This window comes from Stutzerimonas zhaodongensis, assembly GCF_003696365.1.
Classification (GTDB): domain Bacteria; phylum Pseudomonadota; class Gammaproteobacteria; order Pseudomonadales; family Pseudomonadaceae; genus Stutzerimonas; species Stutzerimonas zhaodongensis.
Window position 1 is genome coordinate 455,616 of sequence record NZ_RFFM01000002.1, and the last position, 55,326, is coordinate 510,941.

Annotated in this window: 63 protein-coding genes (2 of these 63 running past the window's edge); 21 read left to right on the forward strand and 42 right to left on the reverse strand. The window is 58.2% G+C overall.

Features of this window, described 5'->3' with window-relative positions; translation table 11 throughout:
* Positions 1-256, forward strand: the 3' portion of a protein-coding gene (locus EA797_RS10465) for a DUF2069 domain-containing protein (RefSeq protein ID WP_122165142.1). 155 nt of this gene lie to the left of the window's left edge; the window shows 256 of its 411 coding nt (coding positions 156-411); its start codon lies off the left edge, out of view; it ends in the stop codon at positions 254-256.
* Positions 257-388: 132 nt separating this feature from the next.
* Here the strand turns inward: EA797_RS10465 and hda are convergent, their stop codons facing one another.
* From hda to EA797_RS10480, 3 genes are all read right to left on the reverse strand, one after another.
* Positions 389-1,093 carry a DnaA regulatory inactivator Hda gene (gene hda / locus EA797_RS10470; protein ID WP_122165143.1) on the reverse strand — a complete coding sequence of 235 codons (705 nt, stop codon included), beginning with the start codon at positions 1,091-1,093 and terminating at the stop codon, positions 389-391.
* Positions 1,090-2,172, reverse strand: a complete 1,083-nt coding sequence (locus tag EA797_RS10475) for an AI-2E family transporter (protein ID WP_122166234.1) — start codon at positions 2,170-2,172, stop codon at positions 1,090-1,092. Before EA797_RS10475 ends, hda begins: the two co-directional genes overlap by 4 nt.
* A gap of 130 nt (positions 2,173-2,302) precedes the next feature.
* Positions 2,303-3,436 (reverse strand): DUF2066 domain-containing protein, encoded by a 1,134-nt coding sequence (locus EA797_RS10480; RefSeq protein WP_122165144.1) that lies wholly within the window; start codon positions 3,434-3,436, stop codon positions 2,303-2,305.
* 317 nt (positions 3,437-3,753) lie between these two features.
* On the opposite strand from EA797_RS10480, the gene purM reads away from it, so the two are divergent.
* The 5 genes from purM to dapC are packed head-to-tail and all read left to right on the forward strand — an operon-like array spanning position 3,754 to position 8,147.
* Positions 3,754-4,815, forward strand: a complete 1,062-nt coding sequence (gene purM, locus EA797_RS10485; protein WP_208644447.1) for a phosphoribosylformylglycinamidine cyclo-ligase — start codon at positions 3,754-3,756, stop codon at positions 4,813-4,815.
* Positions 4,815-5,462 (forward strand): phosphoribosylglycinamide formyltransferase, encoded by a 648-nt coding sequence (purN, locus tag EA797_RS10490; RefSeq protein WP_122165146.1) that lies wholly within the window; start codon positions 4,815-4,817, stop codon positions 5,460-5,462. Before purM ends, purN begins: the two co-directional genes overlap by 1 nt.
* An 8-nt stretch (positions 5,463-5,470) precedes the next feature.
* Positions 5,471-6,181, forward strand: coding sequence for a DUF3108 domain-containing protein (locus EA797_RS10495; RefSeq protein ID WP_122165147.1), 711 nt, complete (start codon positions 5,471-5,473; stop codon positions 6,179-6,181).
* 56 nt (positions 6,182-6,237) lie between these two features.
* Entirely contained in the window at positions 6,238-6,903 is a 666-nt protein-coding gene (locus EA797_RS10500) for a COG3650 family protein (RefSeq protein WP_122165148.1), read from the forward strand.
* 47 nt (positions 6,904-6,950) lie between these two features.
* On the forward strand, positions 6,951-8,147 hold the full coding sequence (gene dapC, locus EA797_RS10505; protein WP_122165149.1) for a succinyldiaminopimelate transaminase: 1,197 nt from the start codon (positions 6,951-6,953) through the stop codon (positions 8,145-8,147).
* Between the two features lie 37 nt (positions 8,148-8,184).
* Here the strand turns inward: dapC and EA797_RS21820 are convergent, their stop codons facing one another.
* Positions 8,185-8,328: a hypothetical protein gene (locus EA797_RS21820; protein ID WP_167468802.1), complete on the reverse strand. Its 144-nt coding sequence runs from the start codon at positions 8,326-8,328 to the stop codon at positions 8,185-8,187.
* 11 nt (positions 8,329-8,339) lie between these two features.
* Entirely contained in the window at positions 8,340-8,585 is a 246-nt protein-coding gene (locus EA797_RS10510; protein ID WP_122165150.1) for a hypothetical protein, read from the reverse strand.
* A 137-nt stretch (positions 8,586-8,722) separates the two neighbouring features.
* Between EA797_RS10510 and EA797_RS10515 the strand changes: the two genes are divergently transcribed.
* The 5 genes from EA797_RS10515 (at position 8,723) to EA797_RS10535 (ending at position 12,300) form a co-directional block, all read left to right on the forward strand.
* Positions 8,723-9,055 (forward strand): thioredoxin family protein, encoded by a 333-nt coding sequence (locus tag EA797_RS10515; RefSeq protein ID WP_122165151.1) that lies wholly within the window; start codon positions 8,723-8,725, stop codon positions 9,053-9,055.
* A 94-nt stretch (positions 9,056-9,149) separates the two neighbouring features.
* On the forward strand, positions 9,150-9,521 hold the full coding sequence (locus tag EA797_RS10520; RefSeq protein ID WP_122165152.1) for an ArsC family reductase: 372 nt from the start codon (positions 9,150-9,152) through the stop codon (positions 9,519-9,521).
* 44 nt (positions 9,522-9,565) lie between these two features.
* Positions 9,566-10,600, forward strand: coding sequence for a 2,3,4,5-tetrahydropyridine-2,6-dicarboxylate N-succinyltransferase (gene dapD / locus EA797_RS10525; RefSeq protein ID WP_122165153.1), 1,035 nt, complete (start codon positions 9,566-9,568; stop codon positions 10,598-10,600).
* An 84-nt stretch (positions 10,601-10,684) separates the two neighbouring features.
* Positions 10,685-11,890, forward strand: coding sequence for an aminotransferase class V-fold PLP-dependent enzyme (locus EA797_RS10530; protein ID WP_122165154.1), 1,206 nt, complete (start codon positions 10,685-10,687; stop codon positions 11,888-11,890).
* The gene (locus EA797_RS10535; RefSeq protein WP_122165155.1) at positions 11,887-12,300 is read left to right on the forward strand and encodes a SufE family protein; all 414 of its coding nucleotides are present in this window, start codon (positions 11,887-11,889) and stop codon (positions 12,298-12,300) included. Before EA797_RS10530 ends, EA797_RS10535 begins: the two co-directional genes overlap by 4 nt.
* Before the next feature lie 6 nt (positions 12,301-12,306).
* On the opposite strand, the gene tcdA is transcribed toward EA797_RS10535, so the two are convergent.
* Positions 12,307-13,113: a tRNA cyclic N6-threonylcarbamoyladenosine(37) synthase TcdA gene (gene tcdA, locus EA797_RS10540; protein ID WP_122166236.1), complete on the reverse strand. Its 807-nt coding sequence runs from the start codon at positions 13,111-13,113 to the stop codon at positions 12,307-12,309.
* Positions 13,114-13,306: 193 nt separating this feature from the next.
* On the opposite strand from tcdA, the gene dapE reads away from it, so the two are divergent.
* The 3 genes from dapE (at position 13,307) to EA797_RS10555 (ending at position 15,741) form a co-directional block, all read left to right on the forward strand.
* Positions 13,307-14,455, forward strand: a complete 1,149-nt coding sequence (gene dapE / locus EA797_RS10545) for a succinyl-diaminopimelate desuccinylase (protein ID WP_122165156.1) — start codon at positions 13,307-13,309, stop codon at positions 14,453-14,455.
* Positions 14,449-15,255, forward strand: a complete 807-nt coding sequence (locus tag EA797_RS10550) for a putative RNA methyltransferase (protein ID WP_122165157.1) — start codon at positions 14,449-14,451, stop codon at positions 15,253-15,255. Before dapE ends, EA797_RS10550 begins: the two co-directional genes overlap by 7 nt.
* 114 nt (positions 15,256-15,369) lie before the next feature.
* On the forward strand, positions 15,370-15,741 hold the full coding sequence (locus EA797_RS10555) for a hypothetical protein (protein ID WP_122165158.1): 372 nt from the start codon (positions 15,370-15,372) through the stop codon (positions 15,739-15,741).
* A gap of 65 nt (positions 15,742-15,806) precedes the next feature.
* On the opposite strand, the gene EA797_RS10560 is transcribed toward EA797_RS10555, so the two are convergent.
* The 4 genes from EA797_RS10560 to EA797_RS10575 all read right to left on the reverse strand — a co-directional run bounded on the left by EA797_RS10560 (position 15,807) and on the right by EA797_RS10575 (position 18,623).
* Positions 15,807-16,373: a DUF1285 domain-containing protein gene (locus EA797_RS10560; protein WP_122165159.1), complete on the reverse strand. Its 567-nt coding sequence runs from the start codon at positions 16,371-16,373 to the stop codon at positions 15,807-15,809.
* A 9-nt stretch (positions 16,374-16,382) separates the two neighbouring features.
* Positions 16,383-16,985 carry a DUF4823 domain-containing protein gene (locus EA797_RS10565; RefSeq protein WP_122165160.1) on the reverse strand — a complete coding sequence of 201 codons (603 nt, stop codon included), beginning with the start codon at positions 16,983-16,985 and terminating at the stop codon, positions 16,383-16,385.
* Positions 16,986-17,062: 77 nt separating this feature from the next.
* Complete coding sequence (locus EA797_RS10570; RefSeq protein WP_122165161.1) at positions 17,063-17,953, reverse strand: radical SAM protein; 891 nt, start codon at positions 17,951-17,953, stop codon at positions 17,063-17,065.
* 49 nt (positions 17,954-18,002) lie between these two features.
* Complete coding sequence (locus tag EA797_RS10575) at positions 18,003-18,623, reverse strand: TetR/AcrR family transcriptional regulator (RefSeq protein WP_122165162.1); 621 nt, start codon at positions 18,621-18,623, stop codon at positions 18,003-18,005.
* A 71-nt stretch (positions 18,624-18,694) separates the two neighbouring features.
* Between EA797_RS10575 and EA797_RS10580 the strand changes: the two genes are divergently transcribed.
* Positions 18,695-19,828 carry an aminotransferase class V-fold PLP-dependent enzyme gene (locus EA797_RS10580; RefSeq protein ID WP_122165163.1) on the forward strand — a complete coding sequence of 378 codons (1,134 nt, stop codon included), beginning with the start codon at positions 18,695-18,697 and terminating at the stop codon, positions 19,826-19,828.
* Positions 19,829-20,047: 219 nt separating this feature from the next.
* Here EA797_RS10580 and EA797_RS10585 read toward each other — a convergent pair whose 3' ends face one another.
* The 14 genes from EA797_RS10585 to EA797_RS10650 all read right to left on the reverse strand — a co-directional run bounded on the left by EA797_RS10585 (position 20,048) and on the right by EA797_RS10650 (position 31,797).
* Positions 20,048-21,445: an amino acid permease gene (locus EA797_RS10585; protein WP_122165164.1), complete on the reverse strand. Its 1,398-nt coding sequence runs from the start codon at positions 21,443-21,445 to the stop codon at positions 20,048-20,050.
* Between the two features lie 183 nt (positions 21,446-21,628).
* Positions 21,629-22,414 carry a TatD family hydrolase gene (locus EA797_RS10590; protein WP_122165165.1) on the reverse strand — a complete coding sequence of 262 codons (786 nt, stop codon included), beginning with the start codon at positions 22,412-22,414 and terminating at the stop codon, positions 21,629-21,631.
* A 105-nt stretch (positions 22,415-22,519) separates the two neighbouring features.
* Positions 22,520-22,876, reverse strand: a complete 357-nt coding sequence (locus EA797_RS10595; protein WP_019342489.1) for a PilZ domain-containing protein — start codon at positions 22,874-22,876, stop codon at positions 22,520-22,522.
* A gap of 31 nt (positions 22,877-22,907) precedes the next feature.
* Positions 22,908-23,930 carry a DNA polymerase III subunit delta' gene (locus EA797_RS10600; protein WP_122165166.1) on the reverse strand — a complete coding sequence of 341 codons (1,023 nt, stop codon included), beginning with the start codon at positions 23,928-23,930 and terminating at the stop codon, positions 22,908-22,910.
* A complete protein-coding gene (tmk, locus tag EA797_RS10605) occupies positions 23,890-24,522 on the reverse strand; it encodes a dTMP kinase (RefSeq protein ID WP_122165167.1) in 633 nt (210 codons plus the stop codon). The genes EA797_RS10600 and tmk overlap by 41 nt, the downstream gene beginning before the upstream one ends.
* Positions 24,519-25,583 carry an endolytic transglycosylase MltG gene (gene mltG / locus EA797_RS10610; protein ID WP_122165168.1) on the reverse strand — a complete coding sequence of 355 codons (1,065 nt, stop codon included), beginning with the start codon at positions 25,581-25,583 and terminating at the stop codon, positions 24,519-24,521. The genes tmk and mltG overlap by 4 nt, the downstream gene beginning before the upstream one ends.
* Positions 25,580-26,395, reverse strand: a complete 816-nt coding sequence (gene pabC, locus EA797_RS10615) for an aminodeoxychorismate lyase (RefSeq protein WP_122166238.1) — start codon at positions 26,393-26,395, stop codon at positions 25,580-25,582. The genes mltG and pabC overlap by 4 nt, the downstream gene beginning before the upstream one ends.
* A 2-nt stretch (positions 26,396-26,397) precedes the next feature.
* Positions 26,398-27,642, reverse strand: a complete 1,245-nt coding sequence (fabF, locus tag EA797_RS10620; protein WP_122165169.1) for a beta-ketoacyl-ACP synthase II — start codon at positions 27,640-27,642, stop codon at positions 26,398-26,400.
* Between the two features lie 179 nt (positions 27,643-27,821).
* The gene (gene acpP, locus EA797_RS10625) at positions 27,822-28,058 is read right to left on the reverse strand and encodes an acyl carrier protein (RefSeq protein ID WP_003283670.1); all 237 of its coding nucleotides are present in this window, start codon (positions 28,056-28,058) and stop codon (positions 27,822-27,824) included.
* 190 nt (positions 28,059-28,248) lie between these two features.
* Positions 28,249-28,992 carry a 3-oxoacyl-ACP reductase FabG gene (gene fabG, locus EA797_RS10630; RefSeq protein ID WP_122165170.1) on the reverse strand — a complete coding sequence of 248 codons (744 nt, stop codon included), beginning with the start codon at positions 28,990-28,992 and terminating at the stop codon, positions 28,249-28,251.
* A gap of 14 nt (positions 28,993-29,006) precedes the next feature.
* Entirely contained in the window at positions 29,007-29,945 is a 939-nt protein-coding gene (gene fabD, locus EA797_RS10635; RefSeq protein WP_122165171.1) for an ACP S-malonyltransferase, read from the reverse strand.
* 58 nt (positions 29,946-30,003) lie between these two features.
* Positions 30,004-31,071: a phosphate acyltransferase PlsX gene (plsX, locus tag EA797_RS10640; protein ID WP_122165172.1), complete on the reverse strand. Its 1,068-nt coding sequence runs from the start codon at positions 31,069-31,071 to the stop codon at positions 30,004-30,006.
* A 3-nt stretch (positions 31,072-31,074) separates the two neighbouring features.
* Positions 31,075-31,257: a 50S ribosomal protein L32 gene (gene rpmF, locus EA797_RS10645; RefSeq protein WP_019342480.1), complete on the reverse strand. Its 183-nt coding sequence runs from the start codon at positions 31,255-31,257 to the stop codon at positions 31,075-31,077.
* A 12-nt stretch (positions 31,258-31,269) separates the two neighbouring features.
* On the reverse strand, positions 31,270-31,797 hold the full coding sequence (locus tag EA797_RS10650; protein WP_122165173.1) for a YceD family protein: 528 nt from the start codon (positions 31,795-31,797) through the stop codon (positions 31,270-31,272).
* A 105-nt stretch (positions 31,798-31,902) separates the two neighbouring features.
* On the opposite strand from EA797_RS10650, the gene EA797_RS10655 reads away from it, so the two are divergent.
* Entirely contained in the window at positions 31,903-32,481 is a 579-nt protein-coding gene (locus EA797_RS10655) for a Maf family protein (protein WP_122165174.1), read from the forward strand.
* A gap of 15 nt (positions 32,482-32,496) precedes the next feature.
* Here the strand turns inward: EA797_RS10655 and EA797_RS10660 are convergent, their stop codons facing one another.
* Genes EA797_RS10660 through rluC form a run of 3 tightly spaced genes read right to left on the reverse strand, consistent with a single transcriptional unit; the run spans position 32,497 to position 35,105 of the window.
* The gene (locus EA797_RS10660; protein WP_122166240.1) at positions 32,497-33,480 is read right to left on the reverse strand and encodes a S49 family peptidase; all 984 of its coding nucleotides are present in this window, start codon (positions 33,478-33,480) and stop codon (positions 32,497-32,499) included.
* On the reverse strand, positions 33,473-34,159 hold the full coding sequence (locus tag EA797_RS10665; protein ID WP_122165175.1) for an HAD-IA family hydrolase: 687 nt from the start codon (positions 34,157-34,159) through the stop codon (positions 33,473-33,475). The genes EA797_RS10660 and EA797_RS10665 overlap by 8 nt, the downstream gene beginning before the upstream one ends.
* Positions 34,152-35,105, reverse strand: a complete 954-nt coding sequence (gene rluC, locus EA797_RS10670; protein ID WP_122165176.1) for a 23S rRNA pseudouridine(955/2504/2580) synthase RluC — start codon at positions 35,103-35,105, stop codon at positions 34,152-34,154. Before rluC ends, EA797_RS10665 begins: the two co-directional genes overlap by 8 nt.
* Before the next feature lie 551 nt (positions 35,106-35,656).
* Here rluC and rne point away from each other — a divergent pair.
* Positions 35,657-38,869: a ribonuclease E gene (rne, locus tag EA797_RS10675; RefSeq protein ID WP_208644432.1), complete on the forward strand. Its 3,213-nt coding sequence runs from the start codon at positions 35,657-35,659 to the stop codon at positions 38,867-38,869.
* A 188-nt stretch (positions 38,870-39,057) separates the two neighbouring features.
* Here rne and murB read toward each other — a convergent pair whose 3' ends face one another.
* From murB to EA797_RS10715, 8 genes are all read right to left on the reverse strand, one after another.
* On the reverse strand, positions 39,058-40,077 hold the full coding sequence (murB, locus tag EA797_RS10680) for a UDP-N-acetylmuramate dehydrogenase (RefSeq protein ID WP_122165178.1): 1,020 nt from the start codon (positions 40,075-40,077) through the stop codon (positions 39,058-39,060).
* A complete protein-coding gene (locus tag EA797_RS10685; RefSeq protein WP_122165179.1) occupies positions 40,074-40,538 on the reverse strand; it encodes a low molecular weight protein-tyrosine-phosphatase in 465 nt (154 codons plus the stop codon). Before EA797_RS10685 ends, murB begins: the two co-directional genes overlap by 4 nt.
* Positions 40,539-40,540: 2 nt before the next feature.
* On the reverse strand, positions 40,541-41,305 hold the full coding sequence (gene kdsB, locus EA797_RS10690) for a 3-deoxy-manno-octulosonate cytidylyltransferase (RefSeq protein WP_122165180.1): 765 nt from the start codon (positions 41,303-41,305) through the stop codon (positions 40,541-40,543).
* Positions 41,302-41,487: a Trm112 family protein gene (locus tag EA797_RS10695; protein ID WP_122165181.1), complete on the reverse strand. Its 186-nt coding sequence runs from the start codon at positions 41,485-41,487 to the stop codon at positions 41,302-41,304. The genes kdsB and EA797_RS10695 overlap by 4 nt, the downstream gene beginning before the upstream one ends.
* 47 nt (positions 41,488-41,534) lie before the next feature.
* A complete protein-coding gene (gene lpxK / locus EA797_RS10700) occupies positions 41,535-42,539 on the reverse strand; it encodes a tetraacyldisaccharide 4'-kinase (RefSeq protein WP_122165182.1) in 1,005 nt (334 codons plus the stop codon).
* Positions 42,539-42,967: an ExbD/TolR family protein gene (locus EA797_RS10705; RefSeq protein WP_122165183.1), complete on the reverse strand. Its 429-nt coding sequence runs from the start codon at positions 42,965-42,967 to the stop codon at positions 42,539-42,541. The genes lpxK and EA797_RS10705 overlap by 1 nt, the downstream gene beginning before the upstream one ends.
* The gene (locus tag EA797_RS10710; RefSeq protein ID WP_122165184.1) at positions 42,964-43,596 is read right to left on the reverse strand and encodes a MotA/TolQ/ExbB proton channel family protein; all 633 of its coding nucleotides are present in this window, start codon (positions 43,594-43,596) and stop codon (positions 42,964-42,966) included. Before EA797_RS10710 ends, EA797_RS10705 begins: the two co-directional genes overlap by 4 nt.
* A 71-nt stretch (positions 43,597-43,667) precedes the next feature.
* Positions 43,668-45,893 (reverse strand): DNA internalization-related competence protein ComEC/Rec2, encoded by a 2,226-nt coding sequence (locus EA797_RS10715; RefSeq protein ID WP_208644433.1) that lies wholly within the window; start codon positions 45,891-45,893, stop codon positions 43,668-43,670.
* 179 nt (positions 45,894-46,072) lie between these two features.
* On the opposite strand from EA797_RS10715, the gene EA797_RS10720 reads away from it, so the two are divergent.
* Complete coding sequence (locus EA797_RS10720) at positions 46,073-46,600, forward strand: DUF2062 domain-containing protein (protein ID WP_122165185.1); 528 nt, start codon at positions 46,073-46,075, stop codon at positions 46,598-46,600.
* Here EA797_RS10720 and EA797_RS10725 read toward each other — a convergent pair.
* Genes EA797_RS10725 through EA797_RS10735 form a run of 3 tightly spaced genes read right to left on the reverse strand, consistent with a single transcriptional unit; the run spans position 46,591 to position 49,791 of the window.
* On the reverse strand, positions 46,591-47,838 hold the full coding sequence (locus tag EA797_RS10725; protein ID WP_122165186.1) for a lipoprotein-releasing ABC transporter permease subunit: 1,248 nt from the start codon (positions 47,836-47,838) through the stop codon (positions 46,591-46,593). The genes EA797_RS10720 and EA797_RS10725 overlap by 10 nt on opposite strands.
* On the reverse strand, positions 47,838-48,536 hold the full coding sequence (lolD, locus tag EA797_RS10730; RefSeq protein ID WP_122166244.1) for a lipoprotein-releasing ABC transporter ATP-binding protein LolD: 699 nt from the start codon (positions 48,534-48,536) through the stop codon (positions 47,838-47,840). Before lolD ends, EA797_RS10725 begins: the two co-directional genes overlap by 1 nt.
* Positions 48,537-48,543: 7 nt before the next feature.
* Positions 48,544-49,791 (reverse strand): lipoprotein-releasing ABC transporter permease subunit, encoded by a 1,248-nt coding sequence (locus EA797_RS10735; protein ID WP_122165187.1) that lies wholly within the window; start codon positions 49,789-49,791, stop codon positions 48,544-48,546.
* A 100-nt stretch (positions 49,792-49,891) separates the two neighbouring features.
* Between EA797_RS10735 and EA797_RS10740 the strand changes: the two genes are divergently transcribed.
* From EA797_RS10740 to EA797_RS10750, 3 genes are read left to right on the forward strand one after another with little or no spacing between them, the layout of a single operon-like run.
* Positions 49,892-50,464 carry a PilZ domain-containing protein gene (locus EA797_RS10740; protein ID WP_122166246.1) on the forward strand — a complete coding sequence of 191 codons (573 nt, stop codon included), beginning with the start codon at positions 49,892-49,894 and terminating at the stop codon, positions 50,462-50,464.
* 2 nt (positions 50,465-50,466) lie between these two features.
* Positions 50,467-50,772: a phosphodiesterase gene (locus tag EA797_RS10745; protein ID WP_122165188.1), complete on the forward strand. Its 306-nt coding sequence runs from the start codon at positions 50,467-50,469 to the stop codon at positions 50,770-50,772.
* Complete coding sequence (locus EA797_RS10750) at positions 50,769-51,491, forward strand: glycerophosphodiester phosphodiesterase (protein WP_122165189.1); 723 nt, start codon at positions 50,769-50,771, stop codon at positions 51,489-51,491. Before EA797_RS10745 ends, EA797_RS10750 begins: the two co-directional genes overlap by 4 nt.
* 116 nt (positions 51,492-51,607) lie before the next feature.
* Here EA797_RS10750 and sthA read toward each other — a convergent pair whose 3' ends face one another.
* The 4 genes from sthA to nqrF form a co-directional block, all read right to left on the reverse strand.
* Positions 51,608-53,002 (reverse strand): Si-specific NAD(P)(+) transhydrogenase, encoded by a 1,395-nt coding sequence (gene sthA / locus EA797_RS10755; RefSeq protein ID WP_122165190.1) that lies wholly within the window; start codon positions 53,000-53,002, stop codon positions 51,608-51,610.
* A 166-nt stretch (positions 53,003-53,168) separates the two neighbouring features.
* Complete coding sequence (nqrM, locus tag EA797_RS10760; RefSeq protein ID WP_122165191.1) at positions 53,169-53,399, reverse strand: (Na+)-NQR maturation NqrM; 231 nt, start codon at positions 53,397-53,399, stop codon at positions 53,169-53,171.
* Positions 53,396-54,421: an FAD:protein FMN transferase gene (locus EA797_RS10765; RefSeq protein ID WP_122165192.1), complete on the reverse strand. Its 1,026-nt coding sequence runs from the start codon at positions 54,419-54,421 to the stop codon at positions 53,396-53,398. Before EA797_RS10765 ends, nqrM begins: the two co-directional genes overlap by 4 nt.
* 1 nt (position 54,422) lies before the next feature.
* Positions 54,423-55,326, reverse strand: the 3' portion of a protein-coding gene (gene nqrF / locus EA797_RS10770) for an NADH:ubiquinone reductase (Na(+)-transporting) subunit F (RefSeq protein ID WP_208644448.1). 323 nt of this gene lie beyond the right edge of the window; 904 of the gene's 1,227 nt are visible here — the last part of the coding sequence; its start codon lies beyond the right edge, outside the window; its stop codon occupies positions 54,423-54,425.

A 55,326-nucleotide genomic window follows, 5' to 3' on the forward strand; every position in this document is an offset into this window, starting at 1 on the left:
GGTCGTGATTGGAATCCAGCTGATCCCGCTGCTGCTGGTCGCCCCAGGCATGATTTCTGGCAGCCCCCGGGCTCACGCCTGGACCTGCTTCATTGTCAATCTGTACTTCATCCAGGGCGTATTAGCTGCAATAGATCCTGCGCGGATGGTTTACGGCTGGCTGGAGGCGATGATCAGCTTGACCCTGTTCATCAGCGCCCTGCTCTACACACGTTGGTCGTATCAGTACGAACGCAAAGCCGGCGGGGAAAGCTAGAAGACGTTGAACGCATTGGGCGATTGGCTTGGCTTGGCTGAGGCAGGCGACCCAGCCGCTCGCTGTCCGGTTGGCTGCTCACACCTCGGAGAGAAACGAAGGTAAAAAGCAGCCAACAGCCCCCAGGCCCGCCTACCAGCCGAGCGTTTCCTTGAGGAACGGGATCGTCAGCTTGCGCTGAGCTTGCAACGATGCCTGATCCAGACGATCAAGCAGTTCGAACAATGCGCTCATGCTACGGGCGCCGCGGGTCAGGATGAAGCGACCAACATCATCAGGCAGGTTCAAGCCGCGGCGAGAGGCCCTTAGCTGCAGCGCACGCAGCTTGTCCTCGTCGGATAGTTCCTGTAGCTGAAACACCAGCGAAAGACTCAATCGGGATTTGAGATCCGCCAACTGCACGGCAATCTCACGAGGCGAGGCGTCGGCAGCGAGCAGCAAGCGCCGACCACTGTCACGTAGTCGATTGAACAAGTGAAACAGCGCCTCTTCCCATACCGGGTCACCCGCCACGGCATCCAGGTCATCCAGGCAAACCAGTTCGCTCTGCTCCAGGTTGTCCAACAGCGCCGGCCCATACTCGGCCACCTCGGCCAACGGCAGGTACACCGCCAACTCGCCACGCTGCTCGACTCGCAAGCAGGCAGCCTGCAGCAGATGGCTCCGCCCGACGCCGGTGCTGCCCCATAGGTAGATCAACTCATCGGACCAACCGGCCTCAGGCGAGCAGACACGCTCTACGTACCCCAATGCCGCGGCATTGGCGCCTGGGTAGAAGTTGGCAAACGTGGCATCGTCGCGAAGGCGAATACCGAGTGGGAGCTGAATGGGCTTCATGGTTGGCGAGTAGGATCTACCGGGGGCTCTGCGTAAAGGTCAGAGAGTTTATAGAGATCATGAACATGGCGCAGTAGAACCATGATTACGGCCGCCACTGGCAATGCCAGCAACACACCTGTGAACCCGAACAGTTGCCCGCCAGCCAGAACCGCAAATATCACCGCCACGGGATGCAGGCCAATCCGATCACCAACCAGCAAGGGCGTGAGCAGCATGCCTTCCAGCATCTGTCCCACCGTGAACACAGCGGCGACTCCGAGCAACGGGAAAGGCTGCAGTCCGAATTGAAACAGCACGGCGATCACTGCCGCGCCTATTCCTACAACGAACCCCATGTACGGCACGATACTCGCGAGACCTGCGAGAACACCGATCAACAGCCCCAACTCAACGCCCAGTAGCATCAGCCCGGCCGAATAGACGATGGCCAGCGCCAGCATTACCAACAGCTGGCCGCGAAGAAAAGCTCCGATCACCTCGTGACACTCGCGCATCAGTGCCATGACGGTTTCTTCTCGACGGCGCGGCAACAAAGCCCGCAGCTTAGCCATGATCAAATCCCAGTCTCGCAACAAATAGAAGCAGACGACAGGGACCAGCAAGAGGTTGGCCAACCATGCCAGCAACGCAATGCTCGACGCGGTGGCCTGGCTGAGAATCACCGCAACGACGTCCTTGGTGCTGCCAAGGTTGGCGGAAAACGCACTCTTGATCTGATCGAAACGCCAGAACTCATCCTCCAGCCCGAGACGCACCTGAACCCAGGGCAGCGCGGTTATCTGTAGCCAGTCGAGTCCAAGGGGCGCCAGTTGGTACAGGTGCATCAGCTGTTTACCCAACATTGGCACGAGTACGAGCAGCAGCAGCAGGCACACCAGACTGAACAGGGCGAACACCACGACCACCCCCCAGGTACGAGACATCCCGCACCGCTCCAGGCGGTCCACCAAGGGATCTCCTAGATAGGCGAGCAGGATCCCTACAAGAAAGGGCGCAAGAATCGGCGAGAGCTGATAGATCAGCCAGCCAAGCAGCAGCAATGCCGCCAGCCAAACCCAGCGGTTGGTATGAGAAATGGTCGTGTTCAAGACGCCTTGCTCCAGTTGATTCGAGCCATACGGCCACTGCAGGCGAAAATATCAGGGCATGTGAGCGGCAGAGATTCTGGCGCCGCTCAGTTTGCGACAGCTTTGGCAATACGCAGCCTTACCAACGGTAGCGCAGCACTTCTCCCTGCTCGGCCGGCTGGGACTGACGCATCTGCGCCCCGGTCGACTGACCAGAATCGGTCTGACCGCCGACCGATTGAGAATCAGACTCATCAGTCGCGACTACTTCGTTATCTGCCTGGGCCGCAGCTTCTGACTCATCGGCGCCAATCGACTGAGTGTCGATCTCATCGGCTGGTACTTCCTGCAAGCGCGCTAGCGCGAGTTGAGCCCTGAGTTGCTCCTGGCTGGCACGCAGGCGATACACCAGCCGGTCACTTTCGACACGCTGCAACTGAGCTGCGAACGGTTCGAGCAGACGATCGAGCTCGGCAAAACGTGATACATCTGCGCCCAATACTTCAAGCGTGATCTCTGACGTCGCGCCTGGCGCCACCCGGTACTGCGGCGCCAGGAATGTGCTGACGGCCAGCATCACCTTATCGGCAACAGCAGCGCGGCTTTCGCCACTGGCTTTGCCTTGGGACTGCTTGTCACCCAGCCAGAGGCGCCAGCTGGCTTCCCAGTTTTCGTCCGACTGTTTGGCAAGCACCGCCAGCAACCCATCGGCATCGTAACGATCGGAAATCTCGCGTAGCCCTTGCGGATCTTTAGAGCTGACAGCATCGGCAGTCGCGGCGAGCTGCTCACTTAGATCTGCAAGCGGTAAACGCATTGGTAAGCCTCGGTGCTGTGCCGCCGCCTGCAGTGCCGCGGCACTTTCTTGAGCATCGCCCACAAGCTGCGAGCCTTCCGCCGACTCCGTCAGCCACCAGGTCAGAATGCTCGGCCGGTCGGCGCCCCAAAGTGACAGTCCAGCGGTGCGCAGTGCACGCTCGGTTGTCGTCGGATCGAAGCTCACAATCACCGCGTTACCTTCGTACGCATAACGACTGACGAGCTGCTGCGGATCCTCACGCAGCTGCGCGACTGCCTTGTCGCTCGACAGAGGCTCACCGGTGAGACGCAGCACCAGAGTATCGAGCGCCTTGCGCATCGCCTCTTCCCGCTCTTCGGGCTGCTGGCTGGCCACGGGCTCACGCACTTTATAGAGATCGCTGAGAGGCGCTGCTATGCCGTGGGCGGACACGACCGCGCAGCACAGGGCGATAAGACGGGGAATGAAGCGCATGCGGATACTCGCTGGCTGGCCAGTCATCGGGAGCCTGTCAGTCGTGTGGCGACGACCAAGTACGGCTAGGTGGGTCAATCGTTATACCTTAAACAGGCGCCCAAAGCGGGGCAACCACTGAGCTGGCGCGCTGCGGGCTAAGTGGCGGAGAAACAATGGTATCGATTCCCCATACTACTGCTTGGCGCACGGGATGGTCGCTATGCGGCAAGCCTGATAAAATCGCGCGCTTTCCGCAGACCGGTCCGACGCCCTCGCCGCATCGAGACAACAACCTTGTCCCCACCGGTCGCCCCGCACTCTCCTCACAGGTCCGGATTATGAGCAAGCAACCCTCCATCAGCTACAAGGACGCCGGCGTCGACATCGACGCAGGTGAAGCGCTGGTCGAACGCATCAAGGGCGTGGCCAAGCGCACCGCGCGTCCTGAAGTCATGGGCGGACTGGGCGGCTTCGGCGCGCTCTGCGAAATCCCGGCCGGTTACAAGCAGCCGGTACTGGTCTCCGGCACCGATGGCGTGGGCACCAAGCTGCGCCTGGCACTGAACCTGAACAAGCACGACAGCATCGGCCAAGACCTGGTCGCGATGTGCGTCAACGACCTGGTGGTCTGCGGTGCTGAACCGTTGTTTTTCCTCGACTACTATGCGACCGGCAAACTCAACATCGATATAGCAGCGACCGTGGTCACTGGAATCGGCGCGGGCTGTGAGCTGGCGGGTTGCTCGCTGGTTGGCGGTGAAACGGCAGAAATGCCTGGAATGTATGAGGGCGAAGACTACGATCTGGCTGGATTCTGCGTCGGCGTAGTGGAAAAGAGCGAAATCATCGATGGTTCGAAAGTATCGGCCGGCGATGCGCTGATCGCCCTGCCCTCGTCCGGGCCACACTCCAATGGCTATTCGCTGATCCGCAAGATCATTGAGGTCGCAGGCGCCGATATCAAATCGAGCCAAGTCGAGGGTAAATCCCTCACCGAACTGTTGATGGCCCCAACCCGTATTTATGTAAAGCCGCTGCTAAAACTGATCAAGGACACCGGCGCGGTGAAGGCCATGGCCCACATCACGGGGGGTGGCCTGCTGGACAACATCCCGCGCGTGCTCCCCGAAGGTAGCCAGGCGGTCATCGACGTTGCTAGCTGGCAACGTCCCGCTGTTTTCGACTGGCTACAGCAGCAGGGCAACGTCGAGGAGCACGAGATGCACCGCGTACTGAACTGCGGCGTCGGCATGGTCATCTGCGTCGCGCAGAGTGATGTCGAAGGTGTGCTGGCGAACCTGCGCGGCTCCGGTGAGAGCCCCTGGGTGATCGGTCAGATCGCTTCTGCATCTGCCGCTGCCGAGCGTGTCGTGCTGAACAACCTGAAAAGCCATTGATGTCTGCACCCTGCAACGTCGTGGTGCTCATATCAGGGTCTGGCAGTAACCTGCAGGCCCTGATCGATAGCCTCGACGAAGAAAACCCGGTGCGTATCCGGGCCGTTGTCTCAAACCGTGCCGAGGCGTTGGGACTGCAACGAGCGCAGGCCGCTGGTATCGAGACGCACGTGGTGCAGCACAGAGATTTCGCCGACAGGGAAAGTTTCGACGCGGCCCTGATGGAAATCATCGATGTCCATCAGCCGCAACTCGTTGTGCTGGCCGGTTTCATGCGTATTCTTACCCCTGGTTTCGTGCGGCACTATCAAGGCCGACTGCTCAATATTCACCCCTCGCTGTTGCCCAAATACAAAGGGCTGGACACGCATCGCCGCGCGCTTGAAGCCGGTGATCACGAGCATGGCTGCAGCGTGCATTTCGTCACCGAGGAACTCGATGGTGGACCTGTAGCCGTGCAGGCAGTGCTCAGGATCGGAGCCGATGAAGAAATCGGAGCGCTCACCGAACGCGTGCACGCTGCCGAACACATCATTTACCCCTTGGCCGTTCGATGGTTCGCCGATGGCCGCTTGCGCCTTGCTGAGCAAGGCGCGATGCTGGATGGCGATCTTTTACCGCCTACTGGCTACCTGTTAAGAATCTAGGAGATTTTATGCGTCGCGCCTTGCTGCTCGCTCTTGCCGTACTGGCCCTGCCGGTTCAGGCCCTTGAGCTCAAGCCTTTCTCCGCCAGCTACACCGCAGACTGGAAACAGGTGCCTGTCAGCGGCACTGCTCAGCGAAGTCTGGTGAATCTCGAGGGTGATACCTGGGAGATGGACTTCGAAGCCTCCATGCTGGTAGCCAGCTTGAGCGAACGAAGCACCTTCAAGGTCGAGGGCGAAACGCTGGTGCCGCAGAAGTACCGCCTCAAGCGCAGCGGGCTCGGCAAGGGCAAGGCCGTCAAGCATGATTTCGACTGGTCGGCCAAGCAGGTGGTCGGTGAGGACCGTGGCGATCCCGTCAAGCTGCCACTCAACCGTGGGCTGCTGGATAAGTCCACTTACCAGATTGCACTTCAGCATGCCGTTGCGGCGGGCGAGAAGAGCATGAGCTATCAGGTGGTAGACGGCGACGAGATCGAAACCTACGACTTCCGCGTGTTGGGCGAAGAAAAGGTCAATACGAAAGCCGGACAGGTCGATGCCATCAAGGTCGAGCGTGTACGCGATCCGACGCAGAGCAAGCGCCAGACGATGCTCTGGTTCGCTACCGACTGGGACTATCTGCTGGTTCGACTTCACCAGATCGAAAAGGATGGCAAGGAATACCAGATCATGCTTCAAGAAGGCACCGTCGCCGGCAAGAACGTAAAAGGTGACTGACTCCGGCTGCGCCAGCCTGCTGGCGCAGTAATCCCGCCGCAATGCTGAGCCCGCTCATGACCTCTTCTCGCACCTTGCTGTTCGCCCTGCTGCCCCTGTTCGCCGGGTGCCAAATGCTGCCCTGGAGCGGCGAGCCTACTCGGCAAGCCACCGAGCGGCTGCAAGGCGAAATTACACGCAACGATGGCACGCTGGTGATGCGCACCTGTCAGGGGCAACGGCAGGTGGAATTGCTAGACGCCGCTGCCACTGGATTGCCGGACGACGTCATGATGCTGGCCACCGGCGGCGAGCCGCTTTTCGCCGACGTACGTGGGCAGCTGAAGACACAAAGCGACGGCACCAGCCAATTGCAGCTGAGCCAGGTCTATCGGCTCCAGAGCGAAGGTCAAGGCTGTGAAGTGCGCGACTTCAACCAACTGACGCTTCGTGCAGTTGGGCACGAGCCAGGCTGGAGCGTCCGGATCACCACCAGCGGCATGCTGCTTGAGCGTCAAGGTCAGGATCCACTGGCGGTTCCCTATCTGGAAGAGCAGTTGCCCGGCGGACAAACCAACTTTAGCAGCGAAGCCAACCGCCAGCGGCTTGATCTATGGGTGGCGCCCCAGCGCTGCGTTGACGGTGCCACGGGGGCAGTAAGCCACTTGACTGCCGAACTGCGGCTTGACGACCAGACCTTGCGTGGCTGCGCCTACTACGGCGGTGCACGCGGCGTGAATTAACCGAGGCGCGCTTCAGCGCGCCAAACGACGCTTCGAAGATCCCGATTATGAATAACGCTCTGTCCCTGTTGCAGCCCTACCCGTTCGAGAAATTGCGCGCCCTGCTTGCCGATGCCCAGCCGCCAGCAGAGAAGCTTCCAATTTCACTGTCGATTGGCGAGCCTAAACACCCTTCGCCCGCCTTCGTGGCCGAGGCGCTGACCGCCAACCTCGCTCAGCTCTCGGTTTATCCAACAACGCTGGGAATCCCGGCGCTCCGCGAAGCCATTGCTCGCTGGTGCGAAAGGCGATTTGGCGTAGACACAGGCAATATTGACCCGGCACGCCATGTTTTGCCCGTCAACGGCACGCGCGAGGCACTTTTTGCTTTCACCCAAGCTGTAGTCAATCGGGAGCACGGTGCGCTGGTGCTCAGTCCGAACCCCTTCTATCAGATCTATGAAGGCGCGGCGCTGCTTGCCGGCGCCACACCACATTACCTGCCATGTACGCAGGAAAACGGCTTCAATCCTGATTTCGACGCCGTGCCGGCAGATATCTGGAAGCGCACCCAGATCCTTTTTCTCTGCTCGCCTGGAAACCCCACCGGCGCGCTGGTCCCCATGGACGTGCTCAAGCGCTTGATCGCATTGGCGGACGAGCATGATTTCGTTATTGCAGCCGACGAGTGCTACAGCGAACTCTACTTCGACGAAGCCCAACCACCCGCTGGGCTGCTGTCAGCGTGCGCTGCGCTCGGCCGTACTGACTTCAAGCGCTGCGTGGTATTTCACAGCTTGTCCAAACGGTCCAACCTACCCGGCCTACGCTCGGGATTCGTGGCCGGCGATGCGGACATCCTCAAGGCATTCCTGCTCTATCGCACTTATCACGGCTGCGCCATGCCTGTGCAGACTCAGTTGGCGAGCATCGCCGCATGGGATGACGAGGCGCATGTACAGGCCAACCGTCAGCTTTACCGGGAAAAATTCGACGCGGTGCTCGATATCCTCGGCCCGGTGATGGACATACAGCGCCCGGATGGCGGCTTTTACCTGTGGCCGAAAACGCCAATCGACGATCAACGCTTCACCCGTGAGCTCTTCGCACAAGAGCACGTCACGGTTGTACCCGGCTCTTATTTGTCGCGTGAAGTAGATGGTTTCAGCCCGGGTGCTGGCCGGGTAAGAATGGCATTGGTCGCCCCACTGGCCGAATGCATCGAGGCCGCTCAGCGCATCCGCCGTTTCATCGAAGCCTCATAATCGACCTGCCGGACGCCATTGGCGCCCGGCTTGTCCATCAGGCAACACCGGGCGGAATCATGTCCTTGCCGTAGTCTCGCAGCTTTTCCAGATTTTCCGGCTTCATGTGCTCCGGAACATCTGCCTTGGGCTCGTCCTGCTTGTCGTTTTCATCGACGCTGGGCTTTTCCGACTCGTTCATGACTACCTCCGTCAAACAGCGTTTTCTTCCCAGATCAGTTCACCGTCATCACTGACTTCCCGCACCTTGGTCAACGCGGCTTCGGCAGCTACGTCAGCTTCCGATGCCAGATCGTACCGGCGGCCGTTGGCCACCTTAATTACATGTGCGTTTTCGTCGGAGTCGCGACGCTTGACTGCGATAACTGCCTCGAACGCGTCGTCAGCCGGTACTGCCGAAGAAATCGCCTCGTAGTGTTCGAAATGTTTGCGTGCCATTGAGGGTCCTCATCGTTTGCGATTGTGATCAGTGGACAACGGCATGCAGGCAAAAGGTCGAATAAGGCATCGCAACTCCGCTGAACCGCATGGCGTACGGCGACTCCCATCTCTATAGCCAGCCGAGGAGCAAGCGCATGCAGATGAACGAAACCTATACCGGCAACGCCCCGTCACGGGCCGAGGTCGACGCGATGGAAGGCTTGACACTGCTGGAGTTCGGCACCGACTGGTGCGGGCACTGCCGGGCAGCGCAGGCGCCGCTGGCCCTCGTACTGACTGATCAAGAGCTTCGCCATCTCAAGATCGAAGACGGCCCTGGTCGTCCACTCGGCCGATCGTTCCGGGTCAAGCTGTGGCCAACGCTGATTCTCATGCGCCAAGGCGAGGAACTAGGCCGGGTCATACGCCCAACGACTGCCAAGCCTATCGTGGACTTGCTGAGCAAAGCTGGCGCAGCAGCGGATTGAACGCTACAGACGGTGGCGGCTGCCCCGCCAGCATCCAGCGGCCCATCGTGGCATAATCCGCGGCCCAGTTTGTCCGGAGAGCCTGGAGCCCGTCATGTCCGATCAAATCAAAGGTCTATGTCTATACGGCATCAAGGCATGCGACACGATGAAGAAGGCCCGCACCTGGCTGGATCAGCAGGGGCTAAACTATGAATTTCATGACTACAAGAGCGCAGGCATAGACCGCGCCCACCTGGAAGCCTGGTGCAATGAACATGGTTGGCAGACCGTACTCAACCGTGCTGGCACCACCTTCCGCAAGCTAGACGATGGGCAGAAATCCGATCTGGACCAGGCCGCGGCCATCGAACTGATGTTGGTGCAGCCGTCGATGATCAAGCGACCTGTGCTCGATCTGGGTGACAAGACAGTGATCGGTTTCAAGCCAGATACCTACGCTGCCGAACTGGCAGCCAAGAACTGATACCCCGCTCGTATAGACGAGCGCGAATGACAAAAGGATTCCTCATGAGCAACTCTCTTTTCAGCGTGGCATTTGGTGTCGGCACACAGAATCGCCAGGGCAACTGGCTCGAAGTGTTCTACGCACAACCCATGCTGCGGCCCGCCGGCGAACTCGTCGCGGCCATTGCCCCGCTGCTGAAATATGAAGGCGGCAACCAGGCAATCACGATCTCCACTACTCAGGCTGCGCAGCTCGCTGATGCGGTCAAATCCATCGACACCGTTCAGCATGCATTGCTGACCCGTCTCGCCGAAAGCCAGCGCCCGCTGGTAGTGACCCTGCTCGCGAACGACGCCGAGCTGACCTCAACGCCAGAGGCGTATCTGAAGCTGCATCTGATTTCTCACCGCATGGTCAAGCCGCATGGCCTGAACCTGACCGGCATCTTCCCGCTGCTGCCCAACGTTGCCTGGACCAATCAAGGTGCGGTGGATCTTGCCGAACTGGCCGAGCGCCAGCTCGAAGCACGGCTCAAGGGCTACCTGCTTGAAGTCGTCTCCGTGGACAAGTTTCCAAAGATGACCGACTACGTGGTTCCGGCGGGCGTGCGTATCGCTGACAGCGCGCGTATCCGTCTTGGCGCCTACGTAGGCGAAGGCACCACGGTGATGCATGAGGGCTTCATCAACTTCAATGCTGGCACCGAAGGCCCTGGCATGATCGAAGGTCGCGTCTCGGCCGGCGTATTCGTCGGCAAGGGTTCGGACCTGGGCGGCGGCTGCTCGACCATGGGCACTCTGTCCGGCGGTGGCAACATCGTCATATCGGTCGGTGAAGGTTGCCTGATCGGCGCGAACGCTGGCATCGGTATTCCGCTGGGCGATCGCAACACCGTGGAATCCGGGCTGTACATTACCGCGGGTACCAAAGTGAACCTGCTTGATGAGCAAGGCGAGCTGGTCAAGGTGGTCAAGGCGCGCGAACTGGCCGGCCAGACCGACTTGCTGTTCCGCCGCAACTCGTTGACCGGCGCCGTCGAATGCAAGACGCACAAGTCCGCGATCGAGCTGAATGAGGCGCTGCACGCGCATAACTAAGCGCAGCATGACGCAGCCAGGCCGATCAGACGGCCTGGCTGCAGTGCCTCCATCAGGCGTTCTGTCCTGCTTTCAGGAGAATCCATGTCGCTGATATCCCCCTGGCGTGCAGACTTTCCCGCCCTGGCGATCCTCGAGAGCCAGGGGCAAACCTACCTCGACAGCGCTGCCACCTCGCAAAAGCCTCAGGCGCTGATCGACGCGCTCACCGGTTACTACACCTGCGGCACAGCCAATGTGCATCGCGCCCAGCATCTGCCGGCCGAGCGTGCGACCCGTGCGTTCGAGGATGCACGGATCAAGGTAGCTCGATGGCTGAACGCTTCCAGTCCGACGGAGATTGTCTTTACTCGCGGAGCCACCGAGGCGTTGAACCTCCTCGCTTACGGCCTGGAACATCTGATCGAAGCTGAGGACGAAATCGTCATCAGCGCGCTGGAGCACCACGCCAATCTCCTCCCCTGGCAACAACTGGCCCGACGCCGCGGGGCCAGACTCGTCGTGTTGCCCATCGACACCCATGGGATGATCGACCTGGAGGCCGCGGCGGGACTCATCGGCCCTCGCACTCGCCTGTTGGCGGTCAGCCAACTGTCCAATGTGCTCGGCACCTGGCAGCCACTGGCCGAGCTTCTCCCGCTGGCCAAGCAACAAGGCGCGCTTACGGTTGTAGACGGAGCACAGGGCGTGGTGCACGGACGTCACGACATGCAGGCGATGGCCTGCGATTTTTATGTACTGTCCAGCCACAAGCTCTATGGTCCGGAAGGCGTTGGCGCCCTCTACGGACGGGGCGAATCGCTGCTCAAGCTCAAGCACTGGCAATTCGGCGGCGAGATGGTCCGGGTGGCTGATTTAACTCATGCAGATTTCCATGCCGCACCGCTGGGATTCGAGGCAGGCACACCGCCAATCGGGAGCATCATCGGGCTGGGCGCGATTCTCGATTACCTATCGAAGCTGGATGCTGCTGCGGTGACGGGCCATGAACAGGCTCTGCACATGAAGCTACTGGCCGGTCTCGAGGTTCGTGACGGGGTCAAATTGCTGTGCGCTCCACAAACCGCATTGGCCAGCTTCACCGTTGAAGGTGTTCATCATAGCGATCTGGCCCACTTACTCGCCGAGCAAGGCATTGCCGTACGTAGCGGTACACACTGCGCCCAGCCCCTGATGAAAATTCTAGGTATCGATGGCGCAATCCGGGTATCGCTCGGCCTGTATAACGACGGCGTAGATCTTGAGCGCTTCTTCGGTGCTCTCGATCATTCACTGGACCTGTTGCGATGAGCGCGCCAACCGAAGCGGCCGCTGAGACATTACAAGCCTTTCAGCAGGCCGGGGGGTGGGAGCAACGCGCCCGCCTGTTGATGCTGTGGGGCGATCGCCTAGAGCCGCTGGCCGATTCCGAGCGCAACGACGCGAACCTCGTATCAGGTTGTGAAAGCAAACTCTGGCTGGTCGGCGAGCGCCACGACACTGGTCTGCATTTTCGAGGTACCAGCGAGGCGCGCTTGCTGCGGGGATTGCTTGCCGTACTGCTGGTTCGAGCGAACGGCCTGGAAGGGCAATCGCTTCAGCAGCTTGACGTCACCGAGTGGTTTACTCAGCTTGGGCTGTCGCGACACTTGTCGCCTTCGCGCAGTAACGGGATGAACGCGGTTCTACAGCGGATGCGCGAATTGGCATCGACGAGCTGAGTCTTCTCAGGATCGAGTACGCTCTGCCGGGCGTCGTGATCCGGCAACCAGTTTGTCCACGGCTCGCGCAGCGGCCACAAGCCCGAAGCTGGCCGTGACCATCATCGACGCACCGAACCCGCCAGCGCAGTCCAGCTTCACTCCCTCGCCAACGAAACTCTTGCTCTGACAGACCTCACCGTCTGGCTTGGGATACCGCAGCTGCTCGGTAGAAAATACGCAGGGCACGCTGTAGGTGCGGCCTGGTGTTCTTGAGAAGTTGTATTCACGCCGCAGCAGCGACCGCACTTTCGCCGCCAAGGGGTCGTTGAAGGTTTTGTTCAGGTCGGCTACCTGTATCTGTGTCGGGTCCACCTGCCCGCCCGCGCCGCCTGTGGCGATGATCTGGATCTTGCGCCGTTTGCACCAGGCGATCAGTGCCGCCTTGGCTGGCACGCTGTCAATGCAGTCGACAACGCAGTCCATCTGCTCGGTGATGTACTCGGCCATGGTTTCGCGTGTGACGAAGTCGGCCACGGCATGCACCACGCAAGACGGGTTGATAGCCTTGATCCGGACCGCCATTTCATCGACTTTCGCTTTGCCCACAGCACCTTCCAGCGCATGAATCTGCCGGTTGGTGTTGGTGATACAAACGTCGTCCAGATCGAACAGACTGATCTCACCGACTCCGCTACGTGCCAGCGCCTCAGCGGCCCAGGATCCAACTCCGCCAATGCCCACCACGGCAACATGCGCCGCTGCCAGACGCTGGAGCCCGGTTTTGCCGTAGAGACGTGCGATACCGCCGAAGCGCTGATCATCCAAAGTCATGCTGATACCCAAAATGAACGACGGGCAATTATAGGCATTCATGCTCATCAATACCGAGCCTGCAATCAGACCTGCGGCTGGCACAGCTATTGATTGGATCGCAAAGACAGTGGATTACGGCTCGCTTGAACCGCGGCATCAGGCAGGTTTTGCTTTAATATGGCGCCCTTTCCCAGCCCGCCCTGGAGCCGTGATGACCGCTGCCGCCCTCTCCCCAACCCTAGTCCTAGCCTGCGACCTGATCAATCGGCCTTCGGTCACGCCGCTGGACGAGGGTTGTCAGCAGCTCATGGGCGAGCGGCTTGCCGCGTGCGGCTTCACTGTCGAGCCGATGCGTATCGAGGAGGTTGAGAACTTCTGGGCGATCCGTGGAACCGAGGGGCCGGTGCTCTGTTTTGCCGGCCACACCGACGTCGTTCCCACCGGCCCAATGCAGGCTTGGCAGAACCCGCCGTTCTCCGCGCGTATCGATGAACAAGGCATGCTCCACGGGCGCGGCGCGGCTGACATGAAAGGTAGCCTGGCATCGATGATCGTTGCGGTGGAGCGTTTCACCGCCGAGCACCCGAACCACAAGGGACAGATTGCGTTTCTGATTACCAGCGATGAGGAAGGCCCGGCTCACCACGGCACCAAAGCGGTAGTGGAGCGCCTGCGTGAACGTGGTCAGCGATTGGATTGGTGCATCGTCGGCGAGCCATCGAGCACCAAGCTGGTTGGTGACGTAGTCAAGAATGGCCGTCGCGGCTCACTCGGCGGCACGCTGACCGTTCGCGGGAAGCAGGGTCACGTGGCTTACCCACACCTGGCCAAGAACCCGATTCACCTCGCTGCGCCGGCATTGGCAGAACTGGCCGCCGAACACTGGGACGACGGCAATGCTTTCTTCCCGCCGACCAGCTTCCAGATATCCAACCTGAATGCCGGCACCGGAGCGACCAATGTCATTCCCGGCACGCTGGAGGCAGTGTTCAACTTCAGGTTCTCCACTGAGTCCACCGTCGAGGAGCTGCAACAGCGCACTGCCGCAATTCTCGACAAGCACGGCCTGGACTGGACCGTCGACTGGGCGTTGTCTGGCCTGCCCTTCCTCACCGAGCCAGGTGACTTGCTGGATGGCGTAGCCAAAGCCATTCGCAGCGTCACTGGTCGGGAAAGTACACCCTCCACCAGCGGGGGCACGTCCGATGGCCGATTCATCGCGACACTGGGCACCCAGGTAGTCGAGCTGGGCCCGGTCAATGCGACGATTCACCAGGTGGATGAACATATCCTGGCCAGCGATCTGGACCTCCTGACCGAAATCTACTATCACACGCTGGTCAACCTGCTCGCATGCTGATCTGCCCAATCTGTCGCAGCAGCCTCACCAGTGTCGACAATGGCGTGGTGTGCTCGAGCAACCACCGCTTCGACCGAGCGCGCCAGGGCTATCTCAACCTGCTGCCCGTACAGCACAAGAACAGCCGCGATCCGGGCGACAACCAGGCAATGGTAGAGGCGCGCCGACGCTTTCTCGATGCTGGGCACTACGCCCCTCTAGCGACTCGCCTGGCACAGCTGGCAGCCGAGCGCTCGCCGGGTCGCTGGCTAGATATTGGCTGTGGAGAAGGCTATTACACAGCTCAGGTTGCTCAGGCGCTTCCGGACGCGGATGGCTACGCGCTGGATATTTCCCGTGAGGCGGTGAAGCGTGCCTGCAAACGCGCGCCACAACTCGAATGGCTGGTAGCCAGCATGGCTCGCGTGCCTTTGGCTGACGCCAGCTGCGATTTGCTGGCTAGCGTATTCAGCCCGCTGGACTGGAGTGAGGCGCGGCGCCTGCTCGCTCCCGGAGGCGGCCTGCTGCGTATGGGTCCGACCCGTGAGCACCTGTGGGAGCTGCGCGGCCTGCTGTATGACGAGATCCGTGACTATGACGATGAAAAACACTTGTCATTGATCCCGCCGGGCATGCAACTGGTCCACAGCGAGACGCTGACATTCGAACTGCAGCTGGATAGCGCACAGGCCCGTGCCGATCTGCTGGCGATGACCCCACATGGCTGGCGCGCCAGCGCCGAGCGCCGCGCGGCAGTGATCGACGCGACACTGAGGTCTCGGGTTGCGATACGCTACGACTGGATCGAGCGAGACCGCTAAGCGCTCGAAGACACTCAAAAACTGAACTGCAGCGGCGCAAACGAATTCACTCCGGCCCTCGACAATGGCCATCAGGAAAACCCAAGCGAACCATTACCCGAAAGGCTACCGCTCATGCGTCAACCGGATATCGAGATCTACCTGAGGGACGCCAGCCAGGACGCCGTCACGCAATGGCTTGGCCAGACTCTCGGCCCCTGTTCTCCCTGGCAGCCCAAGGGCAAGACATTCAAATGCAGGGCTGGCGATGTTCCCGCGACCTGGCTGCCAAAAGCGGTCGGCAAGTGGCACAGCCTGTTGCTCGAGAGTGACACAACTCCCTGGGAGGACGACATTGCCTGCGCCCGCGCCGCTTACCAGGCGCTGGGGGTTGAAATTCGCTGCGCGCCAGGCGGCTGGCAAGAAGAAGAGTCGGTGGAAGACGCCGACCGCTGGATGAGCATTAGCGAGCGCGGCGAAGCCGAGATCCTCTGGCGCACCGACTGACAGTCCGCGCCAGACCAAAGTCGGCCGCATTGCTTATCGACCCAGGATCACCAAGCGTTCAGACATCACTCGGCACGACCGATCGGGAAGAACTGGCCTTGGCTCCACACGCCTAACCACTTGGCTCCGTCGATTTCTCGCGGCTCGGCCAGCTCTACCAGCTGGTAAAAGACGTTGCGATGAATCAACGCTTCCAAGTTAGCCCGCACATGTACGTAAGGGGCTGGCTCCTGGGTTTCTGGATCGATCTCGACCCGCATCGGATGCGCCTCCCCAGCTTCGGTCTCATCACCTACATTGGTGACGAAGCGCAACACCTGAGCCTCGCCGCTGCCCTCGGCAATCAGCTCAACCGCCACGAAGGGCGCATCGTCGACCGTGATACCCACTTTTTCTACCGGCGTTACCAGGAAGTAATCATCGCCGTCCCGCCGAATAACCGTTGAAAAAAGCCGCACCATGGCGGGGCGCCCTATCGGTGTGCCTTGATAGAACCAGCTGCCATCACGCGCGATTCGCATGTCAAGATCGCCGCAAAAGGGCGGGTTCCAGAGGTGAACAGGCGGCAATCCCTTGTTTTCTGTTTGAGGAATCTGGCCCAGCAGATTCGCGGCTTTTCCGGCATCGTTCATGTGCGCTCCTTAGCGACTGAGACCTGTCAGGCGCCTCGCATAATCGCGCAGCGGCGGTCCTAACAGGAGTTGCGGCGTTGCGTCATAGATATTCAAAAGCCCGCCTCGGCTGCGGATTCGTGCTGTATCGACCAGATACCGAGAGCCGGTCTCGATCAGCATCAACTGCACCACACTGGTGTCGACGCCAAGGCGATCCAGTGCCCGCTGATCGTCGAGCTCATCGAAACTGCCAATGCGGTCGTCCGCGGCGGCAAATCGCGTATACAACAAGTAATGGGCACCAGCAGCTGCCGCCTGGTTCAATGCCTCATCCAATCCGGCCGGATCGGGCGCGCGCCTCACCAGAGGAAAGTACTCTACGAATCCCTTGAACGCTTCTTCAGCGACCACGTTTGGCCGGGGGTAGGCATTTCCCGGAGGGACGAAATGGCCTTGGGCAATGTAGATGAAGGAGTCGGGCTGCAATCGCCATGACGCCGACCTGACGGTCTCGCTGTGGTCCAGAATGCCGGCGTCGCGCAGCTGATGGCGAGTACCCTCTGCCATGTCGCTTACCTTCATGCAGCCGCTCAGTACCAGCGCAGCCACGATAAGGCTAAACACTTTCATCTCATGCTCCTGACGTGACGGAAAACCGACGATTACCGAAGCAATGCAGCAAACACGCCAGTTTGCCAAATGAAGTCTTATAGCCCGCGTTGCCACTCCTGGCGTAGCGATGCACGGCCCGGGTCCTCGATAGCCTGGCGCACCTGCGCCAGCAGCGCTTGCTTGTCTCGGCCGAGCGTTCCTTTGAGTACCAGATAGTTCGACGCGTGATCACTGCGGAACACGGTGTCGCGGAGTTCCAGGGAGTGCAGCAGGGTTTGCAGCTCGGCGAACAACGCCTGACGGTCGAGCGGCTCGAAATCTGCGAATCCTTCGCGGAAACGCGACTCGCCACCTGGGAAGGTTACGACAAGTGTCGACAGGTATTCGGGCTGTGCCTGGTTCATCAATCGGGCGGAGTTCAACGCATGCTGTTCGCTGAAGGTCTTACCGCCCAGGCCGTTAAGTATCATCACGGACCGCGTGATGCCCGCCTGTTGCAGCTTGTCCAACGCGCTGAGCGTCGATTCGTAGGTCTCACCCTTATTGACCCGAGCCAGCACCTCGTCGTCGCCAGACTCCGCACCAACGTAGGCCATCTTGAGGCCCGCATCGGCAAGCTCCTTAAGTTCGTCGACCGACTTTTTGCGCAGGTTCCGCGGCAGGCAATAGCTTGAAACGCGCTCGACATCGGGCAGATGTGTTTGGATCTGCTGGAGAATATTGAGCAATCGACGAGTCGGCAGGACCAGAGCATCACCGTCGGCGAGAAAAACGCGCTGGACGATCAAACGTTCGCCGCATCGCCGGATTTCTTCAAGCACCTGCTCTTCGTCACGCGCACGGAATTTCTTTTGCGGCTGCACATACATCTCGCAGAAGCTGCAGCGATTCCATGAGCATCCGTTGGTAACTGGCAAGATCAGCGAATGAGCTTCACTTGGCGGCCGGAACACCGGCTCGATATAGCTGATAGGAAATGTGCTCATCGGGTGGACTCCCGCCTCGTCAGGCACTGATCGTCGCAGAGCAGGGCTGCTAGTCTCGCTTGCGCTTGTTGCCCATACGCACGCCGATATCCATCAGAAACTGGAAGAAGCCTTCCTGATCCTCCAGCACGTTGCTCCAGAACGGCGAGTGATAGAGCGCGACTGCGCCATGCACCAGCGCCCAAGCCGCGCAGTAATGGAAATAAGGTGGCACGTCCTCGAGCTTGCCTTCGGCGATGCGCCCTTTGATCAGCTGAGTCAGGTGTTCGAAGTTGGACGCCCGGATCCGGTGGAGTTCTTCAACCATCTCCGGCACCTGGTTGCCCTTCACAACCTTCTCCTCGAGACGATCGAACAGGCGATAGCGTTGAGGGTCGCCCATGCGGAATTCGAAGTAGGCGCGAGAGAGGGCCTCCTTGTCCTGATCCAGGCTAGGAGAGTGCAACAGTTCATTCAAATCTCGCTCGTAGTCGAGCATCAGCCGTAGATATATCTCGGCCTTGGATTTGAAGTGCTTGTAGATGGTGCCTTTGCCGATTCCCACCTTGTCGGCGATCATCTCGACAGTGACGCTGTCTTCCCCCTGATCAAGGAATAACTGGAGCGCCGTATCGAGAATCTCTTGTTCGCGACGGCGAAATTCGCGGACCTTACGGGATTCATTTTGCATAAGAGGCTGCGGAGTGAAATCGAAGCAGAAGATTATGCCTGTTTAGTCAAAAAAAGCACGGAACATCGCCCATGAGTACAGTGAATGACGAATTTCCCCAGATCGACGGCATGCGGTACCTGAATCACGCCGCCGTTGCCCCGTGGCCACGCCGAGCGAGCGAGGCAGTGATCGCCTTCGCTCAACAGAATATGACTATCGGCGCACGCGATTACCCGCAGTGGCTCACTGTCGAAAATAGGCTGCGTGATCGACTGGTCAGATTGCTTAATGCACCCAGCTCTGCAGACGTAGCCTTGGTCAAGAACACCTCCGAAGCGCTCTCGTTCGTGGCATTCGGCCTGGATTGGAAACCCGGCGACCAGATCGTTATCAGTGACGAGGAGTTTCCTTCCAATCGAGTGGTATGGGAGGCGCTGCGGTCCCAGGGGGTGGAGGTCATTCAGGTCAGTCTCAAAAGCGGTGATCCCGAAAGCGCTTTGCTGACCGCATGCGGACCAAAGGTGCGTTTGCTCGCAGTCAGCGCCGTACAGTACGCCAGCGGTATAAGGCTGGATCTGGCACGACTTGGAACGGGCTGCGAACAACGCGGTGTTCTTTTCTGTATCGACGCAATCCAGCAACTCGGCGCCCTGCCCTTCGATGTCCAGGAGTATCGCTGTGCGTTCGCCATGGCAGACGGGCACAAATGGATGCTCGGCCCCGAGGGCCTCGGTGTCTTCTATTGTCGCAGCGACTTGCGTGAGCAGCTCAAGCTTCATGAGTACGGGTGGCACATGCTCGAGCATGCGGGCGATTACGACCGCAGTGATTGGCAGCCGGCGTCGAGCGCGCGCCGCTTCGAATGCGGCAGTCCTAATCTGCTTGGCGCCATGGCGCTGGATGCCAGCCTTTCGCTGCTGGAAGAAGTTGGCATGTCGGCCGTGGGAAAGGCATTGACTGAACGCATCGAACATTTCCAGCGCGAGCTTTCAAGCATGCAGGGTATTGAGCTTCTAAGCCCCGCCAATCCACAAAGACGCGCCGGAATTATCACTTTCAGGGTCGACGACTGGGAGAACTCGACACTATTTCAACGGCTCAAAACGGAACAGATTGTCTGCGCGCAACGTGGCGGCGGTATCAGACTCTCGCCGCATTTTTATACCACTTCTGAGGTAATCGAGCAGACTCTGGAGGTGGTTCGCAGCCTCGTCTCGAAGTGAGAAATCAAGGCACGCGCAGCTATTCCAAATCCGTTTTAAAAAGCTGCGAATTGGCCGGCAGAGTGACTTATCCCGACCAATACTTCAGTTACTGGCCGTGCAGTCCCCCCAATGCCCGGCCAGCTGAGGGAGCGAGGAACGTGACCTCATACTCCTAATGGTCTTGACCCGGCTTCTCTTAGACGCCGGGTTTTTTTTGCCCAGCGTGGAGCAGACCTCTCAGCTAAGAGTGAAGCGCTTGCTTGTCAGCCGTATCCGAAAGCAGAACCAGATAAACAACACCCAGAACGGGATAGCGATGATAGATGTACGCAGCCCTGGCATCGACAACATGATAACCGCGATGAAAACCACGAATGCCAGGCACAAGTAATTGCTGAACGGAAACCAGAAGGCCTTGAAGGAAGGCTCGATGCCTTGTGATCGCATCGACTTGCGGAATTTCAGATGTGCCAGGCTGATCATCGCCCAATTGATCAGCAAAGCCGCGACCACCAACGACATCAATAGCTCAAGCGCACCCTGAGGCAGCAGGTAATTGACCAGCACGCAGAGCATGGTAACCAACGCCGAAAGCGCGATGGCCAGCACAGGAACGCCGCGACGGTTCACGCTCATGAACACCTTCGGCGCATCGCCCTGCTCGGCCAGTCCATATAGCATGCGGCTATTGCAGTACACGCCACTGTTGTAAACGGACAAGGCGGCAGTAAGCACCACGAAATTGAGAATGTGAGCCGCCGTATCACTGCCAATCAATGAAAAGATCTGCACGAAAGGGCTGCCACTATAGGGGTCGCCTGCAGAGCCAAGTGTTTGCAGCAAACTGTCCCAAGGGTAAAGAGCGAGCAGCACGCTAAGCGCACCGATATAGAAGATCAGGATTCGATAGACGACCTGATTGATGGCCTTCGGGATGACGGTTTTCGGATCGGACGCTTCGGCGGCCGTTATCCCGACCAACTCCAGCCCACCAAATGAAAACATGATGATCGCCAGCGCCATGACCATCCCGCTGATGCCATTGGGAAAGAATCCGCCGTGACTCCAGAGATTGCTGAAGCTGGCCTGTTCTCCCCCGCGACCACTCAGTAACAGATACAGACCCAGCGCAATCATGCCAATGATGGCGCCGACCTTGATGATGGCGAACCAGAACTCGGTTTCGCCAAAGGTTCGGACGTTGACGAGGTTGATCAGATTGATCAACACGAAAAATGCCGCTGCGGTTGCCCACGTCGGCACGTCTGGCCACCAGAACTGCACATACTTCCCAACGGCTGTCAGCTCGGCCATTCCGACCAGCACGTAGAGTACCCAGTAGTTCCAACCGGAAAGAAAGCCGGCATACGGCGTCCAGTATTTATGAGCGAAATGGCTGAAAGAGCCGGCTACAGGCTCTTCGACGATCATCTCTCCAAGCTGACGCATGATCAGAAAGGCGATCATGCCACCGATGGCGTAGCCAAGAATCATTGACGGCCCGGCGCTGCGTAGCACACCCGCCGAACCCAGAAAAAGGCCCGTACCAATGGCTCCACCCAGAGCGATCAATTGAATATGTCGGTTCTTCAGGCCGCGCTGAAGCGGTCCGGTGCGCAGCGTTTCGCTGGACATGGCGTCACCTTATCTGGTCTGTGACGAATGATTGCCGAGCCCCGGATATGCAACAGGCCGATTCAAGCTCAATCGGCACGTCGACGCTGCAACGGTCGCGGGGTGGTATCGAAGCGGCGCGGATTGTACACGCACGAACGAGCCGTGGCTTGGCTATCACAAAGCTGCGACTGGGCACCGCATCTAGGGATTGATCCGAGCCTGGGGAAAGAGCCGCTTGAAATTAGCGGTGGTCTGCGATGCCAACGACTCGAAGTCAACGCCACGCCAATCGGCCAGGAACTCTGCAACTTCACGCACGTACTGCGGCAGATTCGATTTGCCGCGATAGGGTATTGGCGCCAGGTAGGGCGAATCCGTTTCCACCAGCAGCCGATCGGCAGGTATCCGGCGAGCGACGTCTCGCAGCGCATCGGCATTGCGAAACGTAACGATGCCGGACAGCGAAATATAGAAACCGAGATCCAGCGCGGCCTTGGCCATGTTCCAATCTTCCGTGAAACAGTGCAATACGCCGGCCTGGGGCAGCGCTGCCTCGCGAAGCAGATCGAGCGTGTCAGAGCGTGCGGCGCGGGTATGGACGATGACTGGCTTGCCGCAGATCCGCGCAGCCTCCAGATGCAGGCGAAAGGACTGCTGCTGCAGTGCTGCAGCTTCAGGCTCGTAATGATAGTCGAGCCCGGTCTCACCGATTGCCACAACCCCAGGTGCGTCCAGCTCGCTGAGCAACCACTCCAGCGCGGGTTCGGTGCCTGGCTCCAGATCCAGCGGGTGGACACCTACTGAACAGTCGACGTCCTCATAGCGCTGAGCAAGTGCTTTGACCGCGGCGGTGTTTTCCGCACTCACGCCGATGCACAGGAAATGCCCCACACCTCGCTGACGTGCTGCATCCAAAGCCGTGTCGAGACAGCCGCCGTGTATGGAAAGATCGAGACGATCAAGGTGGCAGTGCGAATCTACCAACATGGAAAAAACACCTGAAACGAAAGCGCGTAATTGTAAGGCAAAGATTGCCAATAAGTCGCATTCAGCTGTCGTTGATGTTGGAGGGGTAAAGGGGGAGGCAGGCGCTTACATTGTGTGGGTTGGGCGATCTGACTTCATCGCTCCGGCAAGATAGGTTTCGATTTTGTTTCGAGCAGTGGAGTCACCCTCGTTGAACTGCACACCGACCCCAGCCGCCCGATTGCCCTGTGCGCCTTTAGGCGTAATCCAGACGACCTTGCCCGCAACGGGAATTTTTTCCGGTTCGTCCATCAGGCTGAGAAGCATGAATACTTCATCGCCAAGCTTGTAGCTCTTGTTGGTTGGGATGAACAATCCACCATGTTTGATGAAGGGCATGAACGCCGCATACAGAACGGACTTGTCTTTGATGGTCAAGGACAGGATTCCGTTACGCGGACCAAGGTTTGCAGGCAAGCTCATGCGGTATTCCTAACAACAATTCCGGTGGATTCTAGCTTGGCCCGGGCAAGCTTGCCCACTGCACCAACAGCGCTTCGAGAAGCAAGACACGGTTGAGGTTTGCTTTGCCCAGCACTTTCTGCCGATGGGCCAACAACCAGTCTTGGAACGCCAGCAGCTTGGCCGCCGAGGTTTTCTGCCCTAGATACTGAATGACCTTTTGCATATCGGCAGCGCCGAGCTCAGCTTTATCGCCGGCCATCTGAAAACGCAGTATCAGGTGGGCCCATTCGCAGAACCAGTCGAATAACAACATAAGCGGTAGCGGATTCCAGGCCTCGGCAAGCTGGCTCGGCGACTGCTGCCGTTTCAGGAGGTTCTTCACCCCTTCCACAACCTGCATACGCATCGCGAGCACTCCGACGCCATGAAGCTTGAGCGCCGCCAGAGGCGAGTTGGCTGCGAGGGTCAATAGCTCTTCCCGCTCACCCGAGGACAGGTCCGGAAGCTGGCCTGCGAGCCAATCCAGGCTCTGCTGGCGGCCCGGCAAAGGACAGGCCTGCTGGACGCAACGACTCTTGATGGTAGGCAGCAAGCGACTAGGCTGATGACTGATCAGCAACAGCACGGTATCGCCCGCAGGCTCTTCAAGGCTCTTGAGCAGGGCGTTGGCGGCGTTAAGGTTCATCGCTTCGGCCGGTTCGAGCAGAACAACCTTTCGCCCACCCAACTGGGCAGTCTGGGTAACGAATCCAACCAGCTGACGAACCTGATCGACACGAATCGCCTTATCGACCTCTTCTGGTTCGAGGATGTAGTGGTCGGGGTGAGTATGAGCTGCAAGTAACATGCAGCCCTTACAGCTTCCGCAGGCTCCGTGCGCATCCGGATGCTGGCACAGCAGGAGCGCCATCAGTTGCTCGGCCAGGGCACGTTTACCGATACCGGCCGGACCGTGCAGCAGATAGGCATGCGCATGCTGGTGACGGTTCGCCAGCAAGCTCCACAGGTCAGCCTGCCAAGGAAGAATGCCGTCAGCCAATTGCACGCTCCAGCAACACCGGGAGAAGTGCATCCAGATCCGACTGCACGGCTGATAAAGTCTGGCCTGCATCGATTATCCGGTAACGCTGAGCGTCCTGACGCGCTCGGGCGAGATAGGAGCCACGAACGGCCTGGAAAAAGTCCAACCCTTCCTGCTCGAACCTATCAAGGCGTCCACGCGCCGCAGCGCGACTCAAGCCAACCTCGACCGGTAAATCGAAAATGAGCGTCAGATCCGGCCGCATGTCACCCTGGACGAAATTTTCAAGTTGCTCGATGCGCTGAACCGAGAGCCCGCGACCTCCACCCTGGTAGGCGTAAGTAGCATCAGTGAATCTATCGCAGAGCACGATTGCGCCACGAGCCAAAGCGGGATGAATAACTTGAGCAATATGTTGCGCTCGCGCCGCGAATACCAGCAAAAGCTCTGTATCGCTATTCATCGTCTCGTCTGCAGGCGCCAACAGCAGCTCGCGGATGCGCTCAGCCAATGGTGTTCCACCAGGCTCACAAGTCAATACAACATCAAGGCCATTTTCGCGAAGCCGTTGTGCCAGATATTCACGATTGGTGCTCTTGCCCGCGCCTTCGGGGCCTTCAAGCGTAATAAAGAGACCTGTCATTGCACCGTCTCGGCCGGCGTAGCTTGCCGGGGTGGAGGGCTTGAGCGGTAATCGGCGCGGCGCTTGAGCTGATATTCACGTACGGCACGATTGTGTTCATCTAGTGAATTGCTGAACACATGGCTGCCATCACCTCGGGCGACGAAATAGAGGCTTTCGCCATCTACCGGGTGAAGGGCTGCATTGATTGCTTCGCGGCCAACCATAGCAATTGGCGTAGGGGGCAGCCCGCTATTGGTATAAGTGTTGTAAGGGGTCGGCTTGCGCAGGTCGTTGCGGGTGATGCGCCCACGATATTGCTCCCCCATGCCGTAGATAACGGTGGGATCGGTTTGCAGCAACATACCTTGGTCGAGGCGACGAACAAAAACACCGGCGATTTCACCACGCTCGGAAGGGACGCCGGTTTCTTTTTCTATGATCGAAGCCATGATAAGCGCCTCATAAGGGCTCTGATAAGGCAAGCCCTCGCTACGCTGCTGCCATTCCTCGGCTAACACCGTCTCAAGGCGAGCATACGCTCGCTGAAGCAGCTCAAGGTCGGTCACACCGCGGGTGAATCTGTAGGTATCGGGAAAGAAACGCCCTTCAGGGTGCAGATCCGGCTGGCCAAGCTTGGCCATCACCTCAGCATCCGATGCATCGCCCAGGGTCTGCTGGACGGTTGGCAAGGCGGCCAACGCTGCTCGGACCTGACGGAAATTCCACCCTTCGACAATGGTCAATGTGTGCTGAACAACCTCTCCCCGTTGCCAGAGCCGAATCATGTCATGCGCAGTCATGGCCGGACGCAGCTGATACTCGCCGCTATGCAGGGTGTATCCGGAAAACTTCAGTCGCCAATGCGCGCGCAACCAAAACGAGTCATTCAACACCCCTTCTCGCTCGAGCCGCTGAAACAGGCCGCTGGGTGTGTCTCCCGACTGGACTTCCAGCGTCTGGGCTTCGCTCAGCTGCAGTGGCTGTTCTAAAGCCGCATTGAGCTTCCAGAAGATCAAACCGAGAGCCAACGCAGCAATCAGAACAGCGCCAAGGAGCACAAAAGACAGTTTTCGAATCACGGATTGCTCGACAGATCAGCTACCAGACGCTGAAGTTTACGTGTGAGCGGACCTACCGACCAGACACTGGTCTCGAATTGCCGGACCGGCCAAACGCCATACAGGCTGTTGCACACAAATATTTCGTCGGCACCGAGCAGTCGCTCCATCGAGATATCCGTGATCTGTGTTTTCACACCAGCCTGGCTGGCTCTGTGGAGAAGCTCTTCACGCATCACTCCGGCGACCCCGCAGCGCTCAAGCGAAGGTGTAAGAAGCTCGCCCGCCTTGACGATGAAGAGATTACTGAAGACCCCCTCGACTACTCGACCAGTCATATCGCGCATCAGGCCCTCGGCATACGCCGAATCCTGCCATTCGGCCCGAGCAAGAACCTGTTCCAGGCGGTTAAGGTGCTTCAAACCGGCGAGAGCGGGCTGCTCAGCAAGGCGAGTCGAGCACGGATAAAGATGTACACCCTGCTCGGCGTAGGCTGGCGGATAGTTCGGAGAGGGTGAACCGAGCGTGATGACCCGAGGCAAAATGGGATTGGGCTGAGCATATCCTCGCCTTCCCTCTCCTCTGCTGACGATTAGCTTGGCGACACCTTCTGCTAGCTCAGCACTGAAGGTCGCGATCTGCTCGCGGACAACGTCAATATTGCAGGGAATACCTAAGCGCCGGCAGCCAAGCTCCAACCTTTGGAGGTGCCTGTCGAGAAGCTCAGGGCGGCCGCCTACAACCTTGATCGTTTCGAACAGGCCGTCTCCGTAAGCGAGCCCCCGATCATGGACAGACAACCCGTCAGCAGGCTGTCCGTCCACCCAGCACAGTGTCACTCCGCGAACCGGCGCAATACCAGCGAGCCGTTGGTACCACCGAAACCAAACGAGTTGGAAACGGCAACGTCGATGGTCCTCGGTTTAGCCTCATGCGGTACGAAGTCGAGGTCGCAGCCCTCGCCAGGCTCATCGAGGTTGATGGTGGGCGGCGCCACTTGGTCGCGAATGGCTAGTACGCTGAAAATCGCCTCGACGGCTCCCGCAGCACCTAGCAGGTGGCCGACCATGGACTTGGTCGAACTTACCGACAAATCATAAGCATGACTGCCAAAAACAGTTCTGATGGCAGCCGCCTCAGCCTTGTCACCGGCAGGGGTCGAGGTACCGTGAGCATTGATGTAGTGGACCTGTGCGGGATCTATTCGCGCGTCCTGGATCGCATTACGAATGCAACGAGCTGCGCCTGCACCGTCGTCTGGTGGCGACGTCATATGAAACGCATCCGCGCTCATACCGAAGCCGATCAGCTCCGCATAAATTTTTGCGCCGCGGGCCTTCGCATGCTCCAGCTCTTCCAGAACCAGCGCACCGGCGCCGTCGGACAATACAAAGCCATCCCGGTCCTTGTCCCAAGGGCGGCTCGCCGCGGCCGGATCTTCATTACGAGTCGACAACGCTCGGGCTGCTGCAAAACCGCCGATACCCAGTCCGCTTGCGGCCATTTCAGAGCCGCCAGCAATCATCACGTCCGCTTCGCCGTAGGCGATGTTGCGTGCTGCCATGCCAATGCAATGAGTACCGGTCGTACATGCAGTAGCGATGGCGTAATTGGGACCCTGCAGCCCTAGATGGATCGACAGAAAGCCCGAGACCATATTGATGATTGAGCCGGGAACGAAAAACGGCGAGATGCGCCGAGGACCTTGCTCTATTAGCGCCTTGCAGCTGCTTTCGATATTCGTCAAGCCGCCAATGCCGGAACCCATGGCTACGCCGATGCGCTCGCGATTGGCATCGGTGATTTCCAACCCGGAGTCACTGACCGCCTGGAAACTGGCTGCGAGGCCGTACTGAATGAAGAGGTCGAGCTTACGTGCCTCCTTTGCTGGCAGATATTGCTCAACATCGAAGTTCTTTACCGATCCGCCAAAACGAGTGGAGTAGGCGGAAAGGTCCATGTGCTCAATCAGGCCGATACCACTGCGGCCGGCGAGAATCCCCTGCCAGCTGCTTGGCACATCGTTACCCAACGGCGACAGCATGCCCATCCCGGTGATTACGACGCGTCTACGCGACACAGCATTCTCCTTGCATTATTCGCCACACTCGTCGCCGCCGGAATCTGCAACGGACAAGGAGTTGGCCTTCACAGACGGCGGCCGTTAAGCACAACCAGCTTTTTCAACTAACTCAAACAAAAGCCGCACTGCCCTGTTCAGGAGCAGTGCGGCTTACTGGTTCGAAGCAGGATTACAACTTATTGCGCGTGCGCGTTGATGTAATCGATAGCTTCTTGAACAGTGGTGATCTTCTCGGCCTGCTCGTCAGGGATTTCAGTTTCGAATTCCTCTTCCAGAGCCATCACCAGCTCAACGGTGTCAAGGGAGTCGGCACCCAGGTCTTCGACGAAGGAAGCGCTGTTGGTGACTTCCTCTTCTTTGACGCCAAGTTGCTCGGCAACGATTTTCTTGACGCGTTCTTCGATGGTGCTCATACCTTGTTTTCACTCCTATGGAAAAATCAGGCAGCTGGTCTGCGCGGTAGTGTATAGAAAGCGTTTTCCGCATTTCAAGCTGAAAGCGGGCAAGCATGACTCCGCTTTCAACCATCTGTCTATAACCAAACCGCAGTTTTATAACGAAACGGACCAGCCTTAATTACAGCAATATGCCTTGGACGTCACGTTAGCTCATATACATGCCGCCGTTCACCGGAACGGTTGCACCGGTAACGTAGCCAGCACCGTCTGAAGCGAGAAAAGCGACAACCTTGGCAATTTCTTCCGCTTGACCGAGACGTCCCAGAGGGATCTGCCCCAACAAAGCGTCACGCTGAGCTTCAGGAAGCTCACGAGTCATATCCGTATCGATGAAGCCAGGCGCAACGGCGTTGACCGTAATTCCCCGTGAACCGACTTCTCGCGCCAGCGCCCGACTGAAGCCCTCGAGCCCGGCCTTGGCTGCGGCGTAGTTTACCTGCCCGGCGTTGCCCATGGCACCCACCACCGAACCGATACTGATAATTCTGCCCCAGCGAGCTTTGGTCATGCCGCGCAGAACGCCTTTGGTAAGGCGATACAAGCTGTTGAGATTGGTGTTGATTACGTCATGCCATTCGTCATCCTTCATCCGCAACATGAGGTTATCGCGGGTGATGCCTGCGTTATTGACTAGAATCGCGGGCTGACCAAGATGCTGCTGAATATGCTCCAACGTGCTGGCAACGGACTCGTCGCTGGTAACATCAAGCACCAGGCCGGCGCCTTCTATGCCGTTCTGTTTCAATGTCTCAGCGATGCGCTCAGCACCCGATGAAGAAGTCGCAGTGCCGATCACTATCGCGCCTTGCCGGCCGAGCTCAAGCGCAATGGCCTGACCGATACCGCGGCTTGCACCGGTCACCAGAGCGACCTTGCCTTGCAGATTCATAAATATCTCCTAGTTCAGACCAGTGCACCGCGAGCCGCGGCGAAAGCTTCTGGGGTGTCCAGATTGTAAGTATTGATACCCTTTACGCAGCGCTTGTTAAGACCGGAGAGCACCTTACCCGGGCCGCACTCAACCAGGTGTGTAACCCCGCGCTCACCTAGCACTACAATAGTCTCGACCCAACGCACCGGACTGTAGAGCTGCGCCAAAAGGTTCTGCTTGAGGACTTCGAGATCAGAAACGATCTGGGCGCTGACATTCTGTACGAGCGGGATCTTGGGCGCTTGCCAGGCGGCTTGAGTGATTGCATCGGCAAAGCGATCGGCTGCAGGACGCATAAGATCACAATGCGACGGCACACTGACCGGCAGGGGCATTGCGCGCTTGGCTCCCTTGGCCTTGCAGACCTCGATAGCCCGCTCCACAGCCGCAACGCTGCCGGCAATGACGACCTGACCAGGTGCATTGAAGTTTACAGCGCTGACCACTTCACCCTGAGCCGCGTCACGGCAAGCGTCCAGGACGTCGCTGTCCTCTAGCCCGAGAATCGCCGCCATAGCGCCAGTCCCAACCGGCACAGCCTGCTGCATGAGCTGCCCGCGAAGTTCGACCAGTTTTACCGCATCGGAGAAGGGAAGACTGCCTGCCGCAACAAGTGCAGAGTACTCACCCAAGCTATGGCCTGCGACGAATTCTGGATTAGCACCACCCTCCGCCAACCACAAGCGCCATAGTGCGATAGATGCGGCAAGAATGGCGGGCTGGGTCTTGTCGGTCTGGTTCAACTGCTCCTCTGGACCTTGCTGACAAAGGGACCAGAGATCGTAGCCCAAGGCGGACGAGGCTTCGGCAAAGGTATCGATGATCAGAGGCTGTTGCGCCCCGTGTTCGGCCAGCATTCCAAGGGCTTGTGAACCCTGACCAGGGAAGACGAATGCAACTGATGCAGACATGAAACGCCTCTCTTATGGTTGTTCGTCAGAATATACGCCACGAGGGCGCACCAAATTTTCAGTTGGATGGCGAGCGTCCGCCCGTGGTCACATCGTCGCCGGCATTAATTGACCGACCGGTCACCAGCAGATGCTCAAGCTGGCTATGCAGCCGCTGTGGAAGGTTGTGCTCCAGATCCGTCGCTGCGCGCAGAATAGCTGAACGAAAGCCCTCGGCACCCGCACCCCCATGGCTTTTGACGACAATGCCCTGAAGGCCGAGAAAGCTAGCGCCGTTGTATCGGGCTGGGCGCAAGTCCGAGCGCAACTGACGTAATAGCGGAAGAGCTAGCACGCCTACGAGGCGTGAAACCACCGAGCGGCGAAAAAGCGCTTCAACACGCACTGCCACCATATGAGCCAAGCCTTCGCTGGACTTGAGAAGAATATTGCCCACAAAGCCATCACACACAGCAACGTCAGTTTCTCCACGAAACAGTCCGTCCCCTTCGATAAAACCTTGATAGTTGATATCGGCCCGCTGCAACAACCCAGCCGCTGCCTTGACCTGCTGATTCCCCTTTATCTCTTCGGTGCCGATATTCAACAACGAAACACGCGGCTGATCGATACCGAAGCTTTGTGCTGCAACCGACCCCATCACCGCAAACTGATAGAGCTGTTCGGCAGTGCAATCTACGTTCGCCCCAAGATCAAGCAGCAAACATGGTCCCTCTAGGGTAGGAATCGCAGTCATCATGGCCGGCCGATCTACACCAGGCAGGGTCTTGAGTATCTGCCTGGCGAGCGCCATAAGCGCCCCGGTATTGCCAGCGCTGACACAAGCCTGAGCTTTCCCATCACGCACCAACTCAAGCGCGAGCCGCATGGAGGCGCGTGGCTTAGATCGCAATACTTGGGCCGGACGCTCATCCATGCCAATCACTTCATCGGCATCGACAATTTGCAGGCGCGAGTAATCCACACCCGGGATTAGGGCGATGATTTCTTTAAGAATGGAGGATTGGCCAACTAGTGCCAGATGTAGCGAGGGGGTTTCGGCCAGACAGCGGAGACTCGCCGGAACAATGCAGTGGGGACCGAAGTCCCCACCCATTGCATCGATCGCTATGACCGGGGCAGACAAGATTTACTCGTCAGCGCCCTTGTCGATCACTTTACGACCACGGTAAAAACCTTCCGGGGAAACATGGTGGCGAAGGTGAACTTCACCAGTGCTTTTCTCTACGGACAGGGCGTTCGGCTCGAGCGCGTCATGGGAACGACGCATGTCACGGGCGGAACGGGATTTTTTGTTCTGCTGAACAGCCATTGGGATCAACTCCTAAACGTTTGGGTCACGCTTTAACTGAGCCAGTACGCTGAACGGGTTGGACCGCGATACCTCGTCCTCATTCGGCTCGGGCTCATCAGGCCCAGCCGGCGGCTGGCAAACTTCTTGGTCATGGAGTGGAACAATCGGAAGAGCAAGCAGAAGCTCCTCTTCAACCAGCGCCAGCAGATCCAGAGGATCCTCTCCCACTTCCAGCACGTCGTAGCCCTTAGGCAGGTGCTGACTGCTCGACCCTTCATTCACAACGGCATAGTCGCACTCGCTGTGGATGGGAAGAACAACCGGCTCCAGACAACGCTGGCAAATCATGGTGACCTCAACATCCAGCTCGCTGTGTATAACCACAGTGCGCTGCTCATCACGCCCGAAATCAAAACTGGCGCGCACCACACCTTTATCGTCCTCTAGAGGATCGACGAGCCGCTTCAGCTCAGACAGTTGCAGCTCACCCTTTAGGGCAGCCGCTCGGTCAGCGAGCTTGCGCGGATCAACGTGCGGAGGTATTGGTCCTTTCAACATAAGCGCGGCATTCTAGGGATGCGCCCCTCGACTGTCAAAGGAATTCAACCCCATAATTCAGGCCGACCGACAAGCAAACAGACACCTATATATAAAGGAAGGAAAATGCGTCGACTGCTTCTCGCATCAGGCTCTCCGTATCGGCGCGAGCTGCTTTCGCGCCTGCAACTGCCATTCGACTACCGCGCACCAGAGATAGATGAAACTGCCCGCCCCGACGAGTTGCCGGAGGAACTAGTGCGCCGGCTGGCGCGCGAGAAGGCTCAAGCGCTGATGGCGGGCCACCAGGATCACCTCATCATTGGCTCTGATCAAGTGGCCGTGTTAGAGCAGCGCATCCTGGGCAAACCCCACACTTTCGACCGAGCCAAGGAACAACTTCTGGCCTGCAGCGGAAAAAGTGTGGTTTTCATGACCGGACTAGCGCTGGTGGACAGCAGCAATGGGGCGTCGCGTGTCGACTGCATACGATATACCGTACACTTCAGGCCTCTCAATGAAGGTCAGATCGACCGCTACCTCAATGCCGAGCAACCTTTCGATTGCGCAGGAAGCTTCAAAGCCGAAGGCCTGGGAATCAGCTTGTTCCGCTCAACAGAGGGAGAGGATGTCACCAGCCTGGTGGGTTTACCCCTGATAAGGCTGGTCGACATGCTTAACGAAGCCGGAGTCCAAGTACCCTGATTTAGGCGCGCATAGCTAGCGAAGCTGCGGCCCTTGGAGTCCCATCCATAGAGCCAATTGGGAACCAACGCTCGCACCGAGCCTCTTGGTGAAACGGTCAAGGGCAGAGTCCTTCACGGTGAAATCCACGAGATTATCCTCCCCGATCACCTCTCGCGCCACGTAACTTGTACTTCCAAGCCCGTCGACCAATCCAAGCTCAAGGGCCTGCTCACCGGACCAGACCAGCCCTGAAAAGAGTTCAGGATGCTCAGCAATCTGCAGGCGCTCTCCACGGCCCTGCTTGACGCTATCGATGAACTGACGGTGCGTCGTAGCTAAGACACTACGCCAGAACTCAGACTCCTCGGGTTTTTCAGGCTGGAATGGATCGAGGAAGGCCTTGTGGTCGCCCGAGGTATACACCCGCCGCTCGACACCAAGTTTTTCCATAGTATCGACAAACCCAAAAGTCGCGGCCGTCACACCTATGGATCCTACGAGGCTCGACTTATCCGCATAGATTTCGTCAGCGGCGCTGGCAATATAGTAAGCACCGGAAGCCCCTAGATCAGTGATCACCGCATAGAGCTTTATATCGGGATGCTCGCCACGCAAGCGGCGAATTTCGTCGTATATGTAGCCTGACTGAACTGGGCTCCCTCCCGGACTGTTTATTCGCAGGACCACCCCTTTAGTACCCGAATCCTCGAACGCGTTGCGTAGCGCCCCGACGATGTTGTCCGCACTCGCGGACTCCTCGTCAGCAATCATTCCGCGCACATTGATGACCGCCGCGTGGCTGTCGCCCGTCGCCTTGCCATCACCCATTCGCAACAATGGCGAGAACATCAATAGCGCACCGAACAAATAAACGAACGTCAGCGATTTGAAGAAAATCCCCCAGCGCCGAGCGCGACGCTGCTCCTGAACACCCGCCAGCACGGTCTTCTCCAGCAGCTTCCAACTGTTGCGCTCTTCGCGCTCCTCCGAATCCGGTGCCTTCCAATCATCAGACATATGCAACAACCCCAGAATCCGCATCAGCGGAGCTCAGCCAGTCACCGAGCTCCGAAAAATGATTGATGGTCAGGCATGGCGAGCAGGCCTGCAGGACTTCGACCGGCTGCGCGCCATAGCAAACAGCAACGCTGTCCACCCCTGCCCGCCTGGCCATCTCGAGATCGAATACGGAGTCTCCGACCATAAGCGCCCGCTCAGGTCCGACCCCACAGTGCTCAAGAATCTCTAGAATCATAAGAGGATCGGGCTTGCTAGCCGTCTCATCAGCGCAACGAGCCACATCGAAATAATCACTCCAACCCTGCCCCGCCAGCGCCCTATCCAACCCCCGCCGACCTTTGCCAGTCGCGACTGCAAGCAGACAACCCTGACTCCGAAAAGCCTGGAGCGCCTGCGCAACCCCCGGAAACAGCGGTGACGGTTCTATTTCCAGCGAATGATAATGATCGGCATAAGCGCGACGAAACGCCTCAACCAGCTTCACATCATTGATATGCGGATAGAGCACAGCAATCGCTTCAGGCAAGCCCAGCCCAATGATTCCCCTTATGGCTTCTCCTTCAAGGATCGGCAAATCGCAACGAGATGCAGCGACCGTGATGGATTCAACGATGCGCCCGATCGAATCTACCAGCGTGCCATCCCAATCGAATATCAATAAATCGTATTTACTCACCCAACCTCTCCAGCGTACGGGCCCAGAGGTCATCGACCGGCGCTTCAAGGGACAGTTCACCGCCGTCCGGTAAAGGCACCTTCAGCGCATAGGCATGCAAAAACAGGCGTTTGCCGCCTAGATCGCGAATGACACTGGAGAATTCTTCATCGCCATACTTATTGTCCCCAGCGATGCTGTGGCCGGCATGACGGGCGTGGACCCTGATCTGATGAGTACGACCCGTTACAGGCTTCGCCTCGACCAGAGTGGCGAAGTCGCCAAAACGGCGTAGCACACGAAAAATCGTAAGCGCTTCCTTGCCATCATCAGTGACTTCCACCATTCGCTCACCCGAGCGCAGCGTGTTTTTCAGAAGAGGTGCATTGACCTGCTTCTTGCTGGTATCCCAACGCCCCCGCACAAGAGCCATATAACGCTTGTCCACGCCGTCACCGCGCAACTCCTGATGCAGATGCCGGAGCATGCTGCGCCTCTTGGCCACCATCAGCAGCCCTGAAGTGTCGCGATCCAGACGATGCACGAGCTCGAGCTCTTTCGCGTCAGGTCGCAACTGACGCAAGGCTTCGATCACTCCGAAACTGAGCCCGCTTCCTCCGTGCACCGCAATACCCGCAGGCTTGTTCAGTACGATCAGCGCCTTGTCCTCATAGACAATCGCTGCCTCCAGCCTCTCAAGAAGCCCTTGCGCCAGGGGAACCGGCTCATCCCTCTCGGCCAAACGCAGCGGTGGCACTCGCACAATGTCGCCTGCCTGTAACTTGTATTCAGGCTTGATTCTTCCTTTATTCACTCGCACTTCGCCTTTACGCAGGATGCGGTAAATAAGGGTCTTGGGCACACCCTTGAGCTGAGTACGAAGAAAGTTGTCGATGCGCTGGCCGGCAAGCTCCGGCGAGACCTCGAGCAATTGCACGCCAGAGGTCTGAGAGGGGGTATTGGTCATGCATGGATGATATCAATTTTCCCTTAATTGAAGCACTTAAACATTGCTGTTATAGTCCAGACGCCGCCAAAAGCGGTCAGGTCAAGGAATGCCAGCGAAGCCGCCATTCCAGGCCCAGCAATGTTCAAGGACGTGAGGCCGTCCGACGGTGCTTCTCTCAAGTAGCCGAAGCACTCGAAAAAAGCCTTGAAGACATGATGCGTGCCCCCGCAGGGGAATCGCGATAATCGATAACCCGCTCCCGGATTCTGCGAGCGGCACCCGATTTTCAAAGTATGAGTGTTGGGTGGAGATGTACAGCCATCGGATTGCGTAGCAAAGGCTTTCATAGACGCTTCATTCCGTCCGCTACCGAGTGCTGATTCCTCCTCCCGAACCATTGCTTCTGTTCCGACAGAAAGCAGGAGACGTCGTCGCGACGCCGGCCCAACTGGCCTCACATCGCTGGACACTGGAGTGCCTTACAACCATTCCTGACTCACCTGACACCGACCGCGAGAGTCGTGTGTGCCGAATGCCGTTTCCGCTGCCTTGGAAACCGACGGTACTACATGAAAAGAATGCTAATTAACGCAACTCAGCCCGAAGAGTTGCGTGTCGCACTGGTCGATGGCCAGCGCCTGTTCGACCTCGATATCGAATCCGGTGCTCGCGAACAGAAAAAAGCCAACATCTATAAAGGCAAGATCACTCGCGTCGAGCCTAGCCTTGAAGCAGCTTTCGTTGACTTCGGCGCCGACCGCCACGGGTTCCTCCCCCTCAAGGAAATTTCCCGCGAATACTTCAAGAAATCACCGGAAGGCCGGGTAAACATCAAAGAAGTCCTGAGCGAAGGCCAGGAAGTCATTGTTCAGGTCGAAAAAGAAGAGCGCGGCAACAAGGGCGCTGCACTTACTACCTTTATCAGCCTTGCCGGCCGTTACCTGGTATTGATGCCTAACAACCCGCGAGCGGGTGGTATTTCCCGGCGTATAGAGGGCGAAGAGCGCAACGAATTGCGCGAAGCGTTGAACGGTCTGGACGTCCCCGCCGATATGGGCCTGATCGTGCGCACAGCTGGTCTAGGACGTTCAAGCGAAGAGATGCAGTGGGACCTGGACTATCTTCTGCAGCTGTGGACTGCCGTCAAGGAAGCCTCTCAGGACCGCCCTGCCCCATTCCTGATCTATCAGGAATCCAATGTCATCATCCGCGCCATTCGCGACTATCTGCGCCAGGACATCGGCGAAGTGCTGATAGACAGCGTAGAAGCCCAGGACGAAGCGCTTTCCTTCATCCAGCAGGTCATGCCGCAGTACGCCAGCAAGATCAAGCTGTACGAAGACAGCGTGCCACTGTTCAATCGCTTTCAGATCGAGAGCCAGATCGAAACCGCCTTTCAGCGCGAAGTGAAGCTGCCATCTGGCGGATCCATCGTGATCGACCCGACTGAGGCACTGGTGTCCATCGACATCAACTCCGCACGCGCTACCAAGGGTGGCGACATCGAAGAAACCGCCCTGCAGACTAACCTGGAAGCGGCTGAGGAAATCGCCCGCCAGTTACGGCTGCGCGACATTGGCGGCCTGATCGTAATCGACTTCATCGATATGACGCCGGCCAAGAACCAGCGCGCCGTCGAAGAAAAGGTCCGTGAAGCACTCGAAGCCGACCGCGCTCGGATCCAGGTAGGCCGTATTTCTCGCTTTGGCCTGCTGGAAATGTCCCGGCAGCGCCTGCGTCCCTCGCTTGGCGAGACCAGCGGCATTGTCTGCCCGCGCTGCAACGGCCAAGGCATTATTCGTGATGTCGAGTCGCTTTCGCTGGCCATTCTGCGTCTGATCGAGGAAGAAGCGCTGAAAGACCGCACCGCCGAAGTTCGCGCGCGAGTGCCTTTCCAGGTCGCAGCCTTCCTGCTCAACGAGAAACGTAACGCCATCACCAAGATCGAGCTGCGTACCCGCGCGCGTATCTTCATCCTGCCGGACGATCATCTGGAAACGCCGCATTTCGAAGTGCAACGTTTGCGCGACGACAGCCCTGAGATCATCGCAGGTCAGGCCAGCTACGAGATGAGCCCAACCGAGGTCGAGGAAGCTCAACCGGTGAGTTCGACCCGCACCCTCGTCCGCCAGGAAGCGGCAGTTAAAACCGCCCCACAGCGTACCGCACCAGCACCAGAACCCGCCGCAGCACCAGCAGAAACCGTAGCGCCCGTTGCTCAGGAGCCAAGCCTGTTCAAGGGTCTGGTCAAATCGCTGGTTGGTCTGTTTGCCGGAAAGCAGGAAACGCCCGCCGTCGAGGTGGAGAAGAAGCCCGCGGCGAGCAGCAAGCCACAGCGCAACGATGAACGCCGTAGCGGTCGCCAGCAAAACCGCCGCCGCGACTCTCGTGGAAACCGTGATGAAGAGCGCAAGCCTCGCGAAGAGCGCGCCACTCGTGAGGAGCGGCAACCTCGCGAAGAGCGCCAACCACGCCCTCCACGCGAGGAGCGCAAGCCTCGCGAAGCGCGCGAACCCCGCGAGACAGTAGAAGCCAGCGATACCTCATCGCAGCCACAGCCTCAGCCACGTCGCGATCGCGCGCCCCGCGAAGACCGTCAGCCTCGTGAAGAGCGCAAGCGTGAATTGCGCGCGCCGCTTGACGACGCCGGCCAGCCAGTCGCTCCTGCGGTAGCTAGCGAAGAAAACACCGAGCGCAAGCAACGCCCGCCGCGCGAAGAGCGCAAGCCGCGTGTTGAGCAACCCGAAGCCACGGATGAACTGCAGGCCGAAGTTGTCGAAGCCGGGCAGGATGACCAAGACTCGTCAGAAAGCGGTGATCGTCCACGTCGCCGCTCGCGTGGTCAGCGTCGTCGCAGCAACCGCCGCGATCGTCAGCGTGATGCCAATGGCAACGAGATCGATGGCGAGGCAGAGAGCAACACAGCTGAGGTCGCCGAAAGTAACGCACCGGTGAAGTCCGAACAGGTGGCCATTGCGGCTACTGCTGCTGCACTGGCGGCGAATACTGCTGATACTGACACTGCACCCTCTATCAATCAGCACGAGGTCGAAGCGGCTGCTGAAGCGACCAAAGCCGTCGAAGCAGAAGCAGCGGCGGAAGTTACAGAAGCTACTGAAGTAACGAAAGATAGCGCCAGTGAAGTCAACGCCAAGCCACTGGAGATGGTCGAAGTACCGGCTAGCAAGGCTGCAGATGCGGTAGAAGCGGACCCCACATCTATCTCTGCGCCGCTCGAAGTCAGTGATCCGGTAGTACCAGCAGCTGCTCCTGCCATTGAACAAGCACCATCAGCGGTATTTGCAGAACAGCAGCCTGAATCTACTGTTGTCGAGCCATCTGCCCCAGCTTTGACCTCTACCGGTCGCGCGCCTAATGACCCACGTGAAGTGCGTCGCCGTCGCCTTGAGCAGGAGCGCCTAGCCAAAGAAGCTGCCGAAGCGAAAGATGCAGCCGATCGATCTGCTATTGAAGCCGAGGTAAAAGCGCCAGCTCAAGCAGCAGAGGAAACGACAAGTCCTGAGATTGTGGTCTCGGGAACGACTGCGGACTTACCGGTTGAAATGCCGGATCAAACTTCCAGCAGTGCACTGCAAGTTAGCGAAGCCGATCAGCAAGCCGTACCGCCGATGGTGGAACCGAAAGCTGAGCTGGCTCCTGCCGCTGCAGATGCGTCAGAGGCAGTGTCGACGCAGTCTGGTAATGGATCCGATTCAGAAGCGGAAGGCGAAGCCGAGCCATCCCAGCAGAACGGGGATGACGGTGATAAGCGTCAGAACTGAAAGGTAAGGCGGTGAGAAAAAGGGATGCTTAGGCATCCCTTTTTTTGAGTTAACTTGAGTCAGAGCTAAATGCGCTTGCTCTTCTGCCAGCTTGAGCTGAGACGTGCTCGAGTGAGCATCCGGCAAGGCAGCGTACTTATTGGGCGATATCGGCGGTAGGCAGACCGGTGATTACAGCTGGACTTTGCCTAGAGAATGTTCGGCTCTACTTCAAGCTGCACACCGAAACGTTCGGCAATGTCAGCCTGGATCTCCCGGGCGAGCGCGAGAATCTGTCTGCCCGTAGCGTGACCGTAGTTAACCAGCACAAGTGCTTGCAACCCGTGAACACCGGCGTCGCCGTTGCGATATCCCTTCCAGCCCGCCTTCTCGATAAGCCAGCCGGCAGCCAGCTTGACCTGCCCATCATCCTGAGGAAACGCAACTAGATCCGCATAGCGCCTGCGCAAAGCCTCCGCGACTGATTCAGACACCACGGGGTTCTTGAAGAAACTACCGGCATTGCCCAAAATCTTGGGATCCGGCAGTTTTTCGCTACGAATAGCAGAGATGGCCCGGCTTACATCCATAGGTGTAGGTGACAGTATGGCGTGCTGCTGCAGCCACTGCCGGACCGGGCCATAATCGAGACGGAGATTGATGGAGCGCGTAAGAAGAAAGCGCACTCTGAGTATGATGAAGCGGCCAGCCTGACGCTTGAAAAGGCTTTCGCGATAGCCGAATTCGCACGCAGCAAGCTCGAAGTCGACAGTGCTTCCGGTCTCCCGATCGAGCGCAGTCAGTCCAGCGAACACATCCTTGATTTCGACACCATAAGCGCCCACGTTCTGAATCGGCGCGGCACCAACCGTACCAGGTATCAGACTAAGGTTTTCAAGCCCGCAAAGCCCAAGCTCGAGGCAATGCAATACGAAAGGGTGCCAGGGCTCACCTGCAGCCGCTTCCACCACGACCCGCTCACCATCGTCCTCAATGATCCGGATCCCAAGGGTCCCCATGCGCAACACCAGGGCATTCACGTCCCCAGTGATCACTAGATTACTGCCACCACCAAGGATCCACAGCGGCAAATTCAGCTGCCTGGACTCGGCAAGGGCTTCGATAACATCTTGATCGCTGTGTGCTTCAGCGAAGCGCGCAGCGCTGGCTTCGACCGCAAGCGTGTTGAACGGCTTGAGAGAGCGATTCAGCTCAATGGACAAACTCACAGGCGGCCTCTTATCTCATCGAGCAAAGCGTCAGAACCCTGCTCGATCAAATCAAGCACCTGCTCGAAACCGTCATCGCCACCGTAGTACGGGTCAGGTACAGCCCCCTTGCCAAGACCGTATCGCCGCAGGAACAGATCAAGCTCAGCCCGACAGCTCGTAGGTCTCAGGGTCTTCAGCCTATGGAGGTTATCTTGATCCATGGCCAGAATCAGATCGAAGCGTTGAAAATCATCAACCCTCACCTGCCGAGCTGTTAGTGCACTCAGATCATAGCCACGCGAAGCGGCCGATTGGCATGCACGCAAGTCAGGATTTTTACCAACATGCCAATCACCGGTACCCGCTGAATCGATGGTGACCCGACTCGCCAGCCCAGCATCCCGTACGTATTGGCGAAACACGGCTTCAGCGGTGGGCGATCGGCAGATGTTGCCCATACAGACAAACAAAACCTTCACGCTTAGACTCCGAGCAGCTTGCGAACACGTTCCAAATCATCGGAAGTATCGACCCCAGGCGGCGGCGCCTCGACCGCATCAGCAACATGTATGCGTACGCCATTCCATAATGCCCGCAACTGCTCCAGACACTCGGTGCTCTCCAGCCAGCATGGCCCCCACTTCACGAAGTCAGCAAGAAAACCGGCCCGATAGGCATAGATGCCAATATGGCGGCGATATGGAACGCCCAACGGCAGTGCAGCTTTATCACGGGCGAATTCATCGCGAGCCCAAGGCAGCGGAGCACGGCTGAATGTCAGCGCCAATCCATTGATGTCGCACAGTACTTTGACGACGTTCGGATTGAACAAAGCCTGCGGGTCTGTAAGTGGCTCAGCAAGCGTAGCGATGGCAGCTTCCGAATGGGATGCGAGGTTGTGCGCTACCTGGTTGATTACAGCTGGAGGAATCAGCGGCTCGTCGCCCTGGACATTTACCACGATAGCGTCATCCGCCAGCCCAAGTTTGGCAGCCACTTCAGCGAGACGATCCGTACCGGACTCGTGTTCGGCACGGGTCAACAGCACCTCCGCGCCGAAGCCCATGCAAGCGTCCTGTATGCGGCTGTCGTCCGTCGCGACCACCACCCGCTGCGCATCGCTTCTACAGGCCTTCTCCCAGACATGACGAATCATCGGCTTGCCGGCGATGTCTTGCAGCGGCTTGCCCGGCAGGCGACTTGACGCATAACGCGCAGGAATAACGACCGTGTAGGCAGTACTCATTTGTCCAGACGCTCATCCACATCAAGAGTGCGAGCTTCGCTTTCCAGCATTACCGGAATGCCATCTCTTACTGGAAAAGCCATGCCGTCGGCCTTGCAGATGAGTTCGGACTTGTCTTCGGCGAGCTTCAACGGGCCCTTGCAGAGCGGGCAGGCCAGAATATCTAGAAGTTTGGTATCCATGCGCAGTCCTTGGATGCAGCCGACTGCACCTGGCAGATCGAGCAGCTTTAGCGGTGTCCGGGTAGCAAACGGTCCAGCTGGGCATCGAACCAGGTTACGAACGCCGCAGAGGGCTCGACTTTCACCTGCAGATAGCTCCAGCCCGGCTGCGCGAATGCCCGGCATTTGACCGCATCCTTCTCGGTCATCACCAACGGTAACTCGGGGCTGAATCTCAGCTGCTCCAGGCTATAGCGGGCGTGGTCGGCGAAAGGATGCGGAACTGGGCGCCAGTGTAGCGCCTCGAGCGTAGTGAAGAAACGCTGTGGATTGCCTATCCCGGCGACGGCGTGCAGCTGCTGGCCCGGAGGATAGTAGTCAAGCGGCCAGCTCTGATTGCTTACCAGCTCTATCAGCCGTGAAGGCTTGAGGGCAAATGCATAGCCAGTGACCATGTCTTCTGATGCGCCATTGAAAAGCACGGCATCGACAGCTTCCAGACGCTCCACTGGTTCACGTAAGGGCCCGGCCGGCAAACAACGCCCGTTGCCCAAGCCACGAGCTGCATCAATCAGCACCAGTTCCAGATCACGGGCCAACCGATAATGCTGCAAGCCATCATCCGAGAGAATGAGATCGACGGCTTCATGCTTGAGCATCTCGCGCACCGCACGTGAGCGATCCGGGTCGATAACAAGCGGCACGTTTGTGCGTTGAGAAATCAGAAGCGGCTCGTCTCCAGCCTCTGCTGCGGACTGCTCAGGCGATACGCGCCATGGATACGAGGGGGGCGTGGCGCCATATCCGCGACTTACCACGCCGACACTCAGTCCGCGACTGCGGCAGTGCTCGATCAGCCATAGGATGAGAGGGGTTTTTCCAGTACCGCCAACCGTGATGTTGCCCACCACAACCACAGGCACCGAGGCTCGATACGAATCAGCAGTGCCCTTGAGAAACCTGTTCCGCTTGGCGATCACTACCCGCCGATAGATAGCCTCCAGCGGGCCAAGTAAAGCCAGCGCCGGATGCCCTTCATACCAGGCCTGCTGGAGACGGTCGGCGAAGGACATCAGGGCTCCGGCTGGGCCTCGACGGTAGTGATGCGCAACTGTGCGAAACCAAGCTTCCCGGCAGCATCCATCGCGGTGATGACAGCCTGATGAGGCGTCTTACCATCAGCGCTGATGATCATCGGCAGGCTAGTGTCTCCGCCGGACTCCTTGCTGAGCGCTGCCATGAGGGTACTGAGGTCATGCTTGATCAATGTCTTGCCATTGAGCGTGAAGCTCCCGTCGACATCGATAACCACCTCCAGCTGCTTGTTAACAGCATCTTGAGGGGGGGTTCCGCTGGCTGCTTCAGGTAGATCCACCTGCAACTGGGTTTCGCGGGTGAATGTTGTGGTCACCACAAAGAACAGCAATAGGATGAAGACCACGTCGATCAAAGGAGCCAGACCGATGTCGACATTTTCCCGCGCCTTGCGTCGGAACTTCACGCCTTGCCCTCACCCAGATCGACGTCACGGTCACCCTGCACCACCTCGACCAGCTTGATTGCTTCTTGCTCCATGCCAACGACCAGCTCTTCGACGCGACGTAGCAGGAAGCGATGGAAGAACAGCGCGGGGATGCCGACCATCAGGCCAGCAGCTGTGGTGATCAGCGCCTTGGAAATACCGGCAGCGAGCAGCGGCGCATTGGCCATGCCAGATCCCATAAAGGCACTGAAGATCTCGATCATCCCGAGCACTGTACCCAACAGCCCAAGCAGCGGAGCGATGCCAGCAATCGTACCCAGCGCATTGAGGTAACGCTCGAGATCATGGACGACACGTGCAGCCGCTTCCTCTATGCACTCCTTCATGATTTCTCGACCATGTTTGGAGTTGGCCAGGCCTGCCGCAAGGATCTCGCCAAGTGGCGAGTCTGCGCGCAGCTCCTTGAGCTTTTGGTTGCTGAGCTTCTTATCCTTGATCCACTTCCACACTTGGCCAAGCAGATGCTGAGGCGTCACGCGGCTAGGACGTAATGTCCACAGTCGTTCGGCGATGATGCCAGCGGCCGCGATGGAACACAGGATGATTGGCAGCATTATCCAGCCGCCTGATTTGACCAGCTCCCACACGAGATGAATCCCCCTCGAAAAAGTGGCGCCACTCTAGCATAGGGCCGGCAGACCGCCGACGGCCCCGGTTCTCATTTTTCCCGCCAGAATCGCCGTTTGGCGCGCAATCCCTGAACAGTGCCGAAACTGCCCAACCGGATCAACATCGCGCCTTGCTCTGCCGTGTCGTGGACCTGTGCTCCAGACGCACGCAGACGCGCTACGACCTCCGGATGCGGATGCCCAAATGCGTTGTGCATGCCACGTGATACAAGCGCACCCTCAGCTCCTGTTGCTTCGATAAAAGCGCTGGAAGAAGAGCTGCGACTGCCATGATGCGGCACCAGCAACCAACGCACATTTATAGGCATTTCGCTTGCCATCAACGCATGCTCCGCTTGCACGTCAATGTCACCTGTCAGCAGCATCCGCTCACCCTTCGCTTCGATCAGCAGCACGCAAGACAACTGGTTGCCGTTACGAGCCATCGGCCACTGCCAAAGCATGAAACTGACCCCATTCCACTCCCAACGCTCACCGGAACGGCAGGGTCCCACGCCCTTCAGCCGAGGCAATCTTTCCGGCTCACCGCTTATCACTCGAGCGGGTGGCATCTGTCTTTGAATGGATAATGCGCCGCCAGCATGATCACTGTCGGCATGACTGAGGAGCATCAGATCAAGCCGACTTAGGCCCAACGACCGCATTGACGGAAAGACAACTCGCTCGCCAATGTCAAAATCGCCGTAGCGTGGACCCGCGTCGTAGAGCAACGCGTGTTCGCGTGTGCGGACCAATACTGACAGCCCCTGCCCGACGTCGAAGACCCATATCTGCGCGAGCCCTTCCGCAGGCCCGCTCGACGGTGGAAATACCAATGGCGCAAGAAACACTACCCCAAGGGCGCGAAACGGCACCCCGGCAGGCAGCAGAATAATGAAGACACCCAGCGCGACCAGCGCCCAGCCCCAGAGTGGTAGAGACGCCGGTAGCCAAGCGGGCTGCCAGCCGGCAAACCACTGCAGCGTGCTGAAGAGAAATTCCAGCAAGCCGCCAGCGATCCAGAGCAAAGGTTCACCGATCGCTGGAAGCCATAGCAACGAAGTGCCCAATAGCGACAGCGGAACGATGACTGCACTCACAAGCGGCACGGCGAACAGGTTGACTAGCGGCCCGCTTATGCTTACCGGTAGTCCCAGCGCCAGCAGAATCGGCAGAAGTCCGAGCGCCATGCTCCATTGTGCGCGCCCCAAGGCGCGCCAAGCGCTCACGCTGCCGAGCCGTCCACGGAATATAAGAACGAGCAAGGCCACGGCCAGAAATGACAACCAGAATCCGGATTGCAACCCCACAAGTGGGTCGAGCAGCAGAACTGCAACCAGCGCGATGAGAAACGGCAGCCAGACACCCAAATGCCGAAACCGCAAGCGCCATACAAGCACCAGCCCGACCATGACCAGCGCCCTTTGGACAGGCACCTCAAATCCCGCCAGCCAGCCGTAAGCAAGCGCACCTAGGAGCGCTAGGGCACATGCAAAAGGAAGCCATGACAATCGATGAGGCCAAAGCCCCCACCGCGCCAGCAGCGCAACCAGCCCGTAGAGCAAGCCAGCCAGCATCCCTACGTGTTGGCCAGAGATCACCATGAGATGCACCGTTCCGGTGTCCTGCAAGACTCGCCAGTCGGATGACGACAGGCCGCTGTCATCCCCCACCACGAGGGCAGCTACGGCACCTGAACGTCCCTGTGCATCGATCATCATCAAGCGTTGCCGCAAGCGGTCCCGCCACGTTTCTCCCTCGCCCGTCTGAGACATCCGCTCACCAGCCTTGACGGTGCCACTGGCGCCTATCCTTCGTGCCAGTAGCCAGGCTTCATAATCGAAGGAATGAGGATTGACCAGGCCCCGTGGGCGCTTCAGCTTGGCAGCCAGCCTCCATCGTTCTCCCGCATTGATGGCAGGGCCGTCATACCAGGCAAGCCGCAATCTGGAGGGAAGTCCGCTGTGCCGAGACGAAACCTCGGTCAGCTCGAAGCGCACCACGCCATCGCGAGTATCAGGCAGGCCAATTACACGTCCTTCCAGCCAGAAAGTCCGGCCATCCATGTCTTGTCCAAGCCGATCCGTCAACGCCCATTGCGCTGAAAGGCAGGCCCAGCCGACGCCGACCAGAAAGCAGCCGAGCAACCGGCAGCGCGACGGCAATATCGTGATACCCACCAGACAGATGAGTACTGAAACCCACACCGGAGGCAGTTGCGGAAGGAAGCGCAGCAGTAAAAGGCCAGCTGCAAGCGCCAGCAACGCTGTACGCATGTGATCTCCTGGATTCCATTCCAGCGACCGGCCACCAGATACAAACGGATACCGAGTCGCCGCGGGTTAGCTAACGTCCTGTCAGCCCTCACAGTGTAGAATTGATGTCACAAACACCGCTCAGCGCCGGGTCTCGTTTCGAGCATAATCGGCGCGCTTCAGCCCGCCAGAGAATCTTCATGCCGCGTCGTTTATTCAAACGCTACATGCCGCACCCTGATCGTCTAAAGGCGCACAAGTCTTTGCGGTTTCTCGGCACCCTGACACACGACCCGAATCTTCTACATCTCAACCGACATTCAGTCTCCAGGGCAATGTCCATCGGCTTGTTCTGGGCGATGATCCCGATGCCGATGCAGATGCTGGCAGCAGCGCTGTTCGCTATTCCGGCACGAGCCAACTTGCCTATTGCTGTAGGTTTGGTCTGGCTGACCAACCCACTGACGATGCCAGCGGTGTTTTATTGCAACTACAAGGTTGGCGCCTGGTTGATGGACACCCCGGTATCGCCGATGCCGATGGAGCTGAGTCTTGCCTGGGTACGCCAGATGCTCAACAGTCATTGGCAGCCGCTGTTTCTGGGCTCTTTCGTAGTGGGCGTCGTCGTCGCCATACTCGGCTATATCGCCACCCAGAGCTACTGGCGCTGGTGGGTCAGCCGTAGTTGGCGCAAGCGGCGAATGGATCGCCGCTCCAGTCACTCATAGCGAAGCGCTTCGGCCGGCTGAGTCTGCGCTGCACGCCAGGCAGGATAGAGAGTCGCCAGAAAGCTCAGCACCAACGCAGCCATAGTCACCAGCAGGACATCCTCCAGACGCAGCTCAGACGGCAAAGTACTGATGAAATAAACGTCTGAACTGAAAATGTGCTGGCCTGTGACTTTTTCAAGCCAGGACACGAGCGCGCTGACATTGAGAGCTCCGAGCACACCTAACACCGTCCCTATCAGTGTGCCAGTCAGGCCGATGATGCTGCCTTGGACCATGAAGATCGCCATGATCTGTCGAGGCGTCATCCCAAGAGTTCTAAGAATGGCGATGTCTGCGCGCTTGTCAGCCACGACCATGATCAGCGTTGCAATGATATTGAATGCTGCAACCGCCACGATCAGCAAAAGAAGTAGACCAATCATGGTCTTCTCCATTTTCATCGCGCTGAAGAGGCTCCCCTGAGTGAGCGACCAATCCTCAGCGCGATAGCCACTTCCAAGCTCTGCCGCGAGCTCTGCCGCAACTTCCGGCGCCCGGTATAGATCCGCCAGGCGAACTCTTACGCCCTCGACCTGATCCGGCTGCCACCGAAGAATGCGCGCAGCATCCGCGCGGTGAATCATCGCCAGACTACCGTCCAGCTCAGCGCCAACTTTGAATACGCCGACCACGTTTAAGCGCTGCATCTTGGGAGTGATCCCACCAGGCGCGTCACTGAGCTCAGGAACAATGAGTGTGAGGTTGTCGCCCAGTTTCAGGCCGAAGCGACGTGCTGTCATCAGACCGAGGATGACCCCTGACTCGCCAGGTCGAAGGTCACCAATCTTGCCGGCGATCATTTTGGAACCAAGGATCGAAACCCGCTCTTCTGCCCCTGGATCAATCCCTTTGATCTCGATGGGCTGCATCGAACCCTTGAACGAAAGCATTCCTTCAAGCTGGGTGATCGGTGCTGCGCCAAGCACTCCGGAATGACCTTCAAGCTTTTCAGCCAGTGTCTGCCAATCCGCTACAGGCTGCCCGTCACCCGCTATCACCGCATGCGGAACCATGCCGAGAATGCGGTTGCTCATCTCGCGCTGAAAACCATTCATAACCGACAGCACCATGATCATCGCCAACACGCCCAGAGACAGGCCAATCATCGACGTCAGAGAGATGAAAGAGATGAAGTGATTGCGACGCTTGGCACGCGTGTAGCGACTACCAATGAAGATGCTGAGCGGCCTGAACATCAGCCTGCCACCAATCGGCCGTCTTCCAGGCGCAGAATGTGATCCATCTGCCCTGCCAGCTGCGGATCATGGGTGACAACAAGGAACGCCGTGCGCAAGGAGCTGCTCAGCTCCAGCATCAAATCCTGAATGCCCTGAGCGGTATGGTGATCAAGGTTGCCGGTGGGCTCGTCGAGTAACACCAGTGCTGGACGATTGGCCAATGCGCGAGCGATTGCCACGCGCTGACGCTCCCCTCCTGACAATTCCGACGGCTTATGCGCCAGCCGGTGGCCCAGGCCCACCCGCTGCAACAGCTCAGTGGCCCGCTTGCGCGCCTCCGGTATCGACACCTTGCCAATCAGCAAGGGCATGCAAACGTTTTCCAAGGCCGTGAACTCGGGCAGGAGGTGATGAAACTGATAGACAAAGCCGAGCGCGCGATTACGCAATAGACCGCGGTCCTTTTCGCTGAGCGCTGAGAGTTCTTCTCCTGCCAGCCAGACACTGCCCTCGCTCGGCGTATCAAGACCGCCCAGCAGATTGAGCAAGGTACTTTTGCCGGAGCCGGAGCTGCCGACGATGGCGACCCGCTGTCCGGGGAACAACTCCAGCTGCAGGCCGGCCAAGACGCTGACCGATTCGGGTCCCTGTTCGTAGCGCTTGCCCAGGTTGCGGCAGCTCAGTACCGCTGCATCCTTCGTAGAACTTTCATTCATAACCAGCTCACTCATATCGTAACGCCTCGGCCGGTTGGGTCCGAGCCGCACGCCACGCAGGATAAAGGGTGGCGAAAAAACTCAGCACGAGCGCCGCTGCACACACTTGAACCACATCGGCGGCTAACAGACGGGACGGCAGATAATCTATGAAATAGACGTCTGCATTTAGAAACTTATGCCCGATCAAGCGCTCCAGGGCCGCGATCCAGCTACTCACATTCAGTGCAGCCAAGATGCCAAGCACGGCGCCCACCAAGGTGCCTACGACGCCGATCACGGTTCCCTGCACCATGAAGATCGCCATGATCTGCTTAGGCGTCGCGCCCAAAGTGCGAAGGATGGCGATGTCCCCTCGCTTGTCGGTAACAACCATGACCAGCGTTGAAATGATATTGAAGGCGGCCACCGCAACGATCAGCAGCAGCAAGAGGCCGATCATGGCTTTTTCCATACGGATCGCCTGGTAGAGATTGCCGTGCGTGCGGGTCCAGTCTCGGGAATAGAAACCCTCACCCAGCTGACCTGCCAGCTCCCAAGCGATGCGCGGTGCCTGAAACAAATCCTCGAAACGCAGCCGCACGCCTTGAACCTGATCCGGCTTCCAACGGTGCAAACGCGCAAGATCCGAAATATTGGTCATTGCCACGTAACCATCGATTTCCCCTGCGCCGACATGAAATATCCCGCGCACGGTAAAGCGCTTCATGCGTGGGAACACGCCAGCCGGCGTGACAGTGACCTCGGGCGCCACGAAGGTGATCTTGTCACCGACGCCCACGCCTAGCTTGTCGGCCGCCTTATCGCCGATGACGATGCCGAACTCTCCGGGCTGTAGATCCTGCAAGGAGCCATCACGGAAAAACCGAGCGATGATGGATACGTCTGATTCGACGTCTGGATCAACCGCATTGATCAGGATTTTGGTCACTTGCCCGCGATGGGTAAGCAGCCCTTGCATCTGGATAAAAGGCGCTACTGCGTCCACCTGCGGGTGCTCCACCAGGCGCTCGCCCAGTGCCGGCCAGTCATCGATAGGCGTCGGGCTTTCGATGGTGGCGTGCGGAACCATGCCCAGCACGCGAGTGCGCATTTCATGGTCGAAGCCATTCATGACCGACAGCACGACGATCATCACCAGAACGCCTAAGGCGAGCCCAATCATGGAGGTGAAGGATATGAAGGAGACGAAGAGGCTGCGGCGTCTGGCGCGTGTGTAGCGCGCCCCGATATATACGGACAACGGTCTGAACATAAATCGTTGGGTTCGCTTTCGCTGGCAGGAATTAACAAGCTGAATGACGTTGCCAGGCGGCCTGATACACTCAAGCCATCACTGCAGCCCAGGGATCGACATGCCCACTGAAGACACCGAAGATCGCCGCGAATACTATCGTATCGAGGACATGATCGCACTGGAAATCCTGCCGCCGGAATACGCCGAAACAGTCTCCGATTGCAACTCGACACAACACTTCGATCTGCTGGCCGAGCTCCATCAACTCGATTTCGAAGCTCAGCATCTACTGCGTCAGATCGCTGAAGGCAATCGCACGCTCGCAAACTACTTGAAAGTGCAAAACAAGCGCATCGATCTGATCGGGCAGGCGCTGGTACAGGATCGATTGAAAGACCTTGGCCCACCCCGTGAGGTGATTCTCTCTGAAGGAGGGGTCAGTTTCTTGAACGATCACTCGCTTGACGAGGGCTCGATCTGGACGCTAAAGCTGATGCTGATGCCACTAGGCCTGGGCATGATGCTGGAGGCGCGCATCGCGACATGCCAAGCGCTGGAAGATGGCAGGTACGCCATTGGTACATCCTTCGAAGCGTTGACTGATGCACAACGGCAACTGCTGGCACGGCATATCCTGCAAAAACAGGCTACAGAAAGACGCCTGGCTCGAGAAAGCCTGCAGGAACCTTGATCATGTACCGAACGCTTATCCCAGTATTGTCTATGGCGCTCTGCTTCTCAGCATACGCCGACACCATCCGTGTTCCCGTTGGGCAGCAGGGACCAGATCAACTGTCCATGCCCAGCCGAGGGGACTCGAAGAACATCGTACTTGATCGCTTCGGCCTAGCTGATGAAGAGCGCCCGCCCGTCGGTCATCCGCCCATCACACGTTGGGATTACCGTTACTTTTCGGTTTACTTCGAAGGTGACCGCGTCATCAATAGCGTGCAGCATCATCAACGCATCGCACCACCACAGCGAGATACACAACCGTGACCTTGATATACGGCCACAGGGGTGCCAAGGGCGAAGCCCCGGAGAATACCCTAGTAGGTTTTCAGCAATGCCTGACGCATGGCGTGCGCCGGTGCGAACTGGATCTGCATCTTTCCAAAGACGGCGAGCTGATGGTCATCCATGATCCGACCCTCAAACGTACAACCGGGCGACGCGGGAAGGTAGTCGAACAAGATGCAGAGGACCTGATCCATTATGACGCCCGCCAGGGTGGACCGGGCTGGAAACATCCCTGCCCAATCCCGAGGCTTTCAGAGCTGTTTGAAAAGTGCGACTTCGATCATTGGCAGCTGGAAGTCAAAAGTGCATCGAGAGTTCGGGCAGCACGCACGGTCCTGGCCATAAGAGAACTGGCCGAGCATCATGGACTGCTGGAAAGAATCACCGTGACATCCGGGTCACGAGAAGTTTTACGGGCATTGAAGCGGCTGACACCTGAACTGTCCTGCGGCCTGGTAGCCGAGTACGCCTGGCTCGACCCACTCAAGGTCGCAAAGCAGTACGGTTGCGATCTGTTGGCCTTGAAATGGACGCTTTGTACCCCGGAGCGGATCGCAAAGGCCCGCCAGCAAGGTCTTCACGTTTCGGTCTGGACGGTCAACGAGCCTGCGTTGATGCGCAGATTGGCCGATTTCGGCGTCGACAGTTTGATTACAGACTACCCCGGGCTCGCTGTCACAACGCTGCGCAATGGATGAAAAGCGAAGCGACCATCAGACGCCCCGCTCCACCTGATTTCAAAAGCTCTCCCGATTCGGCCAACGCCAGTCACGAGTATCCTCTCCGACCGGCTCAGGCCACCGGTCGGAGGCGCTCAAAAAAGCCGGTTTAGCCCATCGAACGCAGCGACGCGGTAGGCCTCGGCCATCGTCGGATAGTTGAACGTAGTATTGATGAAATACTTGATCGTATTAGCCTCGCCGGGCTGATTCATGATCGCCTGACCAATGTGTACGATCTCCGACGCCTGATAGCCGAAGCAGTGGACACCTAGTACCGCCATAGTCTCACGATGGAACAGGATCTTCAGCATGCCTACCGGCTCTGCCGAAATCTGCGCCCGCGCCATGCTTTTGAAGAAGGCCTTGCCCACTTCGTAAGGAATCTTCGCCTCGGTAAGTTCTCGTTCGGTCTTGCCGATCGAACTGATCTCCGGAATGGTGTAGATACCCGTAGGCACATCGTCGACAAATCGCCAGCTGTCATTCTCGACGATGCTACCCGCTGCCGACCGTCCCTGGTCATATGCCGCGCTGGCCAGCGAAGGCCAGCCGATCACATCACCAGCGGCATAGATGTTCCCCACCTCGGTGCGGTAATGCTCATCGACTTTGATCTGTCCGCGACTGTTGACCTTCAGCCCAATGTTTTCCAGTGCAAGCTTATCGGTATTGCCGGTTCGGCCATTACACCAAAGGAACGCATCCGCCTTGATCTTCTTTCCGGACTTCAGATGCAGAATGACACCGTTGTCCACCCCTTGAACGCGCTCGTACTCCTCGTTATGGCGGATTAGCACGTTGTTATTACGCAGGTGGTAACTCAGCGCGTCCGAAATCTCGTCGTCAAGGAAGCTTAGCAACTGATCGCGGTTGTCGATCAGATCGACCAGCACACCCAAGCCACTAAAGATCGAGGCGTACTCGGAACCGATTACACCGGCACCGTAAATGATCAGACGGCGCGGGGTATGGCTGAGCGTCAGGATGGTGTCGCTGTCGTATATACGAGGATGAGAAAAATCGACGTCCGCGGGACGATAAGGGCGAGAGCCAGTAGCGATGATGAACTGGTTAGCGACCAGTGTTTCCACCATGCCGTTGGTATTCACTACCTCGACGGTTTGTTCATCTGCAAAACTGGCGGTGCCAAAGAAAAGATCGATCCGGTTGCGGGCGTAGTAGCCGGTGCGCGAGGTGACCTGCTTTCCGATAACGCTCTCAGCACTTTTGAGTACGTCAGGAAATGAAAACCAGCGCGGCTCGCCGATCTGGCGGAACAGCGGGTTGGTGTTGTACTGCATGATCTGGCGCACCGAGTGACGCAGCGCCTTTGAAGGGATGGTACCCAGGTGAGTTGAATTGCCTCCCACATGCGGCCGGCTATCTACCACGGCAACCTTGCGTCCGGCCTTGACCGCGTTCATTGCCGCGCCCTCGCCAGCAGGCCCTGAGCCCAATATCACAACATCGTAATTGTAGACAGCCATATTCACCCCTGAACATGCAGCAGGCAGCCCTGCCGCTGTTAACAAATTAGGTCGACTGGCAGCAGTGATTACTGGCTGCCGCCCAAGTCATAGCGCTGATGAATGCATCAACGCGAAGTGCAGCCTCGATGATTTACGTCGCAACCAATAGCCCGTGCATCTCGGGTCAGCGTTTGGTTGCGTCGTACGCCAGTTCCGAATCCGCTTCCTCGCTGGCCTGTGCGTTGACTTCATCGCACTTCTCACGGCTACCGCCGCAGATCGAGCATTCTTTTTCGATGCCCAGATTGGCAATACCGCCACAAGATCCAGCGATGGGCTTACGTCCCATGATCACGCCTATGGACATGCCGAACACAACCAACAACATCACAAGAAAAACAATCAACCAGGTCATTGCTCTGCTCCTCCACCAAAAAGCTCATCAAAGGCTTCAGTGCTTTTGCTTAGAAATTCCTGTCCTTCGCGGATAACGAAGAACGCCGCGATGTTCCGCTCTGTCGCATAGGCCAACCCCCGCTCCGGACCCATAACCATGAGCACAGTAGACAACCCGTCTGCACGTAAAGTCGAGGGATCGACGACCGTGACCGCCGCCAGATGGTGATTGATCGGCGCTCCGGTCTGCGGGTCAAGCGTATGCGAGTAACGAATGCCGTCACGTTCGAAATAGTTGCGGTAATCGCCTGAGGTCGAAACAGCCAGGCCATCCAGCTCGACAATGCGCTGTGCGACTCGCTCGTTATCCTTGGGTGCTTCGATAGCGATCCGCCACGAAGCCCCATCCGGCTTCAGCCCCCTCGCCTTGAGTTCGCCGGTTATCTCTACGAGATAACTGCTGACACCCGCCGACTCGAGCATGGCTGCTACCCGATCCACCGCATAGCCAGCTGCAATACTGTTGAAATCGACCTGGACGGCTCTTTCTTTGCAGAGCTGTTCGCCGGAAACCTTCAAATAACGATGGCCGACATCTTCGCGGGCAGCCGCAATTTCATCAGCCGTTGGCACTCGCTCACCTTTTCCTTGAGGGCCAAAGCCCCAAAGATTCAATAGCGGTTCTATCGTCAAGTCGAATGCGCCGTTGCTTTCGTCTGAAAGCTGCTGACCGGCCAAGACCAACTCGCGCACACCCTCGGGCATGGCCATGCATTCGCCCGCGGGCAATGCATTGAATATCTCGATGTCCGAATCGGATCGGTAGGTTGATAACTGCTTGTCGATATCTGCAAGGATCGACTCAGTGTCACGCCAAAGCTGCGCCTTATCGGCAGCGCCGCTACCGGCGACATATTTCACCGTGTAGGTACTACCCATGGTCGGCCCGACGAAACTTTCTATCTTGTCCTGAAACAGACAGCCCGTCAGGGCTGCCGCCAAGGCGGCAACGATGACGGGCTGAAGTAACGCGCGAATCATACTAACCGCCGAAGTCGTCGAGCAGAATGTTCTCTGGTTCAACACCAAGATCGGTAAGCATCTTGATCACCGACGCGTTCATCATCGGCGGGCCGCACATGTAGAACTCACAGTCCTCAGGAGCGGGATGGTCCTTCAGATAGTTCTCGTACAGCACATTGTGGATGAATCCAGTCGGGCCATCCCAGTTGTCTTCAGGCTGCGGATCGGACAACGCCAAATGCCATTTGAAATTTTCGTTCTCGGCCTGCAGCTGGTCATACTCCTCAACGTAAAAGGCTTCACGCATTGAACGAGCGCCATACCAAAAGCTCATCTTGCGGGTCGATTTCAAACGCTTGAGCTGGTCGAAAATGTGCGAGCGCATGGGTGCCATGCCGGCACCGCCGCCGATGAAGACCATTTCGGCATCGGTGTCCTTGGCGAAAAACTCACCGAAGGGTCCATAGACCGTCACTTTGTCGCCCGGCTTGAGGCTGAATACCCAGGATGACATTTTGCCTGGCGGCAAATCGTCCTTGCCTGGCGGTGGTGATGCGATACGGATGTTGAACTTCACCAAGCCAACTTCTTCTGGGTAGTTCGCCATCGAGTAAGCACGGATGACCGTTTCATCTACCTTGGAAACATATTTCCACTGGTTGAATTTGTCCCAGTCGCCGCGATATTCCTCCTGAATGTCGAAGTCCTTGTAGCGGACTTCGTGCGGCGGACACTCCAATTGGACGTAACCACCAGCACGGAAATCAACGTTCTCACCCTCTGGTAGCTTGAGAGTGAGTTCCTTGATGAAGGTCGCCACGTTCGGGTTGGAAAGGACCGTGCATTCCCACTTCTTCACACCGAAGACTTCTTCCGGCACTTCAATTTTCATGTCCGCCTTGACCGGGGTCTGGCAGGACAAA

Excerpts from the sequence above, each read along its gene's own strand:
- hda (WP_122165143.1), bottom strand. The coding sequence starts at position 1,093 with ATGAAGCCCATTCAGCTCCCACTCGGTATTCGCCTTCGCGACGATGCC.
- EA797_RS10480 (WP_122165144.1), bottom strand. The coding sequence starts at position 3,436 with ATGCGCTTCATTCCCCGTCTTATCGCCCTGTGCTGCGCGGTCGTGTCC.
- purN (WP_122165146.1), top strand. The coding sequence starts at position 4,815 with ATGTCTGCACCCTGCAACGTCGTGGTGCTCATATCAGGGTCTGGCAGT.
- EA797_RS10495 (WP_122165147.1), top strand. The coding sequence starts at position 5,471 with ATGCGTCGCGCCTTGCTGCTCGCTCTTGCCGTACTGGCCCTGCCGGTT.
- EA797_RS10500 (WP_122165148.1), top strand. The coding sequence starts at position 6,238 with ATGACCTCTTCTCGCACCTTGCTGTTCGCCCTGCTGCCCCTGTTCGCC.
- dapC (WP_122165149.1), top strand. The coding sequence starts at position 6,951 with ATGAATAACGCTCTGTCCCTGTTGCAGCCCTACCCGTTCGAGAAATTG.
- EA797_RS21820 (WP_167468802.1), bottom strand. The coding sequence starts at position 8,328 with ATGAACGAGTCGGAAAAGCCCAGCGTCGATGAAAACGACAAGCAGGAC.
- EA797_RS10510 (WP_122165150.1), bottom strand. The coding sequence starts at position 8,585 with ATGGCACGCAAACATTTCGAACACTACGAGGCGATTTCTTCGGCAGTA.
- EA797_RS10515 (WP_122165151.1), top strand. The coding sequence starts at position 8,723 with ATGCAGATGAACGAAACCTATACCGGCAACGCCCCGTCACGGGCCGAG.
- EA797_RS10520 (WP_122165152.1), top strand. The coding sequence starts at position 9,150 with ATGTCCGATCAAATCAAAGGTCTATGTCTATACGGCATCAAGGCATGC.
- dapD (WP_122165153.1), top strand. The coding sequence starts at position 9,566 with ATGAGCAACTCTCTTTTCAGCGTGGCATTTGGTGTCGGCACACAGAAT.
- EA797_RS10530 (WP_122165154.1), top strand. The coding sequence starts at position 10,685 with ATGTCGCTGATATCCCCCTGGCGTGCAGACTTTCCCGCCCTGGCGATC.
- EA797_RS10535 (WP_122165155.1), top strand. The coding sequence starts at position 11,887 with ATGAGCGCGCCAACCGAAGCGGCCGCTGAGACATTACAAGCCTTTCAG.
- tcdA (WP_122166236.1), bottom strand. The coding sequence starts at position 13,113 with ATGACTTTGGATGATCAGCGCTTCGGCGGTATCGCACGTCTCTACGGC.
- dapE (WP_122165156.1), top strand. The coding sequence starts at position 13,307 with ATGACCGCTGCCGCCCTCTCCCCAACCCTAGTCCTAGCCTGCGACCTG.
- EA797_RS10550 (WP_122165157.1), top strand. The coding sequence starts at position 14,449 with ATGCTGATCTGCCCAATCTGTCGCAGCAGCCTCACCAGTGTCGACAAT.
- EA797_RS10555 (WP_122165158.1), top strand. The coding sequence starts at position 15,370 with ATGCGTCAACCGGATATCGAGATCTACCTGAGGGACGCCAGCCAGGAC.
- EA797_RS10560 (WP_122165159.1), bottom strand. The coding sequence starts at position 16,373 with ATGAACGATGCCGGAAAAGCCGCGAATCTGCTGGGCCAGATTCCTCAA.
- EA797_RS10565 (WP_122165160.1), bottom strand. The coding sequence starts at position 16,985 with ATGAAAGTGTTTAGCCTTATCGTGGCTGCGCTGGTACTGAGCGGCTGC.
- EA797_RS10570 (WP_122165161.1), bottom strand. The coding sequence starts at position 17,953 with ATGAGCACATTTCCTATCAGCTATATCGAGCCGGTGTTCCGGCCGCCA.
- EA797_RS10575 (WP_122165162.1), bottom strand. The coding sequence starts at position 18,623 with ATGCAAAATGAATCCCGTAAGGTCCGCGAATTTCGCCGTCGCGAACAA.
- EA797_RS10580 (WP_122165163.1), top strand. The coding sequence starts at position 18,695 with ATGAGTACAGTGAATGACGAATTTCCCCAGATCGACGGCATGCGGTAC.
- EA797_RS10585 (WP_122165164.1), bottom strand. The coding sequence starts at position 21,445 with ATGTCCAGCGAAACGCTGCGCACCGGACCGCTTCAGCGCGGCCTGAAG.
- EA797_RS10590 (WP_122165165.1), bottom strand. The coding sequence starts at position 22,414 with ATGTTGGTAGATTCGCACTGCCACCTTGATCGTCTCGATCTTTCCATA.
- EA797_RS10595 (WP_019342489.1), bottom strand. The coding sequence starts at position 22,876 with ATGAGCTTGCCTGCAAACCTTGGTCCGCGTAACGGAATCCTGTCCTTG.
- EA797_RS10600 (WP_122165166.1), bottom strand. The coding sequence starts at position 23,930 with ATGCACTTCTCCCGGTGTTGCTGGAGCGTGCAATTGGCTGACGGCATT.
- tmk (WP_122165167.1), bottom strand. The coding sequence starts at position 24,522 with ATGACAGGTCTCTTTATTACGCTTGAAGGCCCCGAAGGCGCGGGCAAG.
- acpP (WP_003283670.1), bottom strand. The coding sequence starts at position 28,058 with ATGAGCACCATCGAAGAACGCGTCAAGAAAATCGTTGCCGAGCAACTT.
- fabG (WP_122165170.1), bottom strand. The coding sequence starts at position 28,992 with ATGAATCTGCAAGGCAAGGTCGCTCTGGTGACCGGTGCAAGCCGCGGT.
- fabD (WP_122165171.1), bottom strand. The coding sequence starts at position 29,945 with ATGTCTGCATCAGTTGCATTCGTCTTCCCTGGTCAGGGTTCACAAGCC.
- rpmF (WP_019342480.1), bottom strand. The coding sequence starts at position 31,257 with ATGGCTGTTCAGCAGAACAAAAAATCCCGTTCCGCCCGTGACATGCGT.
- EA797_RS10650 (WP_122165173.1), bottom strand. The coding sequence starts at position 31,797 with ATGTTGAAAGGACCAATACCTCCGCACGTTGATCCGCGCAAGCTCGCT.
- EA797_RS10655 (WP_122165174.1), top strand. The coding sequence starts at position 31,903 with ATGCGTCGACTGCTTCTCGCATCAGGCTCTCCGTATCGGCGCGAGCTG.
- EA797_RS10660 (WP_122166240.1), bottom strand. The coding sequence starts at position 33,480 with ATGTCTGATGATTGGAAGGCACCGGATTCGGAGGAGCGCGAAGAGCGC.
- rluC (WP_122165176.1), bottom strand. The coding sequence starts at position 35,105 with ATGACCAATACCCCCTCTCAGACCTCTGGCGTGCAATTGCTCGAGGTC.
- rne (WP_208644432.1), top strand. The coding sequence starts at position 35,657 with ATGAAAAGAATGCTAATTAACGCAACTCAGCCCGAAGAGTTGCGTGTC.
- kdsB (WP_122165180.1), bottom strand. The coding sequence starts at position 41,305 with ATGAGTACTGCCTACACGGTCGTTATTCCTGCGCGTTATGCGTCAAGT.
- EA797_RS10695 (WP_122165181.1), bottom strand. The coding sequence starts at position 41,487 with ATGGATACCAAACTTCTAGATATTCTGGCCTGCCCGCTCTGCAAGGGC.
- lpxK (WP_122165182.1), bottom strand. The coding sequence starts at position 42,539 with ATGTCCTTCGCCGACCGTCTCCAGCAGGCCTGGTATGAAGGGCATCCG.
- EA797_RS10715 (WP_208644433.1), bottom strand. The coding sequence starts at position 45,893 with ATGCGTACAGCGTTGCTGGCGCTTGCAGCTGGCCTTTTACTGCTGCGC.
- EA797_RS10720 (WP_122165185.1), top strand. The coding sequence starts at position 46,073 with ATGCCGCGTCGTTTATTCAAACGCTACATGCCGCACCCTGATCGTCTA.
- EA797_RS10725 (WP_122165186.1), bottom strand. The coding sequence starts at position 47,838 with ATGTTCAGGCCGCTCAGCATCTTCATTGGTAGTCGCTACACGCGTGCC.
- lolD (WP_122166244.1), bottom strand. The coding sequence starts at position 48,536 with ATGAATGAAAGTTCTACGAAGGATGCAGCGGTACTGAGCTGCCGCAAC.
- EA797_RS10735 (WP_122165187.1), bottom strand. The coding sequence starts at position 49,791 with ATGTTCAGACCGTTGTCCGTATATATCGGGGCGCGCTACACACGCGCC.
- EA797_RS10740 (WP_122166246.1), top strand. The coding sequence starts at position 49,892 with ATGCCCACTGAAGACACCGAAGATCGCCGCGAATACTATCGTATCGAG.
- EA797_RS10745 (WP_122165188.1), top strand. The coding sequence starts at position 50,467 with ATGTACCGAACGCTTATCCCAGTATTGTCTATGGCGCTCTGCTTCTCA.
- sthA (WP_122165190.1), bottom strand. The coding sequence starts at position 53,002 with ATGGCTGTCTACAATTACGATGTTGTGATATTGGGCTCAGGGCCTGCT.
- nqrM (WP_122165191.1), bottom strand. The coding sequence starts at position 53,399 with ATGACCTGGTTGATTGTTTTTCTTGTGATGTTGTTGGTTGTGTTCGGC.
- EA797_RS10765 (WP_122165192.1), bottom strand. The coding sequence starts at position 54,421 with ATGATTCGCGCGTTACTTCAGCCCGTCATCGTTGCCGCCTTGGCGGCA.